44 protein-coding genes, 3 tRNA genes, 3 rRNA genes and 1 riboswitch (2 of these 51 only partly in view) are annotated in these 57671 nt (G+C 53.3%); of the genes, 11 read left to right on the top strand and 39 right to left on the bottom strand.

What is annotated here, in order from left to right; all coding sequences use genetic code 11:
• The 11 genes from wzyE to trxA form a co-directional block, all read right to left on the bottom strand.
• A protein-coding gene (gene wzyE, locus LH86_RS05915) for an ECA oligosaccharide polymerase (protein WP_039299259.1) crosses the window boundary here: on the bottom strand, positions 1-485 show its 5' portion. The gene continues 877 nt to the left of window position 1, outside the view; 485 of the gene's 1362 nt are visible here — the first part of the coding sequence; the start codon lies at positions 483-485; its stop codon lies off the left edge, out of view.
• Positions 482-1561 (bottom strand): TDP-N-acetylfucosamine:lipid II N-acetylfucosaminyltransferase, encoded by a 1080-nt coding sequence (locus LH86_RS05910; RefSeq protein ID WP_039299256.1) that lies wholly within the window; start codon positions 1559-1561, stop codon positions 482-484. Before LH86_RS05910 ends, wzyE begins: the two co-directional genes overlap by 4 nt.
• Positions 1558-2808 (bottom strand): lipid III flippase WzxE, encoded by a 1251-nt coding sequence (wzxE, locus tag LH86_RS05905; RefSeq protein WP_039299252.1) that lies wholly within the window; start codon positions 2806-2808, stop codon positions 1558-1560. The genes LH86_RS05910 and wzxE overlap by 4 nt, the downstream gene beginning before the upstream one ends.
• Before the next feature lies 1 nt (position 2809).
• Positions 2810-3940, bottom strand: coding sequence for a dTDP-4-amino-4,6-dideoxygalactose transaminase (gene rffA / locus LH86_RS05900; RefSeq protein ID WP_039299250.1), 1131 nt, complete (start codon positions 3938-3940; stop codon positions 2810-2812).
• Between the two features lie 4 nt (positions 3941-3944).
• Positions 3945-4622, bottom strand: a complete 678-nt coding sequence (rffC, locus tag LH86_RS05895; protein WP_039299246.1) for a dTDP-4-amino-4,6-dideoxy-D-galactose acyltransferase — start codon at positions 4620-4622, stop codon at positions 3945-3947.
• Positions 4623-4628: 6 nt separating this feature from the next.
• On the bottom strand, positions 4629-5891 hold the full coding sequence (wecC, locus tag LH86_RS05890) for a UDP-N-acetyl-D-mannosamine dehydrogenase (protein ID WP_039299243.1): 1263 nt from the start codon (positions 5889-5891) through the stop codon (positions 4629-4631).
• Positions 5888-7018 carry a non-hydrolyzing UDP-N-acetylglucosamine 2-epimerase gene (gene wecB, locus LH86_RS05885; protein ID WP_039305952.1) on the bottom strand — a complete coding sequence of 377 codons (1131 nt, stop codon included), beginning with the start codon at positions 7016-7018 and terminating at the stop codon, positions 5888-5890. The genes wecC and wecB overlap by 4 nt, the downstream gene beginning before the upstream one ends.
• Before the next feature lie 62 nt (positions 7019-7080).
• The gene (wzzE, locus tag LH86_RS05880) at positions 7081-8127 is read right to left on the bottom strand and encodes an ECA polysaccharide chain length modulation protein (RefSeq protein ID WP_039299240.1); all 1047 of its coding nucleotides are present in this window, start codon (positions 8125-8127) and stop codon (positions 7081-7083) included.
• 22 nt (positions 8128-8149) lie between these two features.
• Positions 8150-9241 (bottom strand): UDP-N-acetylglucosamine--undecaprenyl-phosphate N-acetylglucosaminephosphotransferase, encoded by a 1092-nt coding sequence (gene wecA, locus LH86_RS05875; RefSeq protein WP_039299238.1) that lies wholly within the window; start codon positions 9239-9241, stop codon positions 8150-8152.
• Positions 9242-9476: 235 nt separating this feature from the next.
• Positions 9477-10736: a transcription termination factor Rho gene (gene rho, locus LH86_RS05870; RefSeq protein WP_008455558.1), complete on the bottom strand. Its 1260-nt coding sequence runs from the start codon at positions 10734-10736 to the stop codon at positions 9477-9479.
• A 361-nt stretch (positions 10737-11097) separates the two neighbouring features.
• Complete coding sequence (gene trxA, locus LH86_RS05865; RefSeq protein ID WP_039299235.1) at positions 11098-11427, bottom strand: thioredoxin TrxA; 330 nt, start codon at positions 11425-11427, stop codon at positions 11098-11100.
• Positions 11428-11558: 131 nt separating this feature from the next.
• On the opposite strand from trxA, the gene rhlB reads away from it, so the two are divergent.
• Together rhlB and gppA are read left to right on the top strand one after the other, a co-directional pair.
• Entirely contained in the window at positions 11559-12827 is a 1269-nt protein-coding gene (gene rhlB / locus LH86_RS05860; RefSeq protein ID WP_008455563.1) for an ATP-dependent RNA helicase RhlB, read from the top strand.
• Between the two features lie 6 nt (positions 12828-12833).
• Complete coding sequence (gene gppA / locus LH86_RS05855; RefSeq protein ID WP_039299233.1) at positions 12834-14318, top strand: guanosine-5'-triphosphate,3'-diphosphate diphosphatase; 1485 nt, start codon at positions 12834-12836, stop codon at positions 14316-14318.
• A 1-nt stretch (position 14319) separates the two neighbouring features.
• Here the strand turns inward: gppA and rep are convergent, their stop codons facing one another.
• On the bottom strand, positions 14320-16341 hold the full coding sequence (gene rep / locus LH86_RS05850) for a DNA helicase Rep (protein ID WP_039299231.1): 2022 nt from the start codon (positions 16339-16341) through the stop codon (positions 14320-14322).
• An 83-nt stretch (positions 16342-16424) separates the two neighbouring features.
• Between rep and ppiC the strand changes: the two genes are divergently transcribed.
• Complete coding sequence (ppiC, locus tag LH86_RS05845) at positions 16425-16706, top strand: peptidylprolyl isomerase PpiC (RefSeq protein ID WP_008455569.1); 282 nt, start codon at positions 16425-16427, stop codon at positions 16704-16706.
• A 29-nt stretch (positions 16707-16735) separates the two neighbouring features.
• Here the strand turns inward: ppiC and LH86_RS05840 are convergent, their stop codons facing one another.
• The 3 genes from LH86_RS05840 to ilvC form a co-directional block, all read right to left on the bottom strand.
• Positions 16736-17113 (bottom strand): hypothetical protein, encoded by a 378-nt coding sequence (locus tag LH86_RS05840; protein WP_039289206.1) that lies wholly within the window; start codon positions 17111-17113, stop codon positions 16736-16738.
• On the bottom strand, positions 17110-17550 hold the full coding sequence (locus LH86_RS05835) for an Rrf2 family transcriptional regulator (RefSeq protein WP_034807977.1): 441 nt from the start codon (positions 17548-17550) through the stop codon (positions 17110-17112). Before LH86_RS05835 ends, LH86_RS05840 begins: the two co-directional genes overlap by 4 nt.
• Positions 17551-17639: 89 nt before the next feature.
• On the bottom strand, positions 17640-19115 hold the full coding sequence (gene ilvC / locus LH86_RS05830) for a ketol-acid reductoisomerase (protein ID WP_008455576.1): 1476 nt from the start codon (positions 19113-19115) through the stop codon (positions 17640-17642).
• Between the two features lie 141 nt (positions 19116-19256).
• On the opposite strand from ilvC, the gene ilvY reads away from it, so the two are divergent.
• Positions 19257-20174, top strand: a complete 918-nt coding sequence (ilvY, locus tag LH86_RS05825; RefSeq protein ID WP_331280743.1) for an HTH-type transcriptional activator IlvY — start codon at positions 19257-19259, stop codon at positions 20172-20174.
• Here ilvY and ilvA read toward each other — a convergent pair.
• From ilvA to ilvL, 6 genes are all read right to left on the bottom strand, one after another.
• Positions 20171-21715 carry a threonine ammonia-lyase, biosynthetic gene (gene ilvA / locus LH86_RS05820; protein WP_039289203.1) on the bottom strand — a complete coding sequence of 515 codons (1545 nt, stop codon included), beginning with the start codon at positions 21713-21715 and terminating at the stop codon, positions 20171-20173. The two genes, ilvY and ilvA, sit on opposite strands and share 4 nt — an antisense overlap.
• 2 nt (positions 21716-21717) lie before the next feature.
• Entirely contained in the window at positions 21718-23568 is a 1851-nt protein-coding gene (gene ilvD, locus LH86_RS05815; RefSeq protein WP_039289202.1) for a dihydroxy-acid dehydratase, read from the bottom strand.
• A gap of 73 nt (positions 23569-23641) precedes the next feature.
• Entirely contained in the window at positions 23642-24571 is a 930-nt protein-coding gene (locus tag LH86_RS05810; protein WP_039299227.1) for a branched-chain amino acid transaminase, read from the bottom strand.
• A gap of 19 nt (positions 24572-24590) precedes the next feature.
• A complete protein-coding gene (gene ilvM / locus LH86_RS05805) occupies positions 24591-24848 on the bottom strand; it encodes an acetolactate synthase 2 small subunit (RefSeq protein ID WP_016538957.1) in 258 nt (85 codons plus the stop codon).
• Entirely contained in the window at positions 24845-26491 is a 1647-nt protein-coding gene (ilvG, locus tag LH86_RS05800; RefSeq protein WP_039299224.1) for an acetolactate synthase 2 catalytic subunit, read from the bottom strand. The genes ilvM and ilvG overlap by 4 nt, the downstream gene beginning before the upstream one ends.
• A 140-nt stretch (positions 26492-26631) precedes the next feature.
• Positions 26632-26730, bottom strand: coding sequence for an ilv operon leader peptide (ilvL, locus tag LH86_RS21920; RefSeq protein ID WP_071530467.1), 99 nt, complete (start codon positions 26728-26730; stop codon positions 26632-26634).
• A 353-nt stretch (positions 26731-27083) separates the two neighbouring features.
• Between ilvL and LH86_RS05795 the strand changes: the two genes are divergently transcribed.
• Positions 27084-28604, top strand: coding sequence for a YifB family Mg chelatase-like AAA ATPase (locus tag LH86_RS05795; RefSeq protein ID WP_039299221.1), 1521 nt, complete (start codon positions 27084-27086; stop codon positions 28602-28604).
• Between the two features lie 24 nt (positions 28605-28628).
• Here the strand turns inward: LH86_RS05795 and LH86_RS05790 are convergent, their stop codons facing one another.
• Positions 28629-28967, bottom strand: coding sequence for a DUF413 domain-containing protein (locus LH86_RS05790; RefSeq protein ID WP_039289198.1), 339 nt, complete (start codon positions 28965-28967; stop codon positions 28629-28631).
• Between the two features lie 119 nt (positions 28968-29086).
• Here LH86_RS05790 and hdfR point away from each other — a divergent pair, with 119 nt between their 5' ends.
• The gene (gene hdfR / locus LH86_RS05785; protein WP_039299218.1) at positions 29087-29911 is read left to right on the top strand and encodes an HTH-type transcriptional regulator HdfR; all 825 of its coding nucleotides are present in this window, start codon (positions 29087-29089) and stop codon (positions 29909-29911) included.
• Positions 29912-29990: 79 nt separating this feature from the next.
• Here the strand turns inward: hdfR and LH86_RS05780 are convergent.
• The 8 genes from LH86_RS05780 to btuB all read right to left on the bottom strand — a co-directional run bounded on the left by LH86_RS05780 (position 29991) and on the right by btuB (position 38290).
• Positions 29991-30066 (bottom strand) — tRNA-Trp (locus LH86_RS05780).
• A 51-nt stretch (positions 30067-30117) separates the two neighbouring features.
• Positions 30118-30194: transfer RNA gene (locus LH86_RS05775), tRNA-Asp, on the bottom strand.
• A gap of 55 nt (positions 30195-30249) precedes the next feature.
• Positions 30250-30365: ribosomal RNA gene (rrf, locus tag LH86_RS05770) — 5S ribosomal RNA — on the bottom strand.
• Positions 30366-30457: 92 nt separating this feature from the next.
• Positions 30458-33363, bottom strand: a 23S ribosomal RNA gene (locus LH86_RS05765).
• Positions 33364-33575: 212 nt separating this feature from the next.
• Positions 33576-33651, bottom strand: a tRNA-Glu gene (locus LH86_RS05760).
• Positions 33652-33736: 85 nt separating this feature from the next.
• Positions 33737-35278: ribosomal RNA gene (locus LH86_RS05755) — 16S ribosomal RNA — on the bottom strand.
• Together the 16S, 23S and 5S rRNA genes with 3 tRNA genes alongside form the textbook arrangement of a ribosomal RNA operon.
• Positions 35279-35652: 374 nt before the next feature.
• Positions 35653-36504, bottom strand: coding sequence for a glutamate racemase (murI, locus tag LH86_RS05750; RefSeq protein WP_071842813.1), 852 nt, complete (start codon positions 36502-36504; stop codon positions 35653-35655).
• Positions 36449-38290: a TonB-dependent vitamin B12 receptor BtuB gene (btuB, locus tag LH86_RS05745; protein WP_039305949.1), complete on the bottom strand. Its 1842-nt coding sequence runs from the start codon at positions 38288-38290 to the stop codon at positions 36449-36451. The genes murI and btuB overlap by 56 nt, the downstream gene beginning before the upstream one ends.
• 68 nt (positions 38291-38358) lie before the next feature.
• Positions 38359-38547, bottom strand: a riboswitch (cobalamin riboswitch).
• A 124-nt stretch (positions 38548-38671) separates the two neighbouring features.
• On the opposite strand from btuB, the gene trmA reads away from it, so the two are divergent.
• Positions 38672-39772, top strand: a complete 1101-nt coding sequence (gene trmA, locus LH86_RS05740) for a tRNA (uridine(54)-C5)-methyltransferase TrmA (RefSeq protein ID WP_039299212.1) — start codon at positions 38672-38674, stop codon at positions 39770-39772.
• A gap of 40 nt (positions 39773-39812) precedes the next feature.
• Here the strand turns inward: trmA and LH86_RS05735 are convergent, their stop codons facing one another.
• Together LH86_RS05735 and fabR are read right to left on the bottom strand one after the other, a co-directional pair.
• Positions 39813-40169 carry a YijD family membrane protein gene (locus LH86_RS05735; RefSeq protein WP_039299209.1) on the bottom strand — a complete coding sequence of 119 codons (357 nt, stop codon included), beginning with the start codon at positions 40167-40169 and terminating at the stop codon, positions 39813-39815.
• Positions 40170-40180: 11 nt separating this feature from the next.
• The gene (fabR, locus tag LH86_RS05730) at positions 40181-40822 is read right to left on the bottom strand and encodes an HTH-type transcriptional repressor FabR (protein WP_039289193.1); all 642 of its coding nucleotides are present in this window, start codon (positions 40820-40822) and stop codon (positions 40181-40183) included.
• A gap of 196 nt (positions 40823-41018) precedes the next feature.
• Between fabR and sthA the strand changes: the two genes are divergently transcribed.
• Complete coding sequence (gene sthA, locus LH86_RS05725; RefSeq protein WP_008457573.1) at positions 41019-42419, top strand: Si-specific NAD(P)(+) transhydrogenase; 1401 nt, start codon at positions 41019-41021, stop codon at positions 42417-42419.
• Here the strand turns inward: sthA and oxyR are convergent.
• The 5 genes from oxyR to argC all read right to left on the bottom strand — a co-directional run bounded on the left by oxyR (position 42402) and on the right by argC (position 48059).
• Positions 42402-43319 (bottom strand): DNA-binding transcriptional regulator OxyR, encoded by a 918-nt coding sequence (oxyR, locus tag LH86_RS05720; protein ID WP_039289191.1) that lies wholly within the window; start codon positions 43317-43319, stop codon positions 42402-42404. The genes sthA and oxyR overlap by 18 nt on opposite strands.
• A 242-nt stretch (positions 43320-43561) precedes the next feature.
• Positions 43562-44935: an argininosuccinate lyase gene (argH, locus tag LH86_RS05715; RefSeq protein ID WP_039299206.1), complete on the bottom strand. Its 1374-nt coding sequence runs from the start codon at positions 44933-44935 to the stop codon at positions 43562-43564.
• Positions 44936-45013: 78 nt separating this feature from the next.
• Positions 45014-46231, bottom strand: a complete 1218-nt coding sequence (locus LH86_RS05710; protein WP_039289189.1) for an argininosuccinate synthase — start codon at positions 46229-46231, stop codon at positions 45014-45016.
• A gap of 30 nt (positions 46232-46261) precedes the next feature.
• On the bottom strand, positions 46262-47038 hold the full coding sequence (gene argB, locus LH86_RS05705; RefSeq protein WP_156107012.1) for an acetylglutamate kinase: 777 nt from the start codon (positions 47036-47038) through the stop codon (positions 46262-46264).
• Between the two features lie 16 nt (positions 47039-47054).
• Positions 47055-48059: an N-acetyl-gamma-glutamyl-phosphate reductase gene (argC, locus tag LH86_RS05700; RefSeq protein WP_008457564.1), complete on the bottom strand. Its 1005-nt coding sequence runs from the start codon at positions 48057-48059 to the stop codon at positions 47055-47057.
• A gap of 186 nt (positions 48060-48245) precedes the next feature.
• Between argC and argE the strand changes: the two genes are divergently transcribed.
• The 3 genes from argE (at position 48246) to LH86_RS05685 (ending at position 54358) form a co-directional block, all read left to right on the top strand.
• Positions 48246-49397, top strand: a complete 1152-nt coding sequence (argE, locus tag LH86_RS05695) for an acetylornithine deacetylase (protein ID WP_034808745.1) — start codon at positions 48246-48248, stop codon at positions 49395-49397.
• Positions 49398-49632: 235 nt separating this feature from the next.
• The gene (ppc, locus tag LH86_RS05690) at positions 49633-52284 is read left to right on the top strand and encodes a phosphoenolpyruvate carboxylase (protein WP_039299203.1); all 2652 of its coding nucleotides are present in this window, start codon (positions 49633-49635) and stop codon (positions 52282-52284) included.
• A gap of 340 nt (positions 52285-52624) precedes the next feature.
• Positions 52625-54358, top strand: a complete 1734-nt coding sequence (locus tag LH86_RS05685; RefSeq protein ID WP_039299200.1) for a phosphoethanolamine transferase CptA — start codon at positions 52625-52627, stop codon at positions 54356-54358.
• A gap of 70 nt (positions 54359-54428) precedes the next feature.
• Here the strand turns inward: LH86_RS05685 and metF are convergent, their stop codons facing one another.
• A complete protein-coding gene (gene metF / locus LH86_RS05680) occupies positions 54429-55319 on the bottom strand; it encodes a methylenetetrahydrofolate reductase (protein ID WP_039299196.1) in 891 nt (296 codons plus the stop codon).
• 230 nt (positions 55320-55549) lie between these two features.
• Positions 55550-57671: the 3' portion of a bifunctional aspartate kinase/homoserine dehydrogenase II gene (locus LH86_RS05675; RefSeq protein ID WP_039299195.1), read on the bottom strand. 311 nt of this gene lie beyond the right edge of the window; only the last 2122 of its 2433 coding nucleotides appear in the window; its start codon lies off the right edge, out of view; the stop codon is at positions 55550-55552.

The following is a 57671-nucleotide window of genomic DNA, read 5'->3' as shown; positions in this document are numbered from 1 at the left end:
AAGAAGCGCTTAAGCGCTACGCCTGACACTTCACTGGAGAAAATTTGGCTGTAAGAATGCAGCTTAAACAACAGGAAGCCGTTATGGGCAAAGAAGATACCGACGCTGATCAAAGCCACCAACACCAGCATCAGCCACGTCAGGTGCGTCTCAACGCGATTCATGGTAAATAGCGGGCGCCGATTCGTGTGCCCTGCCTTCGCCCTAAGCCGCGTTTTATAGGTCACATAGTAAATGCCATAGAAACAGGCCGCCGCGAGCTGAGCCTGCAACAGCACATCCGCGGGCACCACCGATACCCCAAAACGAAACACCAGGGTACAGGTAAACGGAAAGCCGAAGAAAAAGGTCAACAGGTAAAGCAGTGAAAAGAAGACGTTGAAGTTAAAGCGCACGCGGCGGAACTCTTGATACGTCAACAATCCGATAAACCCGACCGACAGGAACCAGACAACAAATAACCCGCCAAATTGCGTCAGACTCATTTTTGCTCTCCAGCCGCGATGCTCAACGCGTGATGCCACCCATCGATATAGTTAGGGTTAAAGAAAGCGATGTTTTGTTTGTCCAGTAAGCGTAGCTGGCGCTGGGCTTCCCGCACAGTCGCTTCATCAAGTGCATCCCCGGTAAAGAGCACCGGAATATGCTGCTCGACCATGTCCTGCCAGAACGGATTTTTGCGGTTCAGCACGCAGGGGATCCCGGCCTGAATTAATAAACAAAGCGTGCCGATACCCTGCTGGCGTTCAAAGATAAAGTAGCCGAGATCGCACTGGCGCAGCAGATTGAGGTAATCATTGAATTCGATTTTTTCCGTCAGCACGTCAAGGTTTTCCGGGCTAAACAAACCGCTACCAGCCTGCCTGACCTCTGCAATGTAAGCTTCGTTATTTTCCGGATAACCCATCGGCACAATAATGCGCACCGTGTCGCCAAATTGCTGATGAATAGCTTTGAGGGCATCAATATGCCGGTTACTGCGATCGCCGGAGTTTCCTACCAGCAACGTTAACCTCCCGCTGCGCTGCGGATCATCAGCCATCATATTGAGGCCTGGGTCCATACGCGTTGGGAAATACAGCAGCTCGCCGGGCACCTGCGGGTGCCGGTGGTGGAAATAGCTTAAATCCCCACGCGTGGCGTAAACGCGCCCAACTCGCCCTTGGGCAAAACGGCGTAACTGGTAAAAAAGTCGAAATTTAATGCTGCGGGAAACCTCATAAAGATCGGCTCCCCAGATATGCCAGTTCATTTGCTCTGGCTTCATGCCTCCGGTTAGCAAAGCTATCCACAGGCTGCTGTTAAACTGCCCGTGAAAAAAGAAACGCTGCTGCCGGTTAGCTCGAGCTTTTGCCAGAACGTCTGCGGCAATAGCCTTCTTCGACGGATAAAGGGCGATCGAAAGCGCCGGAAAAGCAGGCAGCAGAGTTTGGTCCCCGGACACCACGAGGAATTCTCGAGCATAGGGAGTCGTGTCAGCCAGGACGTCGTTAAAAAAACGTAATACCGTCTGATTATGATGCGGGATATCAGATCCCAATACGTGAATCAGTGTTGTCATGCTCGTCCACGATAAATAAGAAATACGCCACAGCAGAGCGCAAAATAAACAATATAGGTAGCCATATAAGCCTGAGCCGCACCCAGCGCACCGTGAGCGGGTATCAACCAGCGCGAAAAGCCGGTTAACAGAACAAACTGACTGATTTCAGTCAAAATATAAAAGCGCAGCGACGCCCTGGCGATAACTAAATAGCCAAACACATAGGCCCCTACCTTCAGGACGTCCCCCACCAGTTGCCAGGCAAATAAATCACGCATGGCGATGAATTTTGGTGAAAACAGTAGCCAGATGGCGAAATCACGCAGCAGCCAGACGGTCAGGCTTGCGGCTGCCACGGCCGGCAGAACAAACTTCAGCGAGCGCACAATTTCACGCGTGATAGCGCTCTTTTCTTTCAGACGAGCAAGCGTCGGCAACAGGTAAACGCTAAAAGATGCAGTGATAAACTGCAAATAAGCATCAGAAATACTGCTCACCCCCTGCCAAATACCGACCTCGTCCCAGCTGTAGTGTTCCGCCAGCAGGTTTCGCATCATCACATAGGCCACGGGGAGCGTCACTGAGGTGATCAGCGCCATGAGCGTGAACTTACCAAGATGACTGGCCAGCAGCTTATCCCAGCTCGGTTTCAAATAGCCAGGCGGCACATGTTCACGCCTTACCAGCATAAACATCGCAGGAACGACTACCAAAGCGGGGACTAACGCGAGGCCTAACAGCGCCCCCTGATAGCCGCCGAAGCGATAGCAAGCATAATAAGCCAGCACGCCAATTACGCTGCCTGCAATTAACGCAAGTGCATTACCCGCCGCATCACGAAACCCCTTCATAATGGCCAGCGACAGGTTCGCCCAGGCAATACCCATCTGGACCAGTGCCACCAGACGCACCAGGTTCTGGTAGTCCGCATGGCCAAACAACCCGATGCTGATTGGCCGTGCAGCCAGAACGAATATCACAGCCAGCAGGGAAGAGAATCCGAGCACCATTGCAGAGGAGGTGCCTAGCACCCGCTTTAGCTGCTCCGGGTTATCATGATGTTCGGCAACATATTTGGTAACACCGTTAAAAATACCCGCCCCGGCAAGCACGCCCAGCACGGTAACCATTTGACGAAAATTGCCGGCAAGCCCCACGCCCGACGGGCCAAAGGCCACGGCCAGCATTTTGACCACCAGCAACCCGGCACCAATTTTTACCAGCGTGGACCCGGCGGTCCACACTGAAGCTTTAGCTAACGACATCTCAGGCGAAGTAACTTTGCAGCGTATTGATGACAGTGCGTTGGTTCACCGACGATAAGTTGTAGAACAGCGGCAGGCGCAGCAGACGTTCGCTTTCGCGGGTTGTAAAACGATCTTCCCCGTGGAAGCGGCCAAACTTCTCACCCGCAGGGCAGGCATGCAGCGGAATATAATGAAACACCGCCATGATTTCCGCTTCTTTCAGGTAGGAAATCAGCGCGCTGCGATCTTCAATATCGCGTAGCTTGATGTAAAACATATGGGCGTTCTGCACGCAGTTTTGAGGAATAGTCGGAAGTTCGATACGCCCGGCTTTTGCTAATGGCAAAAGGGCATCGTGATAGGTTTGCCACAGCTTCAGGCGCTGCTGGTTAATCTGTTCTGCCGCTTCAAGCTGCGCCCAAAGATAAGCTGCCTGCAGGTCGGCCATCAGGTAGCTTGAGCCAATATCACGCCAGGTGTATTTATCCACCTGACCGCGGAAGAACTGACTGCGGTTGGTGCCTTTTTCACGAATAATTTCTGCCCGCTCGATTAAAGCAGGGTCGTTAATTAGCGTCGCACCACCTTCACCACCCGCGGTATAGTTTTTCGTCTCATGAAAACTAAAACACCCGATGTGGCCAATTGCACCCAGCGCGCGGCCTTTATAAGTCGACATCACGCCCTGAGCGGCATCTTCCACTACAAACAGGTTATGTTTTTTGGCGATGGCCATGATGGTATCCATTTCACAGGCCACACCTGCGTAATGAACCGGCACAATAGCGCGAGTTTTTTCGGTAATCGCCGCTTCTATTTTGGTTTCGTCGATGTTCATGGTGTCAGGACGTACGTCTACAAACACAATGACCGCGCCCCGGAGCACAAAGGCATTAGCCGTCGAAACGAAGGTGTAGCTCGGCATGATCACTTCATCGCCTGGCTTGATATCCAGCAGGATAGCGGCCATCTCCAGCGAAGCTGTGCAAGACGGCGTCAGCAGCACTTTCTTGCTGCCAAAACGCTGCTCCATCCACTGCTGACAGCGACGGGTAAATCCCCCGTCTCCGCACAGTTTGCCGCTACCCATAGCAGCCTGCATGTATTCAAGTTCTGTACCAACGACCGGCGGAGCGTTAAATGGGATCATTTTTTCACCTGTATAACCAAAAGGCAGTGCTTTCTATGGTCGCACCGCTTTTAATGTAGCGACGAAGCGCGGCAGTATTACTCACCTGAGTTGCTACCCGCAGGGTTTGCAAACCACGCTGACGACACCAGTCTTGCGCAGCAGACATCAGCTCCTCGCCTAATCCTCGTCCGGCAAGCAGGCCAATTCTGGCCTCCACATCATTTAACTGCCGCAACGTCACAAAGCCCAAGGACTCATCACCGTTCTGCAGCAACAGGCACTGATGATCGAACGTGCCAAGGACGGCGTTTTCAATCCATTGCGCATAGAAATTGCCGCTGTCCCCGGTCTTATACCAGGGCGTACGAAAGCGGCTTTGCGTGAATACCTGAGAAGCCGCCTGGCGAAGCGAAGGGATATCATTCGGCTGGGCGATATCGAGGTGAATATTTGCATTTTGCGTGCCAACAGAAAGGGCCAAATCCACTTCACCTTCGACAAGCTGGAAGCCAAGCTGCTGCAGACCATCCAGCCAGTCGGTGCGATGAGCGGGAATTTTTGCCTGGACGCGTGACCAGGCATCTAACTGCTCTTCCTGTAGCACAGGGGCTTTCTCAGAGAAGCGAACCGCGCAGCTGTTTACGTCAAAGAAACGATTTTCCCAGTCCAGGGAAACCAGGGTGCCGTGAATTGGGTTCATCGTCAGTTATCGCCAAACGCCTTTGGTATCGACAATCCACGGCTGATGCACCTTATCAGCAGGAACAGCTTTAAATTCTTTATGATCGACCAGCATCACCAGCACGTCAGCCTGCGCAAGCGCGGCGTCTGCCGAAGTTAATTCACAGTGACCGACAAGCTTCCCAGGTAACTCGTGGATATTGGGTTCCACCACCAATGTTTTACCGCTGTGCCATTCGGCCAGTACCTCAGCAATTTCCATTGCCGGACTTTCACGTAAATCGTCAATGTTGGGTTTAAAAGCAAGTCCGAAGCAGGCAATGGTGAGTTCGCTGGCGCGGCGGCCCGTTTCAGCCAGGCAGTCGGCTATCGCAGCTTTAACCTGATTAATGACCCAGAGCGGCTTGTTGTCGTTCACTTCACGTGCGGTACGGATAAGACGAGCCTGTTCAGGGTTTTGCGAAACGATAAACCACGGATCGACCGCAATACAGTGCCCGCCAACGCCGGGCCCAGGCTGCAGCACATTCACGCGAGGATGGCGATTGGCCAGGCGGATAAGTTCCCAAACGTTAATCCCCTGATCGGCACAAATCAGAGAGAGTTCGTTAGCAAAAGCAATATTGACATCGCGGAAGCTGTTTTCCGTCAGTTTGCACATTTCGGCTGTGCGAGAGTTGGTGATAATACATTCGCCTTTAAGGAAAATATTATACAACTCGCTCGCACGGGCAGAACATACCGGCGTCATACCGCCAACGACGCGGTCATTTTTGATGAGCTCAACCATAACCTGTCCCGGTAAAACGCGTTCCGGGCAATAGGCAATATTGATATCCGCAAGCTCCCCTACCTGTTGAGGGAAGCTCAAATCCGGACGCAGGGCAGCCAGCCATTCAGCCATTTGCTCCGTCGCGCCAACGGGAGAGGTTGATTCCAGCACGACAAGTACCCCTTTCTTAAGTACGGGCGCAATGGATTCTGCAGCAGATTTCACATAAACCATGTCGGGTTCATGATCGCCCTTAAAAGGGGTTGGCACCGCAATCAGATAAGCATCGGCCTCAACGGGCTGCACGGTGGCGCTCAGGTATCCCCCCTCAACGGCAGATTTCACCACTTTGTCTAAATCAGGTTCAACAATGTGAATTTCACCTCGATTAATGGTGTCCACCGCCCGCTGGTTAATGTCCACGCCGATGACTTTTCGCTTGCTGGAAGCAAATGCGGCAGCGGTAGGCAGGCCGATGTAACCAAGGCCAATAACGGAGATGGTGGAAAAACTCATGATCTCACCTGATGTTGTTTTAAGGCATTCAAAATACGGCTGCAGGCTTCTCCATCCCCGTAAGGGTTATGGGCACGGCTCATCGCCTGATATTCCTGCTCATCACGGAGCAATCGAGTGACTTCTGCCACAATTCGCTCTTCATCAGTCCCCACCAACCGCACAGTGCCTGCGGCAACAGCTTCAGGACGTTCAGTGGTTTCACGCATCACTAAAACAGGCTTCCCAAGAGAAGGGGCCTCTTCCTGAATCCCACCGGAATCCGTCAAAATAAGCCAGGCGCGATCCATGAGATAAACAAACGGCAGATACTCCTGAGGCTCGATCAACACCACGTTATCAACGTGCCCTAAAATTCGTCTTACCGGTTCACTGACGTTTGGATTCATATGAACCGGATATACGATTTGCACATCGCTGTTTTGTGCGGCAATTTTTGCCAGCGCGTGGCAAATACGTTCAAACCCTTCCCCAAAACTTTCGCGACGGTGTCCGGTGACCAGAATCATTTTTTTTCCGGCATCGAGGAAAGGGTGTTTCGCCTCTATTTCCTGGCGTACAGCTTCTTGAGTCAGGACGCGATCTCGCACTGAGAGCAAGGCATCAATAACGCTATTGCCAGTCACGAAGATTTTTTGTTCGCTGATATTTTCTTTCAACAGGTTCTGACGCGAGTTTTCCGTCGGTGCAAAATGCCAGGAAGCAAGATGTCCGGTTAATGTACGGTTTGCTTCCTCCGGCCACGGGGAGTAAAGGTCACCGGTACGTAACCCCGCCTCAACGTGTCCAACAGGAATCCGCTGGTAGAAGGCAGCAAGGCTTGCAGCAACGGTCGTGGTTGTATCGCCATGTACCAGAACAACATCCGGCTTAAAGGATTCCAAAATAGGCTTCAGCCCTTCCAGAATACGGCAGGTAATTTCCGTCAAGCCCTGCCCCGGTTTCATAATGTTTAAGTCATAGTCTGGCGTAATGGAAAAGAGGTGTAATACCTGATCCAGCATCTCACGATGCTGTGCCGTTACACATACTTTCGCGTCAAAAAACGCGTCTTTTGCCAACGCATCCACCAGCGGCGCCATTTTAATAGCTTCCGGGCGCGTGCCAAAAACGGTTAATACTTTCACGGTGATTCTCTTATGTTGAATAAAGTGGAGGCATTCCATCGCTCCTCCACAAGATAAAGGGCCTACGCGGTCTTTGGACGGCGAGCTAAAGCTACGCCAGCACCAACAAGTGCCCCAACCGCACCCCACATAATCAGCAAGAATGCACGACGAGGGCTGTCACGCTTAACTGGCTCTTCCGGCGTGCGTAAATAGCGGTAGGTCTGGAAACGAACATCGACGGTCGGCCCAACATTAAGCGTATTTAACATCGCCCGGTTTTGATCGTAATCGATATCAAAATCAGGTCCTGCGGCCTGAAGGCTTTCCAGGCGTGCCTGCAACATAGGGCGACCGAGCATGAACATTTCTGAATCTGGCACTTCTTCGGCGGGAACGTTCGTTTCACTTCGAGTAATATTTTGCTGTTGAGCAATTTTCAGTGCCTGCTCAATGCTTTTGATTTTGCGATCGTAGATAGACTGCGCCACAGCTTCCTGCCGTTTTACCTGCGCTTTCATCTGAACGGTACGCGCTGCCCAGGCTCCGGTAAGCTCTTCATTTAGATGACTAGCCGCACGCTGACTGGCAAAGGCGACGTATTGCCGCAAAAGGTTATTGGCATCAGCGGCTGTTTCAGCCACCAGCTTCACGCTATCGCTGATGTTACGAGCGCTGTCACCCGGCGTGTACTGAATATTATCGACGATCTCATCCAACAGCGCGGCATCGGCTTTGCTATTCCCCACCTGACGCTGCTTGTAGTAATCCGTCTGTAACCAGAAATCCCTGCGGGTATCATAGGCTGAAAGCTGTACGATGAATTCTTTGTACGCTTCATCCATGACCGAAGGCTGATCTGTCGTCGCCATATTGGCTTTCACATCGAGGTTGCGCAGGAACTGCTGCTGAGAATAGTAGCCCCCCAACATATTGACCGTCGGGCGGTCGGTGATCGCCGTTGCACTCCACTCTTGTTTCGCTAAAAAGGTGTAAATCAGCGCAATAAGGGCAAACACAAAGGCAATTCCGATAATCCAGAATTTGCCCAGCCACAGCGTGCGAAACAAGCCGCGAATATCCAGCTCATTCTCCACTACCGGGTAATTACCTGGCACATGCTCTTTCATCGCTTCCCCAATCCAAGTCAGACTAAATGTTTACGTTGCTGTTTCTGCGAATGCGACGTTTATGACGCCGGATAAAACGCGCCACTTTCCAGGCGCGTTTTATACAAAAATCGTATAGCACAAATGCAAGCAAGAACAATGCCAACATTATCCATTCCGGAATAAAATGTAGATACTCAGCGGTAACACCAATAGCAGCAAGCAACGCCGCAGCAAGGGTGATCAACACAAACGCCTGTCTTGAAGTAAAACCAGCGCGCATGATCAAATGATGAATATGCTGCCGATCCGGGGAGAATGGGCTCATGCCCTTACGCAGACGACGATACATAATTGCTATCATGTCCATCAGCGGAATCGCAATGATCCATAGCGCAGTCACCGGGCTTATTGCATGTGTTTGCCCCTGCGTGGTCTCCAGCAAGATCCAGATAATGGTAAAACCGATTAGCGTGCTGCCGGCGTCTCCCATAAAGACTTTATAGCGACGTCCAAGCACACCAAGGTTAAGCAGAATATATGGCAGGATGGCAACGATCATGGCAAAGCACCACATCGCGAGGCTGTACTGACCATCAAAGAACAGAATGATGCCGATCGCAGCAAACGAAACTGATGATAACCCACCTAATAAGCCATCAATTCCATCAACCATGTTGAATGCGTTGATCGCTGCCCACACGGCAAATAGCGTCAGGAAATATCCAAATGGGCCCAGTACCAATTCCCATGAACCAAATATATAACCCAAACTGCTGAGATGCAGATTGCCATAGAACATCATTACGATGCCAATAACTGCCTGAATTGACGCTCGAATCTTCACTCTTACATCAAACCGGTCATCAAGCGCACCGATCAGAACAAGGACGCCTGCGCAGGTTAAATAAAGCCAGCCGTGGGGGATGTAGTACTTTCCGAGTATGAAAGAAAAACAAATACCTGCGTAAACAGAGATCCCACCAACCAAGGGAATCAACCCCTGATGGCGCTTACGGAAATTCGGTTTATCAACAAGGCCAATTCTCTTCGCTACCTTACGTGCAATGAATAAAAAGGCGGTAGTAAAGATGAAAATTAGGAGTAAGTCAGTTCCGGCGGTGACTAAATTCACAGTGAAAGGTCTCTGCAAGATTTATGGGCAAAGTCAGCATAGTAGAAATATGCAACTGTCCCGAAGAGATTAAACATAATTCCTCCCTGAACAAACTGTTAGCGATGGATTGTTTCCATAGCAAAAGGAATTTTGAAAAGATAACGATAACCAATACATTCATCGTCTGTATATCGTATCTAGCAGAAAAGAAAAACGCCACGACTAAGCGTGGCGTTCCCCGAGTTTTTGTTGCTTACGAGCGCTTCATCATGTCGAAGAAGTCATCGTTTGTTTTGGTCATCGCCAACTTGTTGATGAGGAATTCCATGGCATCAATTTCACCCATTGGGTGAATGATTTTACGGAGAATCCACATTTTCTGCAGTTCTTCCTGCGTGGTAAGCAGCTCTTCTTTACGCGTACCGGAACGGTTGTAATCGATGGCCGGGAAGACGCGTTTTTCAGCGATCTTACGGGACAGATGCAGTTCCATGTTACCTGTGCCTTTAAACTCTTCGTAGATGACTTCATCCATTTTAGAGCCGGTATCGATAAGCGCGGTGGCGATAATGGTCAGGCTACCGCCCTCTTCCACGTTACGTGCAGCACCGAAGAAGCGTTTTGGACGGTGCAGGGCGTTCGCATCCACACCACCAGTCAGGACTTTACCCGATGCCGGAACAACGGTGTTGTAGGCACGCGCCAGACGAGTGATGGAATCGAGCAGAATGATAACGTCTTTCTTATGTTCAACCAGACGTTTTGCCTTCTCGATAACCATTTCAGCAACCTGAACGTGGCGAGAAGCCGGCTCATCAAAGGTAGAAGCCACAACTTCACCTTTAACCAGACGCTGCATCTCGGTCACTTCTTCTGGACGTTCGTCGATCAGCAGTACCATCAGTACACAGTCTGGGTGGTTATAGGCAATGCTCTGCGCGATGTTCTGCAGCAGCATGGTTTTACCGGCTTTTGGCGGTGCCACGATCAGACCACGCTGGCCGCGACCAATTGGCGATGCCAGATCCAGTACACGCGCGGTTAAGTCTTCGGTAGAACCGTTACCACGCTCCATACGCAGACGAGAGTTTGCATGCAGAGGCGTTAAGTTTTCAAACAGGATCTTGCTACGGGCGTTTTCCGGCTTATCGTAGTTAACTTCGTTAACCTTCAGCAGCGCAAAGTAGCGTTCACCTTCTTTTGGCGGACGAATCTTACCGGAGATGGTATCCCCTGTGCGGAGGTTGAAACGGCGGATTTGGCTGGGAGAAACGTAGATGTCGTCGGGGCCGGCGAGGTAGGAGCTGTCTGCGGAACGGAGGAAACCAAATCCATCCTGCAGTATCTCCAGCACACCGTCACCAAAGATATCTTCGCCACTCTTAGCGTGTTGCTTCAGGATGGAGAAAATGATGTCCTGCTTGCGCATGCGGGCTTGGTTTTCCAGCCCCATATTTTCGCCGAGAGTAATCAGCTCAGAAACCGGCGTATTCTTTAATTCGGTAAGATTCATAATGGTGGGTTCTTAAACTCGGGGTAAATCTCGAACTTAGTTTCGTGAATGGTATGGCAGGGTCATCCATGCCTGTTTAATGGCTACCACACATGTCTGATCGCTGCCTGGTCATAGGAAAAACGCAGAACTGAAACGACGAGACGGAATGGGTGATAAGCCCGAATTCGGTTATGCGTCCGTTGTGATTGCTGTAAAAGAGAGTTGATTTGACAGCGAACGGGAAGCATTAAGGTAATACAAAGATTCAAACTTAAGGGCAAGTTTAAAGCGAAGTCATAGGTAACTTAGCATGTGTGACGCCGGGCGTCCAGCAGCTCGCAAAAAAATGCAAGTGCAGCACGCACCGGCTGAGATTCCATTATGCCAGATTAGCGTCGAGGAACTCTTTTAACTGGCCTTTAGACAGCGCACCCACTTTGGTCGCAGCGACTTCGCCATTTTTGAACAGCAACAGGGTTGGGATACCACGGATGCCATACTTCGGCGCCGTACCCGGGTTCTGGTCGATGTTCAGCTTAGCTACGGTGATTTTGCCCTGATATTCATCAGCGATCTCATCGAGAATCGGGGCGATCATTTTGCATGGACCGCACCACTCTGCCCAGAAATCAACCAGAATCAACCCTTCAGCTTGAAGCACGTCCGTGTCGAAACTGCTGTCAGTCAGGTGAATAATTTTATCGCTCATGTTCAACTCCACAGGATTATGTCTACCTTGTTGGTGTAGCATTAACCAACTTGGGGTGACTTTATTTCACCCGGTTTATTTCAACGGATGTGCTTTCGTAAAGCAATAGTAAACTGATATTCTACCACACTATGAGCAAAACACATTTGACCGAAAAGAAGTTTTCCGACTTCGCCCTGCACCCTAAGGTGATTGAAGCCCTTGAAAATAAAGGGTTCCATAACTGCACCCCAATTCAGGCACTGGCACTTCCGCTGACTCTGGCGAATCGTGACGTTGCAGGGCAGGCGCAAACCGGTACAGGCAAAACGATGGCGTTTCTGACGTCCACGTTCCACTATTTACTTTCTCACCCGGTTCCAGAGAACCGTCAGGTGAATCAACCGCGCGCCTTGATTATGGCGCCAACCCGCGAGTTAGCGGTACAGATTCACTCTGATGCAGAACCGTTAGCTCAGGCGACTGGCCTGAAACTTGGCCTTGCCTATGGCGGCGACGGCTATGACAAACAGCTGAAAGTGCTGGAAAGCGGCGTCGATATTTTGATCGGCACCACCGGCCGACTGATCGATTACGCCAAACAAAATCACATTAACCTGGGCGCGATTCAGGTTGTGGTCCTGGATGAAGCGGATCGCATGTACGATCTCGGCTTTATTAAAGATATTCGTTGGCTGTTCCGCCGCATGCCGCCGGTAACCCAGCGCCTGAATATGCTGTTCTCAGCCACACTTTCCTACCGCGTACGTGAACTGGCTTTCGAGCAAATGAACAACGCGGAATATGTGGAAGTTGAGCCCGAGCAGAGAACTGGCCACCGTATTAAAGAAGAGCTTTTCTATCCTTCTAACGAAGAGAAAATGCGTCTGCTGCAAACGCTGCTCGAAGAAGAATGGCCGGACCGTGCCATCATCTTCGCTAACACTAAACATCGCTGTGAAGATATCTGGGGCCATCTGGCTGCCGATGGTCACCGAGTTGGTTTGCTAACCGGTGATGTCGCACAGAAAAAACGCCTGCGTATTCTGGAAGAATTTACTCGTGGCGATTTGGATATTCTGGTCGCAACTGACGTGGCGGCTCGCGGTCTGCACATCCCAGCGGTGACCCACGTATTTAACTACGATCTACCGGACGACTGTGAAGATTACGTTCACCGCATCGGCCGTACCGGTCGTGCCGGGGCAAGCGGTCATTCCATCAGCCTGGCATGTGAAGACTACGCGCTGAACCTGTCGGCGATTGAAACCTATATTGGCCACGCCATTCCGGTGAGCAAATATAACGCTGAAGCACTGTTAAATGAGTTCCCACCGCCAAAACGTCTGACCCGCAGCCGCCCAGGCAACGGTCCACGCCGCGGTGGTGCTCCTCGTGGTAATCGTCGTCGCGCAGGTTAAAAATCTATGCTAAGTACCGCCTCACTCTATGCAGCAATTGATCTGGGTTCTAACAGTTTTCATATGTTGGTTGTGCGTGAGGTGGCAGGAAGCATACAAACCCTGACCCGCATTAAGCGAAAAGTTCGCCTCGCTGCTGGCCTCAACAGCGAGTGCGTTCTCTCCCCGGAAGCCATGGAGCGCGGCTGGCAATGCCTGCGCTTGTTTGCCGAACGACTCCAGGATATCCCTCAGAATCAAATTCGCGTTGTGGCTACGGCCACGCTGCGTCTCGCCGTTAATGCCGATGTTTTTTTGCAAAAGGCGCAGGAAATCCTGGGTTGCCCGGTGCAGGTTATTCGCGGTGAAGAAGAAGCCCGCCTGATCTATCAGGGCGTTGCCCACACTACCGGCGGCGACGATCGCCGCCTGGTCGTTGACATCGGCGGTGCCAGTACAGAGCTGGTGACGGGCACCGGGGCGCAAACAACCGCGTTATTCAGCCTCTCAATGGGTTGTGTCACGTGGCTGGAACGTTTCTTTAGCGACAGAAATCTCGCTCAGGAAAACTTCGCCGCGGCAGAAGCGGCGGCTGCAGAAGTGCTCAGCCCGGTCATTGCCGAGCTTAAAAGCCACGGCTGGAAAATTTGTGTTGGTGCATCAGGAACCGTGCAGGCGCTGCAGGAAATCATGATGGCGCAGGGGATGGATGAACGCATTACCCTGGCAAAACTTCAGCAGCTAAAACAGCGAGCAATTCAGTGCGGCCGGTTGGAAGAGCTGGAAATTGAAGGCCTCACGCTTGAGCGGGCGCTGGTTTTCCCAAGCGGTCTGGCCATTCTCATCGCTATCTTCCAACAGCTTGATATTGAATGCATGACGCTTGCAGGCGGCGCGCTGCGTGAAGGTTTGGTTTATGGCATGCTGCATCTTGCGGTGGACCAGGAGATTCGCCAGAGAACGCTCCGTAACGTTCAGCGCCGTTTTATGGTGGATACCAGCCAGGCGGCTCGCGTGGAGCAGCTTGCGCAGAATTTTGCTTCGCAAATCGCAGAACCCTGGGGGCTGGATCCACTCAGTCAACAGATGCTGGCGAGCAGCGCCCTGCTGCATGAAATTGGCTTAAGCATAGATTTTAAACATGCCCCGCAGCATGCAGCCTATCTGGTGAGAAACCTGGATTTGCCGGGATACACGCCCGCGCAGAAAAAATTGCTGGCAACGCTGCTGCTTAACCAGACCAATCCTGTCGATCTCTCTTCGCTCCACCAGCAAAACGCTGTCCCGCCGCGCGTGGCGGAAAGACTCTGCCGTCTGTTACGTCTGGCGATTATTTTCGCAAATCGCCGCAGAGACGATATTCTGCCCGAGATTAAACTGCAGGCCGACGGCGAAACCCTGCATCTGGCATTGCCCAACACCTGGCTTGCCTGCCACCCTCTCGGTGCCGAACTACTGGAACAGGAAAAACTCTGGCAGAGCTACGTTCACTGGCCGCTCAGCGTCAATTAATCTAGCTTTTACGCGCTTTGGCCAGCATCTCGCGGATGTTGGCCACATTACTCTGCCCTTTTTGCATCCGCTCTTCGGCAGAAACCACTTTCCGCTCCGTTTCCCAGCTCAAATCATCCTGTGGCAGCTCCATCAGGAACCGGCTTGGTTCAGGCCGTACCAGCTCGCCATACTGCCGCCGCTCCCGGCACAGCGTAAACGTCAGTTCTTTTTGCGCCCGGGTAATCCCCACGTAAGCCAGGCGGCGCTCCTCATCCACGTTATCTTCGTCGATGCTGCTTTGGTGCGGCAGGATCCCTTCTTCCATGCCCACAAGGTAGACATAGGGGAATTCCAGCCCCTTCGAAGCATGCAGGGTCATCAACTGAACCTGATCGGCCTCTTCTTCGCTTTCACCACGCTCCATCATGTCGCGCAGAGTAAAACGCGTCACCACCTGGATTAACGTCATCGGCTCATTCAGGTCATTGCCTTCAAGCATCTCGGTCATCCAGCTGAAAAGCTGGTTAACGTTTTTCATCCGCATTTCGGCAGCTTTCGGGCTGGGCGAGGTTTCATACAGCCAGCTTTCGTAGTCGATGCCGTGGATCAGGTCTCGTACGGCGGCCACCGGCTCGCGCTCGGCAAGCGTTGCCACGTCCCGCAGCCAGTGGGTAAAACGCTGCAACGCATCAAGGCCGCGCCCGCTTAGCGTCTGGCTTAACCCCATGTCGAAGCTGGCGGTAAACAGGCCTTTATTGCGCTGCATCGCCCACTCGCCAAGCTTTTGCAGCGTTGCCGGGCCAATTTCGCGCTTGGGTGTGTTCACAATACGCAGAAACGCGCTGTCATCATCCGGGTTCGTTAACACTCGCAGGTAGGCGAGCAGATCTTTAATTTCCGGGCGAGAGAAGAATGAAGTGCCGCCGGAGATACGATACGGGATGCGGTTTTGCATCAGCATCTTTTCGAACACCCGCGACTGGTGATTGCCGCGGTACAGAATCGCGTAATCTTTATAGTTGGTTTTATTAATAAAGTGGTGAGCAATCAGCTCGCCGGTGACGCGTTCGGCCTCATGTTCTTCATGATTCGCCGTCACGACTTTCAATTCTGCGCCGTGTTCAAGCTCAGAGAAAAGTCGCTTCTCAAAAACGTGCGGATTGTTGGCGATTAGAATATTGGCCGCATTCAAAATCCGGCGGGATGACCGGTAGTTCTGCTCAAGCTTGATCACCTGCAGCGCCGGAAAATCTTTGCTCAGCAGAACCAGGTTTTGCGGGTTCGCCCCGCGCCAGGAGTAAATAGACTGGTCATCGTCGCCTACAACGGTAAAGCGCGCCCGCGCGCCAACCAGCAGCTTTACCAGCTCGTACTGGCTGGTGTTGGTATCCTGGTATTCGTCCACCAGCAGATAGCGAATACGGTTTTGCCAGCGTTCCCGAACTTCTGCATTGCGCTGCAGCAGCAACGTTGGCAGCAAGATGAGATCGTCAAAGTCCAGTACGTTGCAGGACTTCAGATGAGTATCGTAAAGCCCGTAGCAATGGGCAAAAATACGATCCCGTTCGCCCTTCGCCTGAACGGCGGCCTGCGCCGGAGACAGCAAGCCGTTCTTCCAGTTGGAGATCGTCGAGATCAGCTGCTGAAGCACCACCTTATCGTTTTCTAACAGGCCTTCAGTTAGCTCTTTTAGCAATGCGGTCTGATCGGTATCGTCAAACAGCGAGAAATTAGATTTCATCCCCAAGGCCGCATATTCACGCTTGATAATCTCTAACCCCAGCGTGTGGAAAGTTGAGATCATCAATCCGCGTGCCTCTTTGCGCCCCAGCGTCTGCGAAACACGCTCTTTCATTTCGCGTGCGGCCTTATTGGTAAAGGTCACCGCCGCGATCTGCCGTGCCTGATAGCCACTTTCACGAATCAGATGCGCAATTTTATTGGTGATAACGCGCGTTTTACCCGAGCCCGCTCCGGCCAAAACCAGGCAGGGTCCGGTGACAAATTCGACGGCTTGTTGTTGGCCAGGGTTTAAACGCATACGGTCACTCAATGAAAGTCAGGAGGGGATAAAAACAGCGTGGTAGTATAGCGAGCGTAATCAACATGACTCAAGGCACTATCATGGCAAAAACTGCAGCAGCACTGCATATCCTTGTAAAGGAAGAAAAACTGGCTCTGGACCTTCTGGAGCAGCTTAAAAACGGCGGCGACTTCGAGAAACTGGCGAAGAAGCACTCTACCTGCCCGTCCGGCAAGAAAGGCGGCCATTTAGGTGAATTCCGTCAGGGACAGATGGTTCCTGCGTTCGATAAAGTGGTGTTTTCCTGCCCGCTGCTGGAGCCTTACGGACCGCTGCACACTCAGTTCGGCTACCACATCATCAAGGTGTTGTATCGTAACTAAGCTAAAGGCCGGGATATCCGGCCTTTTCTTTATTTTGTCGACTGCAGCGTCTGCTGGGCTTCATGCTTCAGCAAATGCGTGCCGACCGCCATCTGGAACACTTTAAAAATAATGCCGTTAACGAAAGTGGTCAGCGTGAGGGTAATAAACGCCGTCATAATCCAGTCGATCACCGGCATCCCGCTGTGCAGCAAATAGGGGCGGTAAATCAGCATACCGGCAAACACGACCCAGTGGCTAAGGCAGTAGAAACATTGAAAGAGATGGCCCAGCATCGCATGCTTTTTCGCCGTCCAGCTGCGCAATCCTGCAAACAGTTCAGTTTGGGTTATCGTCATTGAAATACTGGCGGCGGCCAGGGCGATCATCAGACAAACTGGCAGATCCGTGGTTAAGGTTGAAATCATTCCTCGTGCCCCTTTTCATTGAAATAGCTAATAAATTCGCTCCCGATATCTTGCAACGTCAGGCTTTTAAACCGCGCCAGCACCAGCTCTTCAGCGGCGGTAAACGTCTCGGACATCACTCGATTGACTCCCTGCTCCACCAGGCATTGCGGATTTTCATTGCGGTTACCTAGCGCAAACAGACCCGGCGATCCCAGCGCCAGATAAATATCCAGCAGCGTCACTTCGCTAGCCGGGCGGCAGAGCCTCCAGCCGCCGTGGTGGCCTTTGGTTGAGCAGACGATGTTGTTCTCGCGCAGACCGGCGAGCACTTTACGGATAAACGCCGGATTGCCGTCGATAAAGGCGGCCATTTGTTCCGATGTGAGCGGTTTGTCCATCTGCTCGAGGTGAAGCAGGATGTGCAAAGTTGCTGAGAAGGAGTTATTTATTTTCATGTAACTTACAATATTACATAAAAAGAGAGGCGGCAAGATAGCAGACACAAAAAAAGGCGCCGAAGCGCCTTTTTCATTTCAAAAACACATTAGCCAGCAACAGCAATGCGTTTCATATCAGTCATATAGCCACGCAGTTTTTGACCCACTTTTTCGATTTCGTGGCTGCGAATGGCTTCATTGACGTCACGAAGCTGAGCGTTGTCTACCGCAGCGGCTGGGATCTCTTTACCCAGATCGCCCGGCTGCAGCGTGGTCATGAACTCTTTCAGCAGCGGAACAGCCGCGTAGGAGAACAGGTAGTTACCGTACTCAGCGGTATCAGAAATAACCACGTTCATTTCGTACAGGCGCTTACGAGCAATGGTGTTAGCAATCAGCGGCAGCTCGTGCAGGGACTCATAGTATGCAGACTCTTCGATGATGCCAGCGTCAACCATGGTTTCGAAGGCCAGCTCAACGCCCGCTTTCACCATGGCGATCATTACCACGCCTTTATCGAAGTATTCCTGCTCGGAAATCTTACCTTCAAACTGCGGCGCAGTTTCGAAAGCAGTCTGGCCGGTCTCTTCACGCCAGGTATGCAGTTTCTTATCATCGTTAGCCCAGTCAGCCATCATGCCGGAGGAGAACTCGCCGGAGATGATGTCATCCATGTGTTTCTGGAACAGCGGAGCCATGATGGTTTTCAGCTGCTCAGACAGCGCGTTAGCGCGGATTTTTGCCGGGTTGGACAGACGGTCCATCATCAGCGTGATCCCGCCCTGCTTCAGCGCTTCGGTGATGGTTTCCCAGCCGAATTGAATCAGTTTTTCTGCATACGCAGCATCAGTCCCTTCTGCCACCAGCTTGTCGAAGCACAGCAGAGAACCGGCCTGCAGCATACCGCACAGGATAGTCTGCTCGCCCATCAGGTCAGACTTAACTTCCGCCACGAAGGAAGACTCCAGCACGCCAGCACGATGGCCACCGGTTGCTGCAGCCCAGGCTTTGGCAATCGCCATGCCTTCGCCTTTAGGATCGTTTTCAGGGTGAACCGCGATCAGCGTTGGCACACCAAAACCACGTTTGTATTCTTCACGCACTTCGGTGCCCGGGCACTTAGGTGCTACCATCACTACGGTGATGTCTTTACGAATGGTTTCACCGACTTCAACCACGTTGAAACCGTGGGAGTAGCCCAGCGCCGCGCCGTCTTTCATCATCGGCTGTACGGCCTGAACAACGGAGGAGTGCTGTTTGTCTGGCGTCAGGTTAACAACCAGATCCGCCTGCGGGATCAGCTCTTCGTAAGTACCCACTTTGAAACCGTTTTCGGTCGCTTTACGCCAGGAAGCACGCTTCTCGGCGATAGCTTCCGCACGCAGGGCATAGGAAACATCCAGCCCGGAGTCGCGCATGTTCAGGCCCTGGTTAAGACCCTGAGCACCGCAGCCGACGATGACGACTTTTTTACCTTTGAGGTAGCTTGCTTCATCGGCGAATTCATCGCGCCCCATGAAGCGACATTTACCCAACTGCGCTAACTGCTGACGCAGGTTCAAAGTGTTGAAATAATTAGCCATCGTAGAACTCCGTATGTGTCGTGTTGTGCTTATTGTAAGGGCTCTGCAGCCGTGTCGTGCTGCCTGGAATGAACCCACTATATGACAGGAAATGCGTTGCTTAAATTGATATATTAACAACGTCGCGTTGCAATTATTGCAATGCAAAAACGAGGCTTGATGACCATGGATTTACGCGATCTGAAAACCTTTCTGCATCTGGCTGAAAGCCGCCATTTTGGGCGTAGCGCACGCGCCATGCACGTCTCACCGTCCACACTTTCGCGCCAAATCCAGCGGCTGGAGGACGACCTCGGGCAACCTTTGTTTTTGCGTGATAACCGCACCGTGACGCTGACCGAAGCCGGTGAGCAATTAAGGCAGTTTGCCCAGCACACGCTGCTGCAATATCAGCAGATGCGCCACACGCTTGGCCAGCAAGGTCCTTCCCTGAGCGGAGAGCTGCATCTGTTTTGCTCGGTGACCGCCGCATACAGCCATTTGCCGCCCATTCTGGACCGCTTCCGGGCTGAACATCCTTCCGTTGAAATTAAGCTGACCACGGGAGACGCGGCGGATGCGGTAGAAAAAGTTGATTCCAATGAAGCCGACCTGGCGATCGCCGGAAAACCAGAATCCCTTCCGCCTGGCGTGGCTTTCTCGATGCTGGAAAATTTATCCGTGGCCTTGATCGCCCCCGCTTTGCCATGCCCTGTCAGGGCGCAGGTAAGCCGACCAGAACCAGACTGGGCCAAAATTCCGTTTATCATGCCCGAACAAGGGCCCGTTCGCCGCCGTATCGAACTGTGGTTCCGCCGCCAGAAAATCAGTAACCCGGTAATTTACGCTACCGTCGCCGGCCACGAAGCGATGGTGTCGATGGTGGCGCTGGGATGTGGGGTCGCGTTGATCCCGGAAATCGTGCTGGAAAACAGCCCGGAACCGGTGCGCAACCGCGTGCTGGTTCTGGAACGTAACGATGAGAAAGCGCCATTTGAACTGGGCGTTTGCGTACAAAAAAAGCGGCTCAATGAGCCGCTTATCAGCGCGTTCTGGAAGCTTCTACCCGGCAGCCATTAACCGGCCAGGAAGAAGCGGAACGCCGGGTTCTGGGTTTCGTCGTGGCATTCGTAACCCAGTTCGTTGAGCCGGGTTTCGAAGTCTGGTTCATTCTCACCTAACTCAAACGCCGCCAGCACACGACCGTAGTCAGTGCCGTGGCTACGGTAGTGGAACAGGGAAATGTTCCAGTGCGTTCCCAGCGTGCTCAAGAACTTCAGCAGCGCTCCCGGTGATTCCGGGAACTCAAAGCTGTACAACCGTTCGCGCAGCGGCTTCGAAGGCCGGCCGCCCACCATGTAGCGAACATGTAGCTTCGCCATTTCGTCATCAGAGAGATCGACCACGCCGTAGCCGCCTTCGCTAAGCTGAGCGATGATCTCTTTACGCTCTTCCAGCCCGCGAGTCAGACGCACCCCAACAAAAATGCAGGCATCGTCGGAGCTGGCGTAGCGGTAGTTGAACTCGGTGACAGATCGACCGCCCAGCAGCTGGCAGAACTTCAGGAAGCTGCCTTTTTGCTCTGGAATGGTGACCGCCAGCAGCGCTTCCCGCTGCTCGCCCAGTTCACAGCGCTCAGAGACATAACGTAGCCCGTGGAAATTCACGTTTGCGCCAGACAACACATGCGCCAGGCGTTCACCACGAATGTTGTGCTGCTGGACGTACTTTTTCATCCCCGCCAGCGCCAGCGCGCCTGATGGCTCGGCGACAGCACGCACATCCTCGAACAAATCTTTCATCGCCGCGCAGATAGCATCGCTGTCCACGGTGATGATGTCATCCAGGTATTCCTGACACACGCGGAAGGTTTCGTCGCCGATGCGCTTAACTGCAACGCCTTCGGCAAACAACCCTACGCGCGGCAGCTCAACCGGATGCCCGGCATCCAGCGCCGCTTTCAGGCAGGCAGAATCTTCGGCCTCAACCGCAATCACTTTGATTTGCGGCATCAGTTGCTTGATCAGAACCGCTACGCCTGCCGCCAGGCCACCGCCGCCAACCGGCACGAATACGCGATCGATATGCGCATCCTGCTGCAGCAGTTCCAGCGCAACCGTACCCTGCCCGGCGATAACTGCCGGATGGTCAAACGGAGGCACGTAGGTGAAACCTTGCTGCTGAGAAAGTTCGATGGCTTTGGCTTTTGCCTCATCGAAATTCGCGCCATGCAGCAACACTTCGCCTCCGAAGGCCCGCACAGCATCGACTTTGATATCCGCAGTAGCCACAGGCATAACGATCAGCGACTTAATACCCAATCGCGTGGACGAAAGCGCCACGCCCTGCGCGTGATTTCCCGCAGAAGCGGTGATCACGCCACAGGCTTTTTGCTCGCTGTTCAGGCCCGCAATCATCGAATAAGCCCCGCGCAGCTTGAAGCTATGCACAGGCTGGCGATCTTCACGCTTAACCAGAATGACGTTATCAAGGCGCGAAGAAAGCTTTTCCATTTTTTGCAGCGGCGTTACCTGCACGACTTCGTAAACCGGCGCGCGCAATACCGCGCGCAGATACTCGGCTCCGCCGGGGGCATCGGGTAGCGGTTGTGACTCAGCCATAATTAGCCTCCAAGCTTGCTTTTATCGCGCACAGCGCCTTTATCCGCACTGGTGGCGAGGCTGGCGTAGGCACGCAGGGCAAAGGAAACCTGACGTTCACGATTGCGAGGAGTCCAGGCTGCGTCACCGCGAGCTTCCTGCGCTTCGCGACGTGCAGCCATTTCCTGATCGGTAAGCTGCAGCTGAATACCACGGTTAGGGATATCGATGGCAATCATATCGCCGTCTTCAATCAGGGCGATATTGCCGCCGCTGGCTGCTTCCGGAGAAACGTGGCCGATCGACAGACCCGAGGTCCCGCCGGAGAAACGGCCGTCGGTGACCAGCGCGCAGGCTTTACCCAGTCCCATAGATTTCAGGAAGGTGGTTGGGTAGAGCATTTCCTGCATGCCAGGCCCACCTTTCGGCCCTTCGTAGCGAATAACAACCACGTCACCCGCCACCACTTTTCCGCCGAGGATTGCCTCTACCGCATCGTCCTGGCTTTCATAAACCTTGGCCGGGCCACGGAATACCAGGCTGCCTTCATCCACGCCAGCAGTTTTAACAATACAGCCGTTTTCCGCGAAGTTGCCGTACAGAACGGCCAGGCCGCCGTCTTTGCTGTAGGCATTTTCCAGGGAGCGAATACAACCGTTAGCGCGATCGTCATCCAGCGTGTCCCAGCGGCAGCTCTGCGAGAAGGCCTGGGTAGTACGAATGCCCGCCGGACCCGCGCGGAACATGGTTTTCACCGCCTCGTCTTTGGTCAGCATCACATCGTATTGTTCCAGCGTCTGCGGCAGGGAAAGGCCAAGCACGTTTTTCACTTCGCGGTTCAGCAACCCGGCGCGATCCAGCTCGCCGAGAATACCGAGCACGCCACCGGCACGGTGCACGTCTTCCATATGGTATTTCTGGGTGCTTGGCGCGACTTTACACAGCTGTGGAACCTTGCGGGACAGCTGGTCAATGTCGGTCATGGTGAAGTCAATTTCAGCTTCTTGCGCGGCAGCCAGCAGGTGCAGAACGGTGTTAGTGGAGCCGCCCATGGCGATATCCAGCGTCATGGCGTTCTCGAATGCTTCTTTGCTGGCGATGCTACGCGGCAGCGCGGTGGCATCATCCTGCTCGTAATAGCGCTTGGTCAGTTCAACAATGCGTTTACCCGCGTTCAGGAACAACTCTTTGCGGTCGGCGTGCGTCGCCAGCAGTGAACCGTTACCCGGCTGAGACAGACCCAGCGCCTCGGTCAGGCAGTTCATGGAGTTGGCGGTGAACATCCCTGAACACGAGCCGCACGTTGGGCACGCGGAGCGCTCAACCTGCTCGCTTTGCTCGTCAGAAACTTTCGGGTCCGCACCCTGAATCATCGCATCGACCAGATCCAGCTTGATGATCTGGTCGGAAAGTTTAGTTTTCCCGGCTTCCATCGGGCCGCCGGAAACGAAGATCACCGGAATGTTCAGGCGCAGCGAGGCCATCAGCATCCCTGGGGTGATTTTGTCGCAGTTGGAGATACAAACCATGGCATCGGCGCAGTGGGCGTTCACCATGTACTCAACCGAGTCGGCAATCAGCTCGCGGGACGGCAGGGAATAGAGCATGCCGCCATGCCCCATCGCGATACCGTCATCCACCGCAATGGTGTTGAACTCTTTCGCTACGCCGCCGGAGGCTTCGATTTGCTCGGCAACCAGTTTACCCAGATCGCGCAGGTGAACGTGGCCTGGTACGAATTGGGTAAAGGAGTTGACGACCGCAATGATCGGTTTGCCGAAATCGGCGTCGGTCATCCCCGTTGCGCGCCACAGCGCGCGGGCACCCGCCATATTGCGGCCGTGGGTTGTAGTGGCGGAACGATACTTAGGCATGCTTTATTTACTCCAGTCTGTCGGGTAGCAGGCGGTCAGTTGCCGCCCGCCTGATTATATTTTTGTTTAAGACTTACGGGTTTACCTGATCCAGCCAGCCCCACTTGTCTTCGGTTTCGCCGGTAAACAGGCCAAAGAATGCCCGTTGAATACGTTTGGTGACCGGGCCACAGCGGCCTTCACCCACCTGAATGCGGTCTACGCTGCGTACCGGGGTGATTTCGGCGGCGGTACCGGACATAAAGACTTCGTCGGCCAGGTACAGAGATTCACGCGACAGCACCTGCTCACGGACTTCAATGCCCAGGTCTTTTGCCAGCTTGATAATGGCATCACGGGTAATGCCCGGCAGTGCGGAAGAGGTGAATGGAGGGGTGTAGATCACGCCATCTTTCACTTCGAACAGGTTTTCACCCGCGCCCTCAGAAAGGAAGCCGTTCACATCAAGCGCAATCCCTTCCTGATAGCCGTGGCGACGGGCTTCGCTGCCGACCAGCAGAGAAGAAAGGTAGTTACCGCCTGCTTTTGCTGCGGTTGGAATGGTGTTTGGTGCCGCACGGTTCCAGGAAGAGACCATTGCATCAATCCCCTGATCCAACGCTTCAGCGCCCAGATAAGCGCCCCACGGGAAGGCCGCAATGATCACGTCGGTGGTGTACCCTTCCGGCGGGTTAACGCCCATACCTACGTCGCCAACAAAGACCAGAGGGCGGATGTAAGCGCTGGTGAGGTTGTTTTTACGGATAACCGCGCGGCAGGCTTCCATCAGCTCATCAACGCTTTGCGATACCGGGAAGCGATAGATTTTTGCTGAGTCACGCAAGCGCTGCATGTGTTCACGATGACGGAACACCACTGGCCCTTTGTGCGAGTCGTAGCAACGGATGCCTTCGAAGACCGAAGTACCGTAGTGCAACGCGTGGGACATTACGTGAACTTTCGCTTCTCCCCACGGAGTCATCTCGCCATTGAACCAGATGTAATCAGCTTTCTTGGTCGTCATTGTTCTCTTCCTTTTACGCTCAGGCGCGGATTTGTTGTGATGTTGGTTGCTGGATTTCAACGCAGGCAACGTCAACCAGCTTGCTTAATTGAGTAAACAGTAATTCGACTGGCCGCAGGCTAGCAACGGTCAATTCAATATTAATATTGTCGGTATTCCCCGCCGCGGCCATATTCATCGCGCAGATCTGGAAGCCACGATGACGCACCACGCGTAAAACACGTTCTAACGTTTCCGGGCGGAAGCGAGCCTGTACTGCGAGCTGATGTTGCATCATGATAATTTCTCCAGCATTTGCGAGTTACTGGCACCGGGCGGTACCAACGGCCAGACGTTTTCGTACTCATCGATCGAGACGTGAAGCATGTACGGGCCGTCGCTGTTCAGCAGGGCGTCTAACGCGGCTTCTACCTGGTCTTTACGGGTGATATGCTGGCCTGGAATGCCAAAGGCGCTGGCCAGCGTGAGGAAATCGGGGTTGTCGGTCAGGGTGGTTTCACTGTAGCGCTCTTCAAAAAACAGCTGCTGCCACTGCCTCACCATGCCCAGACGTTGGTTATCGAGCAGCAGGATTTTGACCGGCAGCTGCTTGCGCTTGATGGTGCCCAACTCCTGAACGTTCATCATGAAAGAGCCATCGCCGGAGACACAGATAACCGTATCTTCCGGCCTTGCAACCTGGGCGCCAACGGCGGCGGGTAAACCAAAGCCCATCGTGCCAAGCCCGCTGGAAGTGATGAAGTTCTCCGGGCGAGTGAAGGTCATGTGCTGTGCGGTCCACATCTGATGCTGGCCTACGTCGGTAGTCACAACGGCTTCTGCTGATTTGCGATCGGAGAGCTGTTTCAGCAGCAGGGGAGCATAGATAGCCTGGCCCGGATGATCGTAGCGCCACTGGTGTTCTTCGTTCAGGGCCGCGATATGCTGCTGCCAGGAAGCAATGTGCAACGGCTGTTGCAAGGCAGGTAAAAGCTGGTTCAGCGGCCCCTGCAACGCGACATGCGCCTGGCGCAGCTTGCTCAGCTCCGCAGGATCTATATCCATGTGGATAACTTTGGCGTGCGGAGCAAAGGTATTCAGCTTCCCGGTGACGCGGTCATCGAAACGAGCGCCGACGGCCAACAGCAGATCGCATTCCTGCACGGCGAGGTTTGCCGCTTTGGTACCATGCATTCCCAACATACCGGTATAAAACGCATGGTCGGCAGGGACGGCACCCAGCCCTTTGAGAGTGACAGTGGAAGGCATACCCGTGACGGAAATAAACTCACGGAGCGCCGGAACCGCTTGTGCCATCCCAACGCCACCGCCAACGTAAAGCATCGGCTTTTTGGCCTGAGCGAGCATTTCACGGGCCTGCTGCAATTCAGCCAACGGCAGGTCTGCATCACCTTCAACGGCAGATAACCAGGCCTCTGGCTCGCCGATAGCTAACTGAATATCTTTTGGAATATCGACCAGAACAGGACCTGGACGACCAGAATTAGCAATCTCAAATGCCTCAGCAAGGACACGCGGCAATTCATCAAGGGATTCGACGAGGAAACTGTGTTTGGTGCAGGCGAGCGACAGGCCAAGGACGTCAACTTCCTGGAAAGCGTCAGTCCCGATCAAAGGCGCAGCCACCTGGCCGGTGATGGCAACAACGGGAACAGAATCTAAAAGTGCGTCAGCAAGGCCGGTCAACAGGTTGGTCGCGCCGGGGCCAGAAGTGGCAATACACACACCGGTTTTGCCGGTTGAGCGGGCATAACCAATGGCCGCCATGGCCGCACCTTGCTCATGGCGACACAGTAGATGTTCCACACCACCGTCGTACAACGCGTCGTAGACCGGCATAATCGCGCCACCAGGATAACCGAAAACTGTTTCAACACCCTGCGCTCGCAACGCATGTACTACCCACTGTGCACCATTCATAGTTAGTTCCCCGTCTCATTACCGGAGAAACAGCATTTTATTCTGCAACACATACTCTGTTCCTCGCTTCACATTCTTCAGTCAACAAAAAACCCCCGGACCTTTCGGTGCGGGGGTTCTTTTCGATTCAGGCTTGATTTTTAAGCCTTTCTTTCTCCAAGTGCAGCCCCGCACGGTGGGATAATAATCACCACCACGCTAATCACGACCAGGCTAATCACTCGTAGAAGGGCTGTCATTTTCTGTATGTTCTAACGTCTAGTTCGAAGTAATGCCTACAGAGTTATCACAGAGTTGACGTAAAGCACAATATTTTTTTATGACGAAAAGATCATCGTTGAAATTAATTAGCATAAAAACTATTTAATTTCAGTGCATAACGAGAAAGTGAAAATAATTCATAAAACTGGTCTGCTGAGGGTATTTTCTGCGTAATACCAGTAAAAAGTTATTGTTCTGCGATCGGCTTCGCAGCCAGTGTTGTAAAAAAGAAAGCGGATAAAAAAGTCAGGGAGATGCTTCCCGATACATCAAAAGAACAATATTTAATCTTTTATTGACGCGGCAGAATGAAGTTTTTCACGGAGGAAAAATGTCACTGTCGGTTGTCTACACCAGAGCAGCACTCGGCGTTCACGCCCCTCAGGTTACGGTTGAAGTACATATCAGTGCAGGTTTACCGGGGCTTACGCTTGTCGGCCTGCCTGAAACTACCGTGAGAGAAGCCCGGGATCGAGTCAGAAGCGCATTGATCAATAGCGGTTATACGTTTCCGGCACGTAAAATCACCATTAACCTTGCTCCGGCAGATCTTCCTAAAGAAGGTGGCAGATACGATTTGCCGATTGCTCTGGCGCTGCTGGTTGCCTCTGAGCAGCTAAATACGCCCAGGCTAGCCCAGCTTGAGTTTATCGGTGAGCTTGCGCTAACGGGTGAACTACGTGGGGTTTCCGGCGCCATATCATCCGCTATGGAGGCTTTGAATGCGGGGCGAGAAGTCGTGGTCGCAGCCGAAAATGAGGAAGAAGTTGGCCTGATCGCTAAACCGGGCTGCTTTGTGGCCACGCATCTGACCGAGGTATGCGCCTGGCTGGAAGGAAAACACGACCTCCGCACTCCGGTTAGCCCTGCACTGTGGCAAGCGGATAACACAGAAGACATGAACGAGATTATTGGGCAAAGCCAGGGAAAACGAGCCCTGGAAATTGCGGCGGCTGGCGGGCATAACCTGTTACTGATAGGCCCACCGGGAACGGGCAAAACCATGCTGGCGAGCCGGCTCAATACGCTCCTTCCTCCTTTGAACGATGCTGAAGCATTACAGAGCGCTGCCATTCTGAGCCTGGTGCAATCTTCACATCTGCATCGCCATTGGCGTCAGCGTCCGTTCAGGGCCCCCCATCATAGTGCCTCTTTAACTTCTGTCGTGGGCGGCGGGGCTATTCCGCAGCCAGGAGAAATTTCGTTAGCGCACAACGGCGTGTTATTTCTGGATGAATTACCTGAGTTTGAGCGCCGCGTACTGGACTCGCTCAGGGAACCTATTGAATCAGGCGAGATTCATATCTCTCGCACCCGCGCAAAAATTACCTACCCCGCAGATTTTCAACTTATCGCGGCGATGAATCCCAGCCCTACAGGGCACTTCGAGGGCAAACATAACCGTGCCACGCCCCAGCAGACTTTACGCTATATGAATCGACTCTCAGGCCCTTTTCTCGACCGCTTCGACCTCTCAGTGGATATCCCGCTTCTCCCTGCAGGAATGCTGAGCAAAACAAATCATTATGAAGAAAAGAGTGAGGTAATAAGAACGAGGGTAATGGAGACACGTAACAGGCAACTCTTCCGGCAGAACAAGCTGAATGCCCGGCTCAGCAACCATGAGATCCGCGAACACTGTGCACTTGTACCGGATGATGCCGTTTGGCTGGAGGAAACATTACTCAAGCTGGGTCTGTCGGTCAGGGCATGGCAACGTCTTCTGAAAGTCTCGCGTACCATCGCAGATATCGAGCATTGCGAGAGTATTACTCGGACACATCTCCAGGAAGCACTAAGCTATCGAACAATTGATCGGCTGCTCCTGCATTTGCACAGACTGGCTGAATAAAAAACGGGGCTTTCGCCCCATTTTTTAATCATCACTATCGCTGTAGTCTTCAACCGTATCCATCTGCGGTTTACCGCCAGACAGGGTATGAAAACGTTTTGGACGTTTAATACGCGCCATGTACTTGCTCCAAACACGTTCCGCTTCAGTAGCAGGCTCGCGCACACCACGGCATACGGCAACAAACTGCACTTCTTCTTCAGTGCCTGGTTCGCGCTTACCGAGATCCAGCTCATTGAACGCAAAACCGTGACGTTCTAACAGCTGTGCCTCTTTGATGGTGAAATCACCATGACGAGCAAACCCACGTGGATAATGTTTATTGTCGAAAAACCGATTGGTCGTCGTAAAGCTTTCCGCCATCCTACACGCTCCTGATTTTCTTGGCCGAGCTATTTATGGCGCGGAGTATTAGTTACGCTTGACAGAGTGTAAAACAAAACATTTAAATCATAACGACAAATTATTTTTTGGAGTGAGCCGTGGACACCGAATTACTTAAAACCTTCCTGGAAGTTAGCAGAACACGGCACTTTGGTCGCGCCGCAGAAGCACTTTATTTGACGCAATCTGCGGTAAGCTTTCGCATCCGACAGCTCGAAAATCAGCTTGGCGTAAACCTTTTTACCCGCCATCGCAATAACATACGGCTGACAAGTGCCGGGGAACGCCTGCTGCCCTACGCAGAAAACCTGATGAATACGTGGTTAGCAGCGAAAAAAGAGGTATCACATACTTCTCAGCATAATCAGCTCACGCTTGGTGCCAGCGCATCACTTTGGGAATGCATGCTTTCTGAATGGCTAATTGCGCTTTATCAACAGCATAATGGCCTGCAGTTCGAAGCACGAATTGCACAACGTCAATCACTCGTTAAACAGCTTCATGAGCGCCAGCTGGATTTATTACTCACAACTGAAGCACCCAAAATGGATGAATTCTCCAGCCAGTTGCTGGGCTATTTCAGCATGGGACTTTATGGTCCTGCCGCGGAAAGCCGTAAAACTCCTCTCAACTATTTACGCATCGAGTGGGGGGCGGATTTTCACCAACATGAGGCCGAGCTCATTGGAAGTGATGATATTCCGGTATTAACTACCAGTTCAGCAAAAATAGCCTGCAAGCTGATCTCTGAACTTAACGGTTACACCTTCCTGCCGATTGAGTGGGCAAAAGAACAATCCGGGATCTGGCCTGTCCCTGAAAGCACAACGCTGTCCAGACCATTGTATGCTATCTGGTTACAAAACACGGACAAACAGAGTGTTATCAAAGAATTATTGAAGACACCATTAAAGGCGCAGTAATGCGCTTTTAATAGCTAAGAATATAAAGGAGAGGGATTTTGGACAAAAAAAATCCTTTGCCTAAGCAAAGGATTATATATGGCAGGGGCGGAGAGACTCGAACTCGCGACACCCGGTTTTGGAGACCGGTGCTCTACCAACTGAGCTACGCCCCTAAATTTTCCTACTATTAAGCCTGCTTAAACAGCAGGCTTAATTTTAATAAGTGGCGGAACGGACGGGACTCGAACCCGCGACCCCCTGCGTGACAGGCAGGTATTCTAACCGACTGAACTACCGCTCCACCGAATTTTTCTACAACTACCGGTTTGTTGCTCCGGTTTACTGCTTAATTTGATGCCTGGCAGTTCCCTACTCTCGCATGGGGAGACCCCACACTACCATCGGCGCTACGGCGTTTCACTTCTGAGTTCGGCATGGGGTCAGGTGGGACCACCGCGCTACGGCCGCCAGGCAAATTCTGTTATTGACCGTTATGCTCGCGCATAACCATCAATCTAATCCTGAACTAAGCTGAAAATCTCTCTAAAACACCTTCGGTGTTGTAAGGTTAAGCCTCACGGATCATTAGTACTGGTTAGCTCAACGTATCGCTACGCTTACACACCCAGCCTATCAACGTCGTAGTCTTCAACGTTCCTTCAGGACCCTTAAAGGGTCAGGGAGAACTCATCTCGGGGCAAGTTTCGCGCTTAGATGCTTTCAGCGCTTATCTCTTCCGCATTTAGCTACCGGGCAATGCCATTGGCATGACAACCCGAACACCAGTGATGCGTCCACTCCGGTCCTCTCGTACTAGGAGCAGCCCCCCTCAATTCTCCAGCGCCCACGGCAGATAGGGACCGAACTGTCTCACGACGTTCTAAACCCAGCTCGCGTACCACTTTAAATGGCGAACAGCCATACCCTTGGGACCTACTTCAGCCCCAGGATGTGATGAGCCGACATCGAGGTGCCAAACACCGCCGTCGATATGAACTCTTGGGCGGTATCAGCCTGTTATCCCCGGAGTACCTTTTATCCGTTGAGCGATGGCCCTTCCATTCAGAACCACCGGATCACTAAGACCTGCTTTCGCACCTGCTCGAGCCGTCACTCTCGCAGTCAAGCTAGCTTATGCCTTTGCACTAACCTCACGATGTCCGACCGTGATTAGCTAACCTTCGTGCTCCTCCGTTACGCTTTAGGAGGAGACCGCCCCAGTCAAACTACCCACCAGACACTGTCCGCAACCCGGATCACGGGTCTACGTTAGAACATCAAACATTAAAGGGTGGTATTTCAAGGTTGGCTCCACGCAGACTGGCGTCCACGCTTCAAAGCCTCCCACCTATCCTACACATCAAGGCTCAATGTTCAGTGTCAAGCTATAGTAAAGGTTCACGGGGTCTTTCCGTCTTGCCGCGGGTACACTGCATCTTCACAGCGATTTCAATTTCACTGAGTCTCGGGTGGAGACAGCCTGGCCATCATTACGCCATTCGTGCAGGTCGGAACTTACCCGACAAGGAATTTCGCTACCTTAGGACCGTTATAGTTACGGCCGCCGTTTACCGGGGCTTCGATCAAGAGCTTCTCCTTACGGATAACCCCATCAATTAACCTTCCGGCACCGGGCAGGCGTCACACCGTATACGTCCACTTTCGTGTTTGCACAGTGCTGTGTTTTTAATAAACAGTTGCAGCCAGCTGGTATCTTCGACTGCCTTCAGCTCCAGGAGTAAATCCCTTCACCTAACGACAGCGTGCCTTCTCCCGAAGTTACGGCACCATTTTGCCTAGTTCCTTCACCCGAGTTCTCTCAAGCGCCTTGGTATTCTCTACCTGACCACCTGTGTCGGTTTGGGGTACGATTCAATGTTACCTGATGCTTAGAGGCTTTTCCTGGAAGCAGGGCATTTGTTACTTCAGCACCGTAGTGCCTCGTCATCACACCTCAGCGTTAACAGAAGTCCGGATTTACCTAAACTTCCCGCCTACATGCTTAAACCGGGACAACCGTCGCCCGGCTAACATAGCCTTCTCCGTCCCCCCTTCGCAGTAACACCGAGTACAGGAATATTAACCTGTTTCCCATCGACTACGCCTTTCGGCCTCGCCTTAGGGGTCGACTCACCCTGCCCCGATTAACGTTGGACAGGAACCCTTGGTCTTCCGGCGAGCGGGCTTTTCACCCGCTTTATCGTTACTTATGTCAGCATTCGCACTTCTGATACCTCCAGCAAACCTCACAGTTCACCTTCAACGGCTTACAGAACGCTCCCCTACCCAACAACACATAGTGTCGCTGCCGCAGCTTCGGTGCATGGTTTAGCCCCGTTACATCTTCCGCGCAGGCCGACTCGACCAGTGAGCTATTACGCTTTCTTTAAATGATGGCTGCTTCTAAGCCAACATCCTGGCTGTCTGTGCCTTCCCACATCGTTTCCCACTTAACCATGACTTTGGGACCTTAGCTGGCGGTCTGGGTTGTTTCCCTCTTCACGACGGACGTTAGCACCCGCCGTGTGTCTCCCGTGATAACATTCTTCGGTATTCGTAGTTTGCATCGGGTTGGTAAGCCGGGATGGCCCCCTAGCCGAAACAGTGCTCTACCCCCGAAGATGAGTTCACGAGGCGCTACCTAAATAGCTTTCGGGGAGAACCAGCTATCTCCCGGTTTGATTGGCCTTTCACCCCCAGCCACAAGTCATCCGCTAATTTTTCAACATTAGTCGGTTCGGTCCTCCAGTTAGTGTTACCCAACCTTCAACCTGCCCATGGCTAGATCACCGGGTTTCGGGTCTATACCCTGCAACTTAACGCCCAGTTAAGACTCGGTTTCCCTGCGGCTCCCCTATACGGTTAACCTTGCTACAGAATATAAGTCGCTGACCCATTATACAAAAGGTACGCAGTCACCCCATAAAGAGGCTCCCACTGCTTGTACGTACACGGTTTCAGGTTCTTTTTCACTCCCCTCGCCGGGGTTCTTTTCGCCTTTCCCTCACGGTACTGGTTCACTATCGGTCAGTCAGGAGTATTTAGCCTTGGAGGATGGTCCCCCCATATTCAGACAGGATACCACGTGTCCCGCCCTACTCTTCGAACTCACAGCCTGTGCATTTTAGTGTACGGGAGTATCACCCTGTACCCTGCGACTTTCCAGACGCTTCCACTAACACACAAACTGATTCAGGTTCTGGGCTGCTCCCCGTTCGCTCGCCGCTACTGGGGGAATCTCGGTTGATTTCTTTTCCTCGGGGTACTTAGATGTTTCAGTTCCCCCGGTTCGCTTCATTACGCTATGTATTCACGTAATGATAGTGTGACGAATCACACTGGGTTTCCCCATTCGGAAATCGCCGGCTATAACGGTTCATATCACCTTACCGACGCTTATCGCAGATTAGCACGTCCTTCATCGCCTCTGACTGCCAGGGCATCCACCGTGTACGCTTAGTCGCTTAACCTCACAACCCGAAGATGTTTCGCTTCAGATTATGAAAATTTGAGAGACTCGAACATGTCTTAACCTCATTCTTTATTACGGAAGAATGAGACGACATGTCGTTTCAATTTTCAGCTTGTTCCGGATTGTTAAAGAGCAAATATCTCAAACATGACTCTTTCAAGTCAGCTTTGAGATATAACGGCACGCAACTTTCACTTACATACCAGCAAGTGGCGTCCCCTAGGGGATTCGAACCCCTGTTACCGCCGTGAAAGGGCGGTGTCCTGGGCCTCTAGACGAAGGGGACACTGAAGTCTCAATCGCAAGACGCCTTGCTTCTCTACATCTATCAGACAATCTGTGTGAGCACTACGCGGGTTGTATCTTTTAGGTAAGGAGGTGATCCAACCGCAGGTTCCCCTACGGTTACCTTGTTACGACTTCACCCCAGTCATGAATCACAAAGTGGTAAGCGCCCTCCCGAAGGTTAAGCTACCTACTTCTTTTGCAACCCACTCCCATGGTGTGACGGGCGGTGTGTACAAGGCCCGGGAACGTATTCACCGTAGCATTCTGATCTACGATTACTAGCGATTCCGACTTCATGGAGTCGAGTTGCAGACTCCAATCCGGACTACGACGCACTTTATGAGGTCCGCTTGCTCTCGCGAGGTCGCTTCTCTTTGTATGCGCCATTGTAGCACGTGTGTAGCCCTACTCGTAAGGGCCATGATGACTTGACGTCATCCCCACCTTCCTCCAGTTTATCACTGGCAGTCTCCTTTGAGTTCCCGGCCGAACCGCTGGCAACAAAGGATAAGGGTTGCGCTCGTTGCGGGACTTAACCCAACATTTCACAACACGAGCTGACGACAGCCATGCAGCACCTGTCTCAGAGTTCCCGAAGGCACCAAAGCATCTCTGCTAAGTTCTCTGGATGTCAAGAGTAGGTAAGGTTCTTCGCGTTGCATCGAATTAAACCACATGCTCCACCGCTTGTGCGGGCCCCCGTCAATTCATTTGAGTTTTAACCTTGCGGCCGTACTCCCCAGGCGGTCGACTTAACGCGTTAGCTCCGGAAGCCACGCCTCAAGGGCACAACCTCCAAGTCGACATCGTTTACGGCGTGGACTACCAGGGTATCTAATCCTGTTTGCTCCCCACGCTTTCGCACCTGAGCGTCAGTCTTTGTCCAGGGGGCCGCCTTCGCCACCGGTATTCCTCCAGATCTCTACGCATTTCACCGCTACACCTGGAATTCTACCCCCCTCTACAAGACTCAAGCTTGCCAGTTTCGAATGCAGTTCCCAGGTTGAGCCCGGGGATTTCACATCCGACTTAACAAACCGCCTGCGTGCGCTTTACGCCCAGTAATTCCGATTAACGCTTGCACCCTCCGTATTACCGCGGCTGCTGGCACGGAGTTAGCCGGTGCTTCTTCTGCGAGTAACGTCAATCGCTAAGGTTATTAACCTTAACGCCTTCCTCCTCGCTGAAAGTACTTTACAACCCGAAGGCCTTCTTCATACACGCGGCATGGCTGCATCAGGCTTGCGCCCATTGTGCAATATTCCCCACTGCTGCCTCCCGTAGGAGTCTGGACCGTGTCTCAGTTCCAGTGTGGCTGGTCATCCTCTCAGACCAGCTAGGGATCGTCGCCTAGGTGAGCCATTACCCCACCTACTAGCTAATCCCATCTGGGTTCATCTGATGGCAAGAGGCCCGAAGGTCCCCCTCTTTGGTCTTGCGACGTTATGCGGTATTAGCTACCGTTTCCAGTAGTTATCCCCCTCCATCAGGCAGATCCCCAGACATTACTCACCCGTCCGCCGCTCGTCACCCAGAGAGCAAGCTCTCCCGTGCTACCGCTCGACTTGCATGTGTTAGGCCTGCCGCCAGCGTTCAATCTGAGCCATGATCAAACTCTTCAATTTAAAAGTGTTTGATGCTCAAAGAATTAAAACTGTTTATAAAATCAGTAGTCACTCTTCAAGACTTGATATTTTTTTGCATCCGAAGATGCTGAGATATCAATCCTGCGAGTGCCCACACAGATTGTCTGATAAATTGTTAAAGAGCAGTGAGTCAGTCGCTTTCGCTTGCTAACTCGAGGTGGCGTATAATACGCTTTCCTCTTTCAGAGTCAAGCGTTTATTTTCGCTTTCGTCTGACTGACTACCGGGTTGTGAAGCCGCTTTCGAAGCCGCTTCGCCGTGTCAGTGGAGGCGCATTATAGGGAGTTCTCAGAGCCTGACAACCCCTAATTTGAAAAAAACTTTCAAGCGTCGTTTTTTTACTCAAAATGGCGTTAAAGTGCCAGTTTTTCGAGCCTTTCAAAGCCGTAACGTTGTAAAACGGGCATTAATTGCGCGGTTTCAGGCGTGAACGCCATACAATAAGCAATATTAGAATCTGCAGACGCCGCTTCAGGCGCTTCATGTTCCAGTAACCAAACGGTACGCCTTGCAATCGCGGCACCGGAATCAATCAGTCTCGTTCCCTCAGGTAACACCTCCAACAACTCTTCCTGTAATAGAGGGAAATGCGTGCAGCCTAATACAACGGTATCCGGCGGCTCCGACATTCGTAACCACGGACGCAGGATTTTACGCAGCTCGTCCAGCGGGACAGGCTCACCATGAAGCTTCGCCTCCGCCAGCTCCACCAGTTCGGCAGAACCCAGCATCTCAATTTTGCATTCGGTAGCAAACCGGGAGATAAGCTCGTGGGTATAAGACCGCTTGACCGTACCGCGAGTTGCGAGCAGACCTACAACGCCATTTGTCGTCAAGCGCGCTGCCGGTTTAATGGCAGGCACAACGCCAACAACAGGGAAGTCGAACTTTTCGCGTAAGGCAGGGAGAGAAACGGTACTTGCGGTATTACAGGCAATAACCGCGAGGGCTAAAGGATAATGCTGCTGGACAGCAGTCACTATTGAGACCACCCGGTCGACGATAAACTCTTCGCTCTTTTCGCCGTATGGAAACGCCACGTTGTCGAAGGCGTAGATGTAATGAAGATCCGGCAGAAGCTGCCGAATCTCATTGTAGACGGACAGCCCACCAACGCCGGAGTCAAAAACCAGCACGGTGGGATGTGCATCAGAAGGTGTAGCTGCCAGACAAGGTGTATTCCCGTCCTGCAGTTTGATAGCCATAAACCGTCTCGTAATCTTTATCGAACAGGTTAGCTATTTTACCACGAACTGTAAGATGTGAGGTGACCGGATAAGACAAACCAACATCCCACAGGCTAACCCCACCCATTTTTACATCACGTCCATTATCAAAGTCGTTATCGTAGCGCTGCCCGATGTACTGGTAAGCGACATTCCATCCTAAATCGTAGACTTGTCCAGTGACTTCATATTTCACCTGCTGCTTCGCCCGGCGATAGAGGACTTTATTCGTTTCATCATCTCGTGGATCTACATATTGCAATGTAAGGTGGTGATCGATCGGACCTGTCGTCACGTTACCCGTCCACTCCAATCCTTTAATCGTCGCCGCCTTAACATTGTAATAAGCATTATTGTTGAAGCTGATGAGGTTTTGAATCTCATAGCGATACGCAGAAAGACGCCAGTCAACTGGGCCGCTCAGTCCTTCTAGTCCTGCTTCCCACTGCTTTGACTCTTCCGGCTTCAGGTTAGGGTTAGAGGCAATACCAAAACGTTCAGCGCCAAATTGCTCTCCAAGCGACGGAGCCAGGAAACCCGTGCCGTAGGACAACGTCGCGCGGTAGCCATCAACAAATTCCCATCCAGCGGCCGTTTGCCAGGTACCGTGCCAACCAAACTGTTGGTCATGGTCTTCACGCCCGGAAGCTTCCAGCGTCACACTGCCTATTTGCTGCTGTCCGGTGAGATACAGCCCGGTGGTATCACGCTTGTAGACATCGGTGCTGGTTGTACCGCTTGATTGAAGCTTCTCTTGCTTCCAGTCAACACCGCCGCTAACGGCCCCGTGGCCAACGGCAATATTGTTGCCCCACTGAATATAGCGCTGTTCCGTATTATCCAACGTTGAGCCTGGCGCATAGCGCCCATTCAGGCTGCTGTAGTTGTAATCTTTGATGCGCTGATAGTTGGCCACCAGTTGAGAAGAATAGTCGCCAGAGTTGAAATGCAGGCCGGTATCCCATGATTGGGTATCATTCTGGTGTTCATCATTACCACCAGCATAGCCCCAGGATCCTTGATCGTAATCGGCATTCGCCGAGTAACCATAGCTGCGGAAAAAACCGGAGAAATTATCGTTAAACTTGTGCTGAAGACCGCCCCAGAACAATGAATTTCTATATCCATCGCGATCGCTGTCACCGCTATATGGAGAGTTAGGCTGAATATTAAAGCCCTTTGTTGTTTGGTATGCCCCCGCGGCAGTCACCACCGTATCACCGAAGCGATGATTAAAGGTGCCATCGTACTGTTGATAACCATGCGTTCCCACGCCCGCATTGACCTGAGAACGTTCGTTATCCGTCATCGTAATAATGTTAACTACGCCGCCAATTGCTCCGGAACCATACACTGCAGAGCGTGGCCCGCGAATATATTCGATGCGCTGCACCAATGAGACAGGGATCTGACCGATATCTATTGTATTGACGATACCAGAGCGTGGCACCGGGATACCATCAATCAGAACCATCACATGACGAGCCTCTGTACCACGGATAAAAAGCGAGGAGCTTTGACCAAGGCCGCCGTTCTGAGCAATATCCACGCCCGGCAATCTGCGCATCACGTCGTTTAAATCTTTTGACTGCCAGCGGTCGATATCTTCACGCGTAACCACCGACGTCGGCGCCAGAACGCTATTCACCGGCTGCTGAAAACGATTTGCAGTCACTACCAGGGTATTGTCGGTATTGCTGTCCTGCGCCCAAACTGAAAAAGCCGTTGCGGACAAAGCCGTCAACAGCGAAACCTTTTTTATCATCATTTATATAAGCATCCGCTTTCGAATAGGATGCCGCAGATATGGCAAATAGCACGCGATAGCCATATCACTTGCGACGTCGTTCCGGCAGGTCTTCGGGCTTGGGGGCTTAAATAAGATGAGGACTTCCCGCTTATATAAGAAAGCAGTGTCTGCTGAGTGCGTTCATCTTGCCGTTCCTTACCGCTGCGCGTCAGCCCCAGAATCACACTGGGTTCCCTTTTAACTCTCAGGAGGCCGGAAAAGCCATGCTACCGTTAGGCTTATACGGATGTCCAGACTTCCGGCTGAACTTCTTAACGCGATCGGGCTGGACATCCCGGGTCGAATCCCTACAATCGCCGCGTAGTTTGTATTCATTGACCGACTGGATGGCTAGCCATGACCCCTGAACACCTCCCGACAGAACAGTACGACGCGCAACTGGCGGAAAAAGTCACTCGCCTCGAAGGCATGATGGCGCCTTTTGCCGCACCGGCCCCGGAGGTATTCCGCTCACCGGTAAGCCACTACCGCATGCGAGCAGAGTTCCGCATCTGGCATGAAGGTGACGACCTGTATCACATCATGTTCGATCAGCAGACCAAAAGCCGCATCCGGGTCAACAGCTTCCCGGCGGCCAGCGAGCTTATTAACGCCCTGATGCCAGCCATGCTGGATGGCGTCCGCGATATTCCAGCTCTGCGTCACAAGCTGTTCCAGATTGACTATCTGACGACCCTGAGCAATCAGGCCGTGGTGTCTTTGCTCTACCACCGCAAGCTGGATGATGAATGGCAGCTGCATGCCGAGGCGCTGCGCGACAGCCTTCGCGCCCGCGGCTTTAACGTTCATTTGATTGGCCGTGCAACAAAAACCAAGATTGAGCTGGACCAGGATTTTATCGACGAACGCCTGCCGGTTGCCGGTAAAGAGATGATTTACCGCCAGGTTGAGAACAGCTTTACTCAGCCAAACGCGGCCATGAATATTCAGATGCTGGAATGGGCGCTGAACGCGACAGAAAACTCAAGCGGCGATCTGCTGGAGCTTTACTGCGGGAATGGCAACTTCTCGCTCGCTCTGGCCCGCAACTTCGACCGCGTGCTGGCGACCGAAATCGCTAAACCGTCCGTGGCAGCGGCACAGTACAACATCGCGGCCAACAATATTGAGAACGTGCAGATTATCCGCATGGCGGCGGAAGAGTTTACCCAGGCTATGAACGGCGTGAGGGAGTTTAACCGCCTGCAGGGAATTGATCTTAAAAGCTATCAGTGCGAGACCATTTTTGTCGATCCGCCTCGCAGCGGTTTGGATGCTGACACGGTAAAAATGGTGCAGGCCTACCCGCACATCCTTTATATCTCCTGCAATCCACAGACGCTGTGCGAGAACCTGGAAACATTATCCCAGACTCACAACATCACCCGCCTGGCACTGTTTGACCAGTTCCCGTACACGCATCATATGGAATGCGGCGTACTGCTAACGCGCAAATAGAAAAAGGACGCCTTGGCGTCCTTTTTGCTTTTTATCGGGCTTACTCAGCCGCTTCTGATTTGCGGGAGCGAACTTTAAACAAAATCCAGAACAGCACAACCACCGACAGAATCGAAGGGATAAAGTTAGAGCCAATCGCCGGGTATTCAACGCGAACCACTGAACTATAAAGCAGCACGCCTAACACAAAACAGGCCGCGGCAAGGCTCGGTAACCCAACCGGCATCGTACGGTTCTGATAGCGCTGATGCAGGCAATAAACCGCCAGCACCAAAGCGATAACAGGGAATATCGAGAACGGAACAACCGAGCTGAACAGCGCGGCAAAAGATCCGTTAATCGACAGACCAGCAATAAACGCCAGCGCCAGCGTACCTCTATCTTGTAACTGTTTCATTGCTCGTTCCTTCACTCTTCGGATAAATGAGCCAGTGCCATTTTTTCTTGTTCCCGGCGATACCAGTAGTAAGCCCCTTTCGAGATCATACGTAGCTGCAACACCAGTCTCTCTTCGAGCTGACGACGCTGTTCAATATCAACGTCCAGCGCTTCGGCACCAGCACTAAAAACAATCGTGACCATCGCTTCCGCCTGCGCTTCGGTGAAGCTGCGAGGCATGCGATTTTCGAGTTCTAAATAGTCGGCAAGTTCCGCGATGAAGTGCTGAATTTCACGAGCAACCGCGGCACGAAACGCCGCAGACGTGCCCGAGCGTTCACGCAACAACAGGCGGAAAGCGTTAGGGTTATTGCCGATAAATTCCATGAACGTTGACACTGAGGTACGGATCACGCTGCCGCCTTTGGCGATGCGCTGCCGCGCCTGCCGCATTAACTGCCGCAGCATCAGGCCACTTTCGTCTACCATTGTAAGACCGAGCTCATCAACATCGCGGAAATGGCGATAAAATGACGTTGGCGCAATACCGGCTTCGCGGGCAACTTCACGCAGGCTCAGGCTGGCAAAGCTTCTTTCGGCGCTTAGCTGGCTAAATGCTGCCTCGACTAAAGAACGCCTGGTTCTCTCTTTTTGTTGCGCTCTTACACCCATCATATTGCCTGAATCCTTCAAACAGAGCTGGAACTATATCAGAGAATCAAGCTACCGCTTTTATAGTGTATTGTGAATGATTGTTTACGGAACATTGACCTGTCCAGGCGGGAAAAAGCACAACGAGAATTGGGGAAATCCCTGGTTGATGTTACCATCGTGTTGCCTTTATGTATAAAAACAGGTAAGCCTTACCATGCCACAAACCTACGATTATGACGCAATAGTGATTGGTTCCGGTCCCGGGGGCGAAGGTGCCGCCATGGGGCTGGTGAAACAAGGAGCCAGGGTAGCGGTGATTGAGCGCTACCACAATGTCGGCGGCGGCTGCACCCATTGGGGCACCATCCCTTCGAAAGCCCTCCGCCACGCCGTCAGCCGCATTATTGAATTCAATCAAAACCCGTTATACAGCGATCACACTCACCTTCTCCGCTCCTCTTTTGCCGACATCCTTAACCACGCCGACAGCGTGATTAACCAGCAAACCCGCATGCGCCAGGGTTTTTACGAACGTAACCGCTGCGAGATGCTGCAGGGCGATGCGCACTTTGTGGATGAGCACACTGTCGAGCTTCTGTGCCACGATGGGTCGGTCGAAACCTATACCGCCGAGAAGTTTGTTATTGCCTGCGGTTCTCGCCCTTATCGCCCGCCAGAAGTTGATTTTACCCACCCACGTATCTACGACAGCGACTCAATTCTCAGCCTGCATCACGAACCGCGTCATGTGATCATCTATGGTGCCGGGGTGATCGGCTGCGAATACGCGTCGATCTTCCGCGGAATGAACGTCAAAGTTGATCTGATCAACACTCGCGATCGCCTGCTGGCTTTCCTCGATCAGGAAATGTCGGACTCGCTCTCCTATCACTTCTGGAACAGCGGCGTGGTTATTCGCCACAACGAAGAGTTTGAGAAAATTGAAGGCGTGGACGACGGCGTGATTGTTTCTCTGAAGTCCGGCAAAAAAGTGAAGGCGGATTGCCTGCTTTACGCCAACGGACGTACCGGGAATACGGATTCGCTGGCGCTGGAAAATATCGGTCTCGAAGCCGACAGCCGTGGGCTCATCAAGGTCAACAGCATGTACCAGACCGCGCTACCGCATATTTACGCGGTAGGTGACGTGATCGGTTATCCTAGCCTGGCTTCAGCAGCCTACGATCAAGGCCGTATCGCCGCTCAGGCGCTGGTGAAAGGCGAAGCCACGGGGCATCTGATCGAAGATATTCCGACCGGCATCTACACCATTCCGGAAATCAGCTCCGTGGGCAAAACGGAACAACAGCTGACCTCGATGAAAGTGCCTTACGAAGTGGGCCGGGCGCAGTTTAAACATCTCGCGCGGGCGCAAATCGTGGGTATGAACGTTGGGACGCTGAAAATTCTGTTCCACCGTGAAACGAAAGAAATTCTGGGGATCCACTGCTTTGGCGAGCGCGCGGCCGAAATCATTCACATCGGCCAGGCGATTATGGAGCAGAAAGGTGGCGGTAACACCATTGAGTACTTCGTTAACACCACCTTTAACTACCCAACAATGGCGGAAGCCTATCGGGTAGCGGCGCTTAACGGCTTAAATCGCCTGTTTTAGCGCTGAGTCAAAATGGCCATCCATCTGCGTGCGGATGGCCTCTGCCAGCTGCTCATAGCGGCTGCGCAGCGGTGACCCCGGACGATAAACCAGGCCGATGGTACGACGCGGTTCTGGTTTATAACACGGCAGATAAACCACACCGTCGCGCTGGCGTTCATGCGGCACGGCCAGGGCTGGCAAAAGCGTGATGCCACTCCCCGCAGCGACCATGTTACGCAGTGTCTCTAAGCTTGTTGCCCGGAAATGGGTATCTTCATCCGCGCCTGCTTCAAAGCAAAAGCCCATAGCCTGATCGCGCAGGCAGTGCCCGTCTTCCAGCATCAGCAGCTTTTCACCAGCCAAATCGGACATCGGCACTCGGTCGCGGTTTGCCCACGGGTGATCCTGATAAACCGCCAGCACCATCGGTTCATCAAACAGCGGCACCTCGATAAACGCTTCGCTCTCTTTTACCAGCGCCAGAATGGCGCAGTCCAGCTTGCCGCTGTCGAGCTGCGCCAGCAGCTGATGGGTTTGGGCTTCATGCAGGTACATTTCCAGCTTAGGGAAGGTCTGATGCAGCATAGGAATAATTTGCGGCAGCAGGTAAGGCCCCACGGTTGGGATCAGGCCAATATGCAGCGGGCCGGACATAGCTTCACCCTGCTGGCTTGCCATCTCTTTCAGTACTTTGACTTCACGCAGCACCGTCCGCGCCTGATCCACCAGCAGCAAACCCGCCTGGGTGAACAGCACTTTACGGCTGGTGCGTTCCAGCAGCATCACGCCCAGCTCATCTTCCAGCTTGCGGATCTGGCCGCTTAATGTCGGCTGGCTAACGTGACAGGCATCCGCTGCCCGACGAAAATGGCGGTGCTCGGCCAGCGCCACCAGGTATTCAAGATCTCGAATATTCATTCTCTATCCTCCTGCGCCACGATAGTTCATGGCGATAGATAGCATAGCAACGAACGATTATCCCTATCAAGCAATGTTGGTGAATAATAGCCAGCAACAGCAAGGCACATCGCTCTGACTTACCCCAGAACGACGCGCGGCTGCAGAGACTCTCTGTTCTCTGAACCTGACGAATTATTAAAGCCAACGTGAACTTTTAGCGGACAGTATGTCCGCTTTTTTTTGTTCAAATTTCGAGGGGATTAGACCAGGCGCTGTTTCGCGTCGGTGATAGCCTGAGCAACCTGCTTAGGTGAAACACCGCCTTTCGCGGCGCGCTTGTCGAGACAGGACTGCAGCGACAGGATCGGATACACATCGTCGCCAATAACCGCACTGAACTTCTGCAGATCGGCAAGGGTTAAGGCTTCCAGCGCTTTACCTTGTTTAATCGCTTCGACGACAGCCTCGCCTACAATGTGGTGAGCTTCACGGAACGGCACGCCTTTAGCAACCAGGTAATCCGCCAGCTCGGTGGCGTTGGCATAGCCTTGCTCAGCCGCTTCCTGGCAGCGAGGACGTTTAACCTGAATGCCGTCCAGTACCAGCACGGACATATGCAGACAATCAAGCCAGGTATCGAGGGCGTCGAACAGGCCTTCTTTGTCTTCCTGCATGTCTTTGTTATACGCCAGCGGCAGGCCTTTGAGGGTCATCATCATACCGGTCAGGGCGCCCTGCACGCGGCCGCACTTGCCGCGGATCAGCTCCAGCGCATCCGGGTTTTTCTTCTGCGGCATCAGGGAAGAGCCGGAAGTCACGCGATCGGACAGCTCAACAAAACCGGCTTCTCCGGTATTGAAGAAGATCAGATCTTCTGCAAAACGGGACAGGTGAACCATGCCGATAGAGGCGTTGGACAGCAGTTCCAGCACATGATCGCGATCGGAGACGCTGTCGAGGCTATTGCGGGTCGCGGAAGCAAAACCTAACCAACCGGCAAGCTGTTCACGGTCAATTTCATAGGCGGTACCTGCCAGCGCGCCGCTGCCCAGCGGGCTGACGTCCAGGCGCTGCAGAGTGCTTTGCAAACGGCTTTCATCGCGCGCCAGCATCTCAACGTACGCCAGGCACCAATGGGCAAAAGTAACCGGCTGCGCGCGCTGCAGGTGCGTATAACCCGGCATCACCGCATCCTGATTGGCTTCAGCTGTTTCAATTAATGCCTGCTGCACCTGACGGGTAGCTGCCAGCAGCTCGCTGATTTGCATTTTGCACCACAGCTTCAGGTCGGTGGCGACCTGATCGTTGCGGCTACGACCAGTGTGGAGTTTTTTACCCAGCGCACCGACTTTATCGATGAGCTTGCCTTCCACCCAGCTGTGAATATCTTCCGCATCGCTTTCCAGAATAGCCTGCGGGTTAACCTGCACTTCTTCCAGCAAGACTTTCAGGGCCTGCTCAAGCTGCTGCTGCTCAGCTTCAGTCAGCACGCCCACGGTGACCAACGCTTTGGACCAGGCGACAGAACCTACGATGTCTTGCTCAGCCAGGCGATAGTCAAAGCGTAAAGAGTCATTAAATTGCTTAAACCGTTGATCGGCTGCCTGAGTAAAACGCCCACCCCAAAGTGCCATAGTCATGCTCCATTCATCATATTGATATTCGTTTGCCCCTCACGCATTTCCGGCCTGGGAACACGTGAGGGTAAAAAATTACTTCTTCAGTTCGTTCAGCGCACGGATACGGGAAGAGAGCGAGAACAGACGGATAAAGCCGCCCGCGTGGCTGTGATCGTAAACTTCATCTTCGCCAAAGGTCGCAAACTCTTCGCTGTAGAGGCTGTTCGGGGATTTTTTCTGAATCGCCGTCACCTGGCCTTTGTACAGCTGCAGCACGACTTCCCCGTTCACTTCTTCCGCCAGCGACTCAGCAGACGCCTGCAGAGATTTACGCAGCGGTGCAAACCAACGGCCATCGTAGACGACGTAGGACATTTCGAGGCCGAGCTGCTCACGCCACTTGAAGGAATCGCGATCCAGCACCAGTTGCTCAACGCCACGCAGCGCAGCCATCATAATGGTGCCCCCTGGGGTTTCATAGCAACCACGAGACTTAATGCCTACCAGGCGGTTTTCAACGATATCGATCCGGCCAATACCGTGCTTGGCGCCGATAGCGTTCAGGGTTTCCAGGCACTTGAACGGGCTCATCGCTTCCCCGTTCACGGCCACGACTTTGCCCTGCTTAACGGTAACAGTCACCTGCTCGGCCTGATCCGGTGCTTCCTGCGGGTCAACGGTCCATACCCAGCAATCTTTGTTCGGGGCATTCCACGGGCTTTCCAGCACGCCGCCTTCGGTAGAAATGTGCCAGGCGTTTTCGTCACGGCTATAGATTTTTTCAAGCGAAGCCGTTGTCGGGATATCACGCTCTTTCAGGTAGTCGAGCAGCGCTTCACGGGAACGCAGGTTCCACTCACGCCACGGGGCAACAACCTTCAGATGAGGAGCCAGTGCGGCCCAGGTGGATTCAAAACGCACCTGGTCGTTACCTTTGCCGGTCGCACCGTGGCACAGCGCATCTGCGCCCACTTTATTCGCCACATCCACCAGCGCCTTAGCGATCAGTGGACGCGCCATAGAGGTACCGAGCAGATAACTGCCTTCATACAGCGCCCCGGTCTGCAGCACAGGGTAAACATAGTCGCTGATAAACTCTTCACGCGCATCGACCACGTAGCACTCAGACGCCCCGGAGCGCAGCGCTTTTTGCTCAACGCCTTTCAGATCTTCGCGATCCTGACCGATATCCACCACGCAGGCGACAACTTCGCAGCCGCCGTAGTTCTCTTTCAGCCATGGAATGATGGCTGAAGTGTCGAGGCCGCCAGAGTATGCGAGAACGATTTTTTTGATGCCGTGATTTTGCATTGTCTTGTCCTTGTTAAAACTATTCTTTGTCTATGCCAGAATCCGGGTGCCGATAGCCACACCGTTGAATAAAGAGGGTAGCTGATCCGCGTGGCGCCATGAGGCAATATCCACCGGACGCCCCAGGGTACGGGCCGCATCCAGCGCCGCATTCACTTTCACAATCATGCCGTCGGTAATAATGCCTTGCTCAATCAGCTGCTCAGCTTTGGCCGCGGTCATCTCAGCGATGCGCTGACCTTTGCCGTCCAGGATACCGCTCACGTCAGACAGCAGGATCAAATCCGCGCCGAGCGTTGCGGCCAGCGCCGTTGCCGCCTGATCCGCATTGACGTTCATCAGCTCACCTTCAGTGGTCACACCGATGGAGCTAACAATCGGCAGGAAGCCGTTTTCCAGCAGCGTATTAATCAGTTTTGGCGAACCCGGTTTAGCCAGGCCGACGTGGCCAAGCGCTTCATCAAGCTGGGTCACCGTGACGCTATCTCCGTCGCCGAGGCTCAAGCCAACGCCGTTAATGCCATGCTTCTTCGCCCAGGCCAGCAGCGTCTTGTTGGCCGTGCCCGCCAGCGCACCGGTAATAATGTCAATCTGGTCGGCAGGCGTCACACGCAGGCCGTTTTTCTTTTGTACCGGCAGCGCCAGCTTTTTCATCAGCTCATCCACCAGGCAACCGCCGCCGTGGACAATCACCAGCGGACGCTGATGAGACTGACGATAGTTCACCAGCGCGGTAAACAGGCGCTCCAGCGCTTCTTCGCTATCCAGCAGCACGCCGCCCAATTTGATAATTAAAGGATTCATCATTTCACCCGACCGACGGTTAAATAAGGGACTGCGTTTCGGCGAAGCCAAAACGAATATTAAGACACTGTACTGCCTGCGCCGCGGCACCTTTCAGCAGGTTATCCTCGGTGGCAACAACAATCAGGTGCTCATCCTGCACGGCAAAGCCGATGTCGCAGAACGGCAGGCCAACCACATTTTTCAGCGCCGGAACGCCTTTTTCGTACAGGCGAACTAACGGCTTGTCGCCGTAGGCCTGGGTAAATGTCTCCGCAATTTGCTGCTGCGTGACGCCAGCTTTCAGGCGACAGGTAATCGTCGCCAGAATGCCGCGCGGGAAATTGCCGAGGTGCGGGGTGAAAATCACCGACGCGCCAAGATGGGTGGCGATTTCTGGCTGATGGCGATGATTAAACACGCCGTAAGGCTGCAGGCTGACTTCGCAGAAGCTGTTGGAAATCGCGGCCTTGCGCCCGGCACCGCTGACGCCGCTGGTAGCGTTGATCACCGGCCACTGGTTCAAATCCAGCAGATCGGCATCGATCAGCGGCTTCAGCGCCAGCTGAGACGCCGTCGGATAGCAGCCCGGCACGGCAATTAAATTGCTCTCTTTTAGCGCAGCGCCCTGCCATTCAGCCAGGCCATAAACCGCTTTTTCCAGCAGCTCAGGATGCTGATGGGTAAAACCGTAATAACGCTCATAGAACGCCGGGTCATTAACGCGGAACGCGCCAGAGAGATCGATCACCACGCAGCCTGCCGCCAGGAACTGTGGGGCCAGGTCGTGGCTGACTTCGTGGGCGGTCGCGAGGAACACCACATCCACGCCCTCGCTGAACTCGCTGATGTCGGACATCGCCTGCAACGGCAGATCAACAATGCCCTTTAACTGCGGATGCAAATCAGATATCAATTTTCCTGCATCTGAACTTTGCGCTGAAACCGTCAAAGCGGTTATGTTCATATCAGGATGGCGATTCAAATAGCTTACAAGCTCTGCGCCTGCATAACCGCTTGCACCCACAATCAGCGTATTCAACATCTGGGTCGTTCACCTTGTCTTTTCGGTCTGCTCAGAGTGCCAGCCTGACGCTTTCACCCACGTCCGTTAGCGTGGTTTTTTATTCACCGGAACGCTTAACTGTTCCTTTACGCTCAACGTTATTGTATTTTTATTCACAATTAATGCATGAATATTGATACTATCCTAACCTAAGGCCTGTCAACAGTGAAGATGAAATTACCGCCTTTTATCGAGATCTACCGCGCCCTGATCGCGACACCTTCCATCAGCGCCACCGACAGCGCGCTGGATCAAAGCAATGAGTCTTTAATCAATTTACTGGCCGGCTGGTTCCGCGACCTCGGTTTTAACGTCGAAATTCAGCCCGTACCAGGCACTCGCAATAAATTCAACATGTTGGCGAGCAGTGGCCAGGGCGCTGGCGGCCTGCTTCTGGCGGGGCATACCGATACCGTGCCGTTCGACGATGGCCGCTGGACGCGGGACCCGTTTACCCTGACCGAGCACGACAACAAGCTTTACGGCCTGGGTACTGCCGACATGAAAGGGTTCTTCGCGTTCATTCTGGATGCGCTGCGCGACGTGGATGTGACAACCCTGAAAAAGCCGCTCTACATTCTGGCTACCGCCGATGAAGAGACCACCATGGCTGGCGCACGCTATTTCGCTGAAACAACCTCGCTGCGCCCGGACTGCGCGATCATCGGTGAGCCAACATCGCTACAGCCGGTACGCGCGCATAAAGGCCATTTGTCGAACGCCATTCGTATTCTCGGGCAATCCGGCCACTCGAGCGATCCCGCCCGTGGCGTCAACGCCATTGAACTGATGCATGATGCCATCGGCCACATCCTCACCCTGCGCAATACGCTGAAAGATCGCTATCACCATGATGCTTTCACCGTGCCGTATCCGACCCTCAACCTCGGGCACATTAACGGCGGCGACGCGGCAAACCGCATTTGTGCATGTTGCGAACTTCACATGGACATTCGCCCGCTGCCGGGTATGACATTAAACGATCTGAACGGTTTACTGACTGAAGCATTAGAGCCGGTAAGCCAGCGCTGGCCTGGCCGCCTGACGGTCTCTGAACTCCACCCGCCGATTCCAGGCTACGAATGCCCGCCGGACCACCAGCTCGTGCAGGTCGTTGAGAAACTGCTCGGCGCGCAAACGGAAGTGGTGAACTACTGCACCGAAGCGCCGTTTATCCAGACTGTGTGCCCAACGCTGGTGCTTGGCCCTGGCTCCATCAACCAGGCGCATCAGCCGGACGAATACATCGATACCCGCTTCATCAAGCCAACCCGGGAGTTAATTACCCAGGTAGTGCATCATTTTTGTTGGCATTGATTAATCGCGATGAAAGGGGGTTTTACCCCCTTTTTAATCTGGAATAATCGCTATTCCTATAAGAAATGCTTATGAGCGAAGTTGGTAATTAAATTTCATAAATTCGCGTCATTTCCTCGTTTGCTGAAACGATTTCGTAGCAATTGACGAATGGTTTATGACGTGGCTTTATAAAAGGCGGTGTTGAACCTTCACGGGTGAAATTAAGTTACATAATAGATTGGGCTGGAGTCATATGAACGAACGCTATTCTGCTTTGCGAAGTAATGTCAGCATGCTCGGAAAACTGCTCGGAGATACCATCAAAGATGCGCTGGGGGAAAATATTCTCGACCGAGTAGAAACGATCCGTAAGTTATCCAAGTCCTCCCGCGCCGGTAATGAAGCCAATCGTCAGGAGCTGCTGAGCACGCTGCAGAACCTCTCAAATGATGAACTGCTCCCCGTCGCCCGCGCCTTTAGCCAGTTTCTTAATCTTGCCAACACCGCAGAGCAGTACCACAGCATCTCCGCGACGGGCGAAGCGGCCAGCAACCCGGAAGTCATCGCTAAAACGCTGCAAAAACTAAAAAGTCAGCCGGGCATTGGCGAAGCGGACATTCGCGCAGCCGTTGAATCTCTCTCTCTGGAACTGGTACTCACTGCTCACCCTACTGAGATCACTCGCCGCACCCTGATTCACAAACTGGTCGAAGTAAACAGCTGCCTGAAGCAGCTCGACCACAGCGATCTCGCCGACTACGAACGCAACCAAATCATGCGCCGCCTGCGCCAGCTGGTTGCTCAGGCGTGGCATACCGACGAAATTCGTAAGCATCGCCCTTCGCCGGTTGATGAAGCCAAATGGGGCTTCGCGGTGGTAGAAAACAGCCTGTGGGAAGGGGTGCCAAACTACCTGCGTGAGCTTAATGAACAGCTCGAAGAGAATCTGAATTACAAACTGCCGGTGGACTTCGTCCCGGTACGCTTTACCTCCTGGATGGGCGGCGACCGCGACGGCAACCCAAACGTGACCTCCGACATTACCCGCCACGTCCTGCTCCTCAGCCGCTGGAAAGCCACCGACCTGTTCCTGCGCGATATCGCAGTCCTGGTTTCCGAGCTGTCGATGGTAGAATGCACGGCGGAGCTTAGCGAACTGGCAGGGCCGGATGCGGGCCAGGAACCTTACCGCCACATCATGAAAGGCCTGCGCCAGCAGCTGCTCGCCACCCAGGCCTGGCTTGAAGCCCGCCTGAAAGGCCAGCGCCTGCCCAAACCGGAAGGCCTGCTCATTCAAAACGAGCAGCTTTGGGATCCGCTCTACGCCTGTTATCAATCCCTGCAGGCCTGCGGCATGGGCATCATCGCTAACGGGCAGTTGCTCGACACCCTGCGCCGCGTGAAATGCTTCGGCGTGCCGCTGGTACGCATTGATATTCGTCAGGAAAGCACCCGCCACAGCGAAGCGCTGGGCGAAATGACCCGCTATCTTGGCATCGGTGACTACGAAAGCTGGTCAGAGGCTGATAAGCAAGCCTTCCTGATCCGCGAACTGAACTCCAAGCGCCCTCTGCTGCCTCGCCAATGGGAGCCAAGCGAAGAAACCCGCGAAGTGCTGGAAACCTGTAAAGTAGTGGCCGAAGCGCCACGTGGTTCTATCGCGGCCTACGTTATTTCGATGGCAAAAACGCCGTCAGACGTCCTGGCCGTTCACCTGCTGCTGAAAGAAGCGGGCTGTACCTTCGCCCTGCCGGTTGCACCGCTGTTTGAAACCCTCGACGACCTGAATAACGCCGACGACGTCATGACCCAGTTGCTGAATATCGACTGGTACCGTGGCTTTATCCAGGGCAAACAGATGGTGATGATTGGCTATTCCGACTCGGCGAAAGACGCTGGCGTGATGGCCGCATCCTGGGCGCAGTACGAAGCGCAAGATGCGCTGATTAAAACATGTGAGAAAGCCGGTATCGCCCTGACGTTGTTCCACGGTCGCGGCGGCTCCATCGGCCGCGGCGGTGCGCCAGCCCACGCAGCCCTGCTTTCTCAGCCACCGGGCAGCCTGAAAGGCGGCCTGCGCGTCACCGAGCAGGGTGAGATGATTCGCTTTAAATACGGCCTGCCGGAAATTACCATCAGCAGCCTGTCGCTCTACACCAGCGCGATCCTTGAAGCTAACCTGCTGCCGCCGCCAGAGCCGAAGAAAGAGTGGATTCAAATCATGAACTCACTTTCCGCAACATCGTGCGAGATGTATCGCGGCTACATTCGCGAGAACAAAGACTTCGTGCCGTATTTCCGTTCCGCCACGCCGGAGCTGGAATTGGGCAAACTGCCGTTGGGCTCTCGCCCAGCCAAACGTCGTCCAAACGGCGGGGTAGAATCTTTACGTGCGATTCCGTGGATCTTCGCCTGGACCCAAAACCGCCTGATGTTGCCGGCCTGGCTGGGCGCAGGTGCGGCGCTGCAGAAGGTCGTGGAAGAAGGCAAGCAAAGCGAGCTGGAAACAATGTGCCGCGACTGGCCGTTCTTCTCCACACGCCTCGGCATGCTGGAGATGGTGTTTGCGAAAGCCGACCTTTGGCTGGCGGAATACTACGATCAGCGCCTGGTGAAGCCGGAGCTGTGGAAGCTGGGTAAACAGCTGCGTGACCAGCTGGAAGCCGACATCAAAGTCGTGCTGGACATCGCCAACGACTCGCATCTGATGGAAGATTTACCGTGGATTGCCGAGTCAATCACCCTGCGTAATATCTATACCGATCCGCTGAACGTCCTGCAGGCCGAGCTGCTGCATCGCTCACGCCAGTCTGAAGAGAAAGGCGAAGCGCCTGATGCCCGCGTAGAGCAAGCCCTGATGGTCACCATCGCCGGCGTTGCCGCCGGGATGCGTAATACCGGCTAAGATTTTTTAGCTTCATCAAGCCCCCGCAAATGCGGGGGTTTTTATTTTTCGTCAGGTAAAACACGCATTGCCATTAAGCCTACTTAACATGTTTATTTCCCCCGCCATCTTCAACAAATAAACAACAAAAAATCCAAAAGCGTTGGCCGCATAAATATCCCCGGAACAAGCCTGAAATTACGCTGTCATTATCCCGACACATTTTCTATATTGTGCGCAAAAGTCACTCAGCAATGGGTGGCTTTTTTCGTGAGTACAAGCCACCGTAGCGTTCATAACTAAGGCTTACTTAAGGTTTTCTCATTACGGTTAATGATAATTTAATAGCACAGGCAAGAGTATGCACTTCACATTGAAACAGTCTGAACGCAAGTTCAGCATTAAAGCCCTTGGATGGGTTTTACTCTACTTTTGGTATTTTTCCTCAGTTTTGCAGATTGCCATCTTAACGACAGGCTACAGCGGTACAACGGGGCTTCGTGACTCCTTACTGTTTAGCTCTCTGTGGTTTATTCCTGTATTTCTGTTCCCACAGCGCACACGCATTATTGCCGCCGTCATTGGCGTTATCCTTTGGGCTGCCTCAATCGCCGCTCTGGGCTATTACGTTGTCTACGGGCAGGAGTTCTCACAAAGCGTTCTGTTTGTGATGTTCGAAACAAACGCCAACGAAGCCAGTGAATATCTGAGCCAGTATTTCAGCCTGAAACTGCTGCTGATTACGCTTGCCTATACGCTGGTTGCCATCTTTCTTTGGACACGCCTGCGCCCGGTTTATATTCCAAACCCATGGCGCTGGTTGGTTTCCTTCGCCATCCTGTTTGGCCTGGTGCTTAATCCGGTGGGTAAAGAGTGGCTTATCAACAAACGCAGTATTGGCGAATCCTTCTCAAGCATTTCTTATCGCCTTGAGCCTGCAGCACCCTGGCAGTTTATCGTCGCCTACACCGAATATCGTCAGCAGTTGGACAGCCTGAATAACCTGCTAACGTCCAACAATGCGCTGCCGCCGTTGGCTAACCTGAAAGACGCCTCCGGTAATGCGCCACGCACTTTGGTGCTGGTTATTGGTGAGTCAACGCAGCGTGGCCGCATGAGCCTGTACGGCTACCACCGCCAGACAACGCCAGAGCTGGATGAGCTGCATAAAACTGACCCGCAAATGACGGTGTTTAATAACGTCGTCACTTCGCGTCCTTATACCATTGAAATTCTGCAGCAGGCGCTGACGTTTGCCGACGAGAAAGATCCGGACCTTTACCTGACCAAGCCCTCGCTGATGAACCTGATGAAGCAGGCCGGGTACAAAACCTTCTGGATCACTAACCAGCAGACCATGACCGAACGCAACACCATGCTGGCCGTATTCTCGAAGCAGACCGACAAACAGTATTATATGAACCAGCAGCGTACCCAGAGTGCGCGCGAATACGACACTAACGTCCTCGCACCGTTTAAAGAGGTTCTGGCCGACCCTGCACCGAAGAAATTCATTATCGTGCACCTGCTCGGCACGCATATTCGCTACGACTTCCGCTACCCGGAAAACTGGAACAAGTTTGATGGTAAAACGGACGATTTACCGGCTGGATTAACCAAAGATCAGCAAGAAGCCTACAACAGTTACGATAACGCCAACCTGTTTAACGACCATGTGGTTTCCACGCTGATCAAAGACTACAAGGCCAGCGATCCTAACGGTTTCCTGCTTTATTTCTCCGATCACGGGGAAGAGGTTTACGACACGCCGCCGCACCAGACCCAGGGGCGCAACGAAAACAATCCGACGCGTCATATGTACACCATCCCGTTCATCGTCTGGACGTCACCGACCTGGCAGCAGGCCCACCCGCGTGACTTCTCGGGAGATATAAACCGCAAGTACAGCAGCTCAGAACTGATTCATACCTGGTCTGATTTGGCCGGTTTAAGCTATGACGGCTACGACGCGACGCGAGCCATCGCCAGCCCACAGTTTGTCGAAGCGACCCGCTGGATTGGCAACCCGTATGAGAAAAATGCGCTGCGGGATTACGATTCGCTGCCTTACGGCGATAGCGGCAGCAATCAGTAACTTTTTTAGTCCATAAAGCAAAAAGCCCTGCTCACTTATGAACGGGGCTTTTTTTATGTGAAATCAATATTTAAAGCTTCGGTCGAACGCCTAAAGTGTGGCAGATCGCATAGCTCATTTCCGCCCGGTTCAGCGTATAGAAGTGGAAATCCTTCACGCCTTCCCGGCTCAGGATTTTCACCATATCCATAGCGATGTTCGCGCCCACCAGTTGACGGGTTTCGGCATCGTTATCCAGGCCTTCAAACATTTGCGCCATCCAGGACGGAATACGCACATTGGTCATATCGGCAAATTTCTTCGCCTGCCTGAAGTTTGAGACAGGCAGAATACCCGGGATAATCTCAACATCAATGCCTGTGGCCGCGCAGCGATCGCGGAAGCGAAGGTAGCTTTCAACATCGAAGAAGAATTGCGTGATCGCGCGGTTAGCGCCAGCTTCAATTTTACGGCGCAGACTGAGTAAATCTGCCTGAGCGCTTTTGGCTTCGGGATGGACTTCCGGGTAGGCCGCAACGGAAATATCGAAGTCACCCACGTCCTTTAGCAGACCAACCAGGTCTGAAGCATACATATCCGGCTTACCGCTACCAGGCGGCAAGTCGCCACGTAGCGCCACGATATGGCGGATGCCGTTGTTCCAGTAGTCCTGCGCAATCGCGCGCAGCTCATCACGCGTTGCATCGATACAGGTCAGATGCGGGGCCGCTTCAAGGCCGGTACGCTCTTTGATGCCTTTGATGATGCTGTGGGTACGATCACGCTCACCGGAGTTCGCCCCGTAGGTCACGGAAACAAACGTTGGCTTCAGGATGCTTAGCCTGTCGATAGACTTCCACAGGGTTTGTTCCATTTCACTGCTGCGCGGCGGGAAAAACTCAAAGGAAACATGAATATGCCCGGCCACTTCGGCCAGACTCTGGTTCAGCGCTTCCCGCTGATTCGCGTGAAAAAAGCTCATACCCTTACCTCATCAATCGCATCGTTATCGTATGGTGGCGTTTTATTGCTATCCAGACGTTTAGACGTCCAGATAGAAAGATGACCGAAAAGGCGAGAGCCGTCAATGAAAATGTCACCACAAAATGTGGAGGAATTCTCACATAAGATGAATTTTTTTCAGGAGAAGCGGAGAAAAAGACATGCAGAAAAGCGCACTCTCTTCCAAAGAAAGAGAGTGCGGGAAAGAAACTACAGCAGCTGTGCCAGGCGGTTGAGATCGGACTGAATGGCCCCGGCGGTCACATCGCGCCCGGCGCCAGGCCCGCGGATCACCAGCGGGTTGTCACGGTACCAGCGGCTTTCAATCGCGAAGACATTGTCACACGGCAGCAGAGCGGCAAGAGGATGCTCTGCCCGTACGGCTTCAACCCCTACGCGCGCCTTGCCGTTCGCATCAAATCGGGCCACATAACGCAGCACCAGCCCCATCTCCTGCGCTGCTTCCAGCCGCTGCAGCATTTGCTCGTTCAGTTCATCACCGTTTTCGAAGAAATGGTCGATGGAGCCGCCTTCACAACCTGCAGGCACCAGAGATTCCACGCGAACTTGATCCGGCTCGATGTCATAACCCGCCTCACGGGCCAGGATCACCAGCTTACGCATGACGTCTTTACCGGAGAGGTCCACGCGCGGATCCGGCTCGGTCAGCCCCTGCTGCCAGGCCTGATCAACCAGTTCAGTAAACGGCACGGTGCCGTCAAACTGCAGGAACAGCCATGAAAGCGTCCCCGAGAAAATACCGCTGATAGCCAAAATAGCATCGCCGCTGTCGCGCAGGTCACGAACCGTATGGTTAACCGGCAGCCCTGCGCCCACCGTGGCGTTATACAGCCAGTGCCGGCCCGTTTTCTCAAATGCATCGCGAATCTGGCGATACTTCTGGCCGTTCCCCGCGCCTGCAAGCTTGTTGGCGCTGATCACATGGAAGCCATGGCTGGCGAAGTCCAGGTATTGATCGGCGAGCTGCTCGCTGGCGGTCACGTCCAGTACCACTAAATCATCATACGGGTGAGCCCGCATCCACAGGAACAGCGATTCTTCGTCCTGCTGAACAGCCTCATCATTGAAGAAAGCCAGTGCCCGACTTGCATCCAGACCTTCGTAATTCAGCAAACTGCGGCTGCTGTCCACCACGCCAGCCAGCACAAATTCAAACCCGGTACGGGCGGAGAGAATTTCCTGTTCGCGGGCAAACAGCTCAAGCCAGCGGGAACCGATGTTGCCTTTGCCGAACAGCATCAGGCCGATACGCTTCTCCGCACGAAACAGCGACTTGTGTAACCCCTGAATCAGGCTTTCCGTTGGGCCTACGCGCAGCACGGCCACCAGGCTAATGCCGTCTTCTGACTGCCAGATAAACTCCACGGGATGATCTTTCAACTGCTGCCAGAAACGGTGGCTATGCAGCGGGTTGCGGCAAACACCGGCCCCGACCATTGCCACCAGCGCCAGGCCTTCACGCAGGCGAAGCTCGCCCTGCAAACTGGCATTCTGGAGAAGTTGCAGCACGCTGCTCGCGACTTCCGAGGTGTAGCAAAGCTGCAGCAGATTACGATCGGGGTGCACGCCAATCGACAGCGGACGCACTTGACCGCGTTTGAGGATAAGATCCAGCTCTTTTTGTGCCAGCTTGAAATCCTGATGCGACGGCACCTGATATTCGATCAGGCAAACATCGTCGTGACTGGTCACAATTCGGGCACCCGTACCGGACGCCAGAACGCGCTCAATACGAGTCGAACCTTGCTCCGGTGAGTAGCTGCAGCGCAGCTGCAGGTCGATATCACTGCCGGATACAGGCTGTAATGTACGAGCATGCAGGACTGGCGCGGCGAGACGAGCCAGTTCGCTGGCCTCATCCAGACGCAGCAGAGGCAACAGGCAGGCATCTTTCACTTTGCGCGGATCTGCGCTGTAAACCCCGGCGACGTCGCTCCAGATAGTCACGCGCGAAACACCAGCCAGCGCACCAATCTGCGTCGCTGAATAGTCAGATCCGTTACGCCCCAGCAGAACAGTTTCACCCGCTTCGTTGCTGCAGATGAAGCCGGTCACAACCAGGCGTTTATTCGGGTGCTGGGCAAGCAAGTTTTGCAGCAGCGGCCAGGAACGGCCTTCGTCAACCTGTGGCTGAGCCGCACGTTCAGCGCGCATAAAATCACGGGCATCCAGCCAGGCCGCTTCTACGCCCTGCTGATTCAGCACCGCGGCCATCAAACGCGCCGACCAGACTTCCCCATGGCCAACAACTTCGGCATAAACGGCATCGGTCATTTTGCCGTCCAGCAGAACAGCAAGGCGCTCAAGGTCG

Origin of the sequence: Cedecea neteri (assembly GCF_000758325.1) — a bacterium.
GTDB lineage: Bacteria > Pseudomonadota > Gammaproteobacteria > Enterobacterales > Enterobacteriaceae > Cedecea > Cedecea neteri_B.
This window is presented reverse-complemented; position numbering and strand designations above follow the sequence as displayed.

Coding starts and splice junctions, on each gene's coding strand:
- LH86_RS05910 (WP_039299256.1), bottom strand. CDS start 1,561: ATGACAACACTGATTCACGTATTGGGATCTGATATCCCGCATCATAAT.
- wzxE (WP_039299252.1), bottom strand. CDS start 2,808: ATGTCGTTAGCTAAAGCTTCAGTGTGGACCGCCGGGTCCACGCTGGTA.
- rffA (WP_039299250.1), bottom strand. CDS start 3,940: ATGATCCCATTTAACGCTCCGCCGGTCGTTGGTACAGAACTTGAATAC.
- rffC (WP_039299246.1), bottom strand. CDS start 4,622: ATGAACCCAATTCACGGCACCCTGGTTTCCCTGGACTGGGAAAATCGT.
- wecC (WP_039299243.1), bottom strand. CDS start 5,891: ATGAGTTTTTCCACCATCTCCGTTATTGGCCTTGGTTACATCGGCCTG.
- wzzE (WP_039299240.1), bottom strand. CDS start 8,127: ATGAAAGAGCATGTGCCAGGTAATTACCCGGTAGTGGAGAATGAGCTG.
- rho (WP_008455558.1), bottom strand. CDS start 10,736: ATGAATCTTACCGAATTAAAGAATACGCCGGTTTCTGAGCTGATTACT.
- trxA (WP_039299235.1), bottom strand. CDS start 11,427: ATGAGCGATAAAATTATTCACCTGACTGACAGCAGTTTCGACACGGAC.
- rhlB (WP_008455563.1), top strand. CDS start 11,559: ATGAGCAAAACACATTTGACCGAAAAGAAGTTTTCCGACTTCGCCCTG.
- gppA (WP_039299233.1), top strand. CDS start 12,834: ATGCTAAGTACCGCCTCACTCTATGCAGCAATTGATCTGGGTTCTAAC.
- rep (WP_039299231.1), bottom strand. CDS start 16,341: ATGCGTTTAAACCCTGGCCAACAACAAGCCGTCGAATTTGTCACCGGA.
- ppiC (WP_008455569.1), top strand. CDS start 16,425: ATGGCAAAAACTGCAGCAGCACTGCATATCCTTGTAAAGGAAGAAAAA.
- LH86_RS05840 (WP_039289206.1), bottom strand. CDS start 17,113: ATGATTTCAACCTTAACCACGGATCTGCCAGTTTGTCTGATGATCGCC.
- LH86_RS05835 (WP_034807977.1), bottom strand. CDS start 17,550: ATGAAAATAAATAACTCCTTCTCAGCAACTTTGCACATCCTGCTTCAC.
- ilvC (WP_008455576.1), bottom strand. CDS start 19,115: ATGGCTAATTATTTCAACACTTTGAACCTGCGTCAGCAGTTAGCGCAG.
- ilvY (WP_331280743.1), top strand. CDS start 19,257: ATGCAAAAACGAGGCTTGATGACCATGGATTTACGCGATCTGAAAACC.
- ilvA (WP_039289203.1), bottom strand. CDS start 21,715: ATGGCTGAGTCACAACCGCTACCCGATGCCCCCGGCGGAGCCGAGTAT.
- ilvD (WP_039289202.1), bottom strand. CDS start 23,568: ATGCCTAAGTATCGTTCCGCCACTACAACCCACGGCCGCAATATGGCG.
- LH86_RS05810 (WP_039299227.1), bottom strand. CDS start 24,571: ATGACGACCAAGAAAGCTGATTACATCTGGTTCAATGGCGAGATGACT.
- ilvM (WP_016538957.1), bottom strand. CDS start 24,848: ATGATGCAACATCAGCTCGCAGTACAGGCTCGCTTCCGCCCGGAAACG.
- ilvG (WP_039299224.1), bottom strand. CDS start 26,491: ATGAATGGTGCACAGTGGGTAGTACATGCGTTGCGAGCGCAGGGTGTT.
- ilvL (WP_071530467.1), bottom strand. CDS start 26,730: ATGACAGCCCTTCTACGAGTGATTAGCCTGGTCGTGATTAGCGTGGTG.
- LH86_RS05795 (WP_039299221.1), top strand. CDS start 27,084: ATGTCACTGTCGGTTGTCTACACCAGAGCAGCACTCGGCGTTCACGCC.
- LH86_RS05790 (WP_039289198.1), bottom strand. CDS start 28,967: ATGGCGGAAAGCTTTACGACGACCAATCGGTTTTTCGACAATAAACAT.
- murI (WP_071842813.1), bottom strand. CDS start 36,504: ATGGCTATCAAACTGCAGGACGGGAATACACCTTGTCTGGCAGCTACA.
- btuB (WP_039305949.1), bottom strand. CDS start 38,290: ATGATAAAAAAGGTTTCGCTGTTGACGGCTTTGTCCGCAACGGCTTTT.
- trmA (WP_039299212.1), top strand. CDS start 38,672: ATGACCCCTGAACACCTCCCGACAGAACAGTACGACGCGCAACTGGCG.
- LH86_RS05735 (WP_039299209.1), bottom strand. CDS start 40,169: ATGAAACAGTTACAAGATAGAGGTACGCTGGCGCTGGCGTTTATTGCT.
- fabR (WP_039289193.1), bottom strand. CDS start 40,822: ATGGGTGTAAGAGCGCAACAAAAAGAGAGAACCAGGCGTTCTTTAGTC.
- sthA (WP_008457573.1), top strand. CDS start 41,019: ATGCCACAAACCTACGATTATGACGCAATAGTGATTGGTTCCGGTCCC.
- oxyR (WP_039289191.1), bottom strand. CDS start 43,319: ATGAATATTCGAGATCTTGAATACCTGGTGGCGCTGGCCGAGCACCGC.
- argH (WP_039299206.1), bottom strand. CDS start 44,935: ATGGCACTTTGGGGTGGGCGTTTTACTCAGGCAGCCGATCAACGGTTT.
- LH86_RS05710 (WP_039289189.1), bottom strand. CDS start 46,231: ATGCAAAATCACGGCATCAAAAAAATCGTTCTCGCATACTCTGGCGGC.
- argB (WP_156107012.1), bottom strand. CDS start 47,038: ATGATGAATCCTTTAATTATCAAATTGGGCGGCGTGCTGCTGGATAGC.
- argC (WP_008457564.1), bottom strand. CDS start 48,059: ATGTTGAATACGCTGATTGTGGGTGCAAGCGGTTATGCAGGCGCAGAG.
- ppc (WP_039299203.1), top strand. CDS start 49,633: ATGAACGAACGCTATTCTGCTTTGCGAAGTAATGTCAGCATGCTCGGA.
- LH86_RS05685 (WP_039299200.1), top strand. CDS start 52,625: ATGCACTTCACATTGAAACAGTCTGAACGCAAGTTCAGCATTAAAGCC.
- metF (WP_039299196.1), bottom strand. CDS start 55,319: ATGAGCTTTTTTCACGCGAATCAGCGGGAAGCGCTGAACCAGAGTCTG.